The sequence below is a fragment of the Stenotrophomonas sp. INTA L402-1 genome (assembly GCF_059295135.1).
In genome coordinates this window covers 173,015-229,672 of the sequence record NZ_JCAFWP010000001.1, presented here as the reverse complement: position 1 = coordinate 229,672, position 56,658 = coordinate 173,015, and the positions used below count along the sequence as shown (strand labels likewise).

Below are 56,658 nucleotides of genomic sequence, written 5' to 3'. Positions count from 1 at the left end.
TGGGTGGGGGGATGCTGCGGGTCTGGAACCGCCTGCGCCGCAACAGCCGTGAAGGCAGCCGCCGCAATATCGCCGCGCACTATGACCTGGGCAACGACTTCTTTGCCCTGTTCCTGTCGCCGGACCTGATGTACTCGTCGGCGATGTTCGACAGCGAATCCGAGTCATTGGAATCCGCCTCGCGGCGCAAGCTGGACCGCATCTGCCAGCAGCTGCAACTCAAGCCAGGCGACCGTGTGGTGGAGATCGGCACCGGCTGGGGCGGTTTCGCGGTACACGCCGCCCAGCACTATGGCTGCCATGTGACCACCACCACCATCTCCGCGGAACAGCATGCACTGGCCGCCCAACGCGTAGAGGCGGCGGGCCTGCAGGATCAGATCACGCTGCTGATGCAGGACTACCGCGACCTGCAGGGCCAGTTCGACAAGCTGGTATCGATCGAGATGATCGAAGCGATCGGCGCCGAGTACCTGGACACCTACATGGCTACACTGCAACGCCTGCTCAAGCCGGATGGCGTTGCCCTGCTGCAGGCCATCACCATCGAGGACCATCGCTACGAACAGGCCCGGCGCAGCGTCGACTACATCAAGCGCTATGTATTTCCGGGCAGCTTCATCCCATCGATCAACGCGATCATGGCCGCCAAGACCCGATCCAGCGACCTGCAGCTGATCGCCCAGCAGGACTTCGGCCACTCCTACGCACTGACCCTGCGCGCCTGGCGCCAGCGCTTCCTGGCCCAGCTGCCTGCGGTGCAGGCGCAGGGCTTTGATGCGTGCTTCTGCCGGTTGTGGGAGTTCTATCTGGCCTATTGCGAGGGCGGCTTCCTGGAACGTTCGATCGGCGTCTCGCATCTGCTGCTGGCCCGTCCGGACCACCGGCCCGTCCTTGCTGCGGGCGACAGCCGCTGACATGCGCCGGTTCTGGACCAATCTGCTTGGCAACCAGCTGGTCTGGCTGTGTGCCGTGGCCGGCGCCGGCGCAGGGCGAGGCTGGCAGTGGCCGGCGCTGCTGGCCGCAACGATCTATATCGGCAGCCAGCTGCTGACTTCACCGCACCCTCGACTGGACCTTCGGCTGATGCTGCTGGCGCTGGCCTGCGCGTGGCTGGTCGACGCCAGTGCCGCCGCCAGCGGCGCCGTGCGCTACGCTGCTGCCCCGCTGGGCTGGACTCCGCCCCTTTGGATCATGGCGTTGTGGGCCGCGTTTGCGATGACGCTGACCACTTCGATGCGCTTCCTGCTGCGCCACCCTGCCCTGCCAGCCCTGTTTGGCCTGTTGCTGGCCCCGCTGGCGTATCTCTCCGCAGCGCGCGGTTTCGAGGCGGTCCGTTTCACTGCGCCGCTGTGGCAGGGCCTGCTGGTGCTGGGTGTGGGCTGGAGCATCGCGCTTTCGCTGCTGTGCATGGCCGCTCGTCGCGGCTCCCGCACCCTCCCGCCGCCCTTGGCAGGAGCACCGTCATGATCAATCTGTGGTGGGTCCTGCTGTATGCCGTACTTGTGATGAGCTGGGGTTGGGCCTGGCAGCGCCGCCACGACAACATCGGCGTGGTCGATGTGCTCTGGGCCAAGGGCGTGGGCGCATCAGCCCTGTTGCTGGCGTGGCTCGGCGATGGTGCGGCGGCGCCACGGATGGCGCTCGGCGTGCTCGGTGGCCTGTGGGGCAGTCGACTCGCCTTGCACCTGTGGCACCGGGTCCGCCACGAACAGGAAGACAGCCGCTACCGTTATCTGCGCGAGCACTGGCAAGGGCATCAAGGCAAGATCTTCGGCTTCTTCATGGCCCAGGCGCTGCTGGTCGTGCTGTTCGCCCTGCCCTTCGTCGCGGTGGCGGCCAATCCGCAGACAAGCATGACGTTGTGGATCGTGGCCGCCGCACTTGTCTGGCTGCTGAGCGTCGGCGGCGAGAGCCTGGCCGACCATCAACTGGCCCGGTTCCGCGCGAATCCAGCGAACAAGGGCCGCACCTGCCGCGATGGGCTGTGGCGCTACTCCCGCCACCCCAACTACTTCTTCGAATGGCTGCACTGGTTCAGCTACGTCCTTCTCGCGGTCGGCTCGCCACTGTGGTGGCTGGCCTGGGCCGGCCCGCTGCTGATGTACGTGTTCCTGCGCTATCTCAGCGGCATTCCCTTCACTGAAAAGCAAGCACTGCGCAGCCGAGGCGACGACTACCGCGCCTACCAGCGCACTACATCGATGTTCTTTCCCTGGTTCCCCCGTTCTTCCAAGGAGCATTCCGCATGAGCGCGATCCCTTCACTGAATCCGGCCGAAGATGCGGAAACCGGGCTGATCGCCTGGGCCGAACGTGGGCTGGTGCCCGATGCGGCGCTGCGTGCGGGCATCCGCCGCTTGTGCGCGCAACGCCTGCATGAGGAAAGCGAAGGCGGCATCGAAGGCCAATCGGCACGCTTCAGCCAGCGCATCGCCGAGCTGGCCGACAGCCCACTCGCGCTGCATACCGAAGCGGCCAACCGCCAGCACTACGAAGTTCCCGCGGCATTCTTCCAGGCCTGCCTGGGCAAGCGGCTGAAGTACAGCAGCTGCTACTACGCCACCGGGCGCGAAACGCTGGACCAGGCCGAGGACGCCATGCTGGAACTGTACGGCCAGCGCGCCGGACTGGCCGATGGCCAGCAGATACTTGAGCTGGGCTGCGGCTGGGGCTCATTGACCCTGTGGATGGCCGAACGTTACCCGCAGGCGCATATCACCGCCGTCTCCAACTCGCACAGCCAACGCCAGTACATCATGGCGCAGTGCCAGGCGCGCGGCCTGGGCAACGTCGAGGTGATGACCCGCGACGTCAACCAGCTTGACCTGCCGACGGCCCGGTTCGACCGCTGTATCTCGGTGGAGATGTTCGAGCACGTACGCAACTACCAGCGCCTGCTGGCAGGCATCGCACGGTGGCTGAAACCGGACGGTGCACTGTTCGTGCACATCTTCGCCCATCGCGCACTGATGTATCCGTTCGAGACAGACGGCGGCGACAACTGGATGGGTCGCCACTTCTTTACCGGCGGACTGATGCCGGCGGCCGACACACTGCTGCATTTCCAGCGCGACCTGCGCCTGGAGCAACGGTGGTTGCTGGACGGCACCCATTACCAGCGCACGGCCGACCACTGGCTGGCCAAGCAGGATGCAGCCCGCGAGCGGGTAATGCCGGTGTTGATCGCCACCTATGGCCAGGCTGCAGCGAAGGTCTGGTGGCAGCGCTGGCGGATGTTCTGGATGGCATGCGCCGAGCTGTTCGGCTACGACGACGGCCAGCAGTGGCTGGTGGCCCACTATCTGTTCCGACCCCGCTGAGGTGCCCGATGCGCATGTTTCCGCTGCTCCCCCTGATCGCGGTCGGCCTGTTCGGTTCCGGCTGCAGCTCCAGCGACACCCGCCCGTTGCCGCGTCCGCCGTCGGTGGATGTACCGCGCTTCATGGGCGACTGGTACGTGATCGCGCATATCCCGTCGCGCCCTGAGCGCGAGGCCTTCGACGCCGTGGAGAGCTATGCCCTGCGCCCCGATGGACGCATCCAGACCACCTTCACTTACCGCAAAGGCAGCTTCGACGCGCCACAGAAGTCGATGCACCCCGTCGGCCGTGTCGAGAAGGAAGGCAACGGCGCGATCTGGGGCATGCAGTTCATCTGGCCGATCCAGGCCGAATACATCATCGCCTGGCTCGATGAAAGCTACCACCAGACCATCGTGGCACGAAGCAAGCGCGATTACGTCTGGTACATGGCCCGCACCCCGCAGGTGTCGGACAGTGACTACCAGCAGGCGGTCGAGCGGATTGCGGCCATGGGTTACGACACCCACAAGCTGAGGCGGGTGCCGCAGTCGGTGCGATGACGCGGAGCCTTCTCCTCGGGTAGATCTTCCTGAAGCATCAGTGGTTAATCAATCTCAATGTCTACATGGAGCCCGGCTACCGGCTTCGAGACCCCGAAGCGCGTGATTGGGGACTGACGATCCACCTCATCAATCGGTGGCATTAGATTGATGGGCTTTACGCATCGATTCTTAGGAATAATCGCAAAATTCCAACAAGTTCGATGCTCGACGCGACAGCGGCGCCAGAATGATCGCCACGCCCTGCGGGCGCCGATCACCTCCCTGCGCATGAATGGATATCCTGCACCGCGCCGACTGCGGCTGGCACTCCTCGACGATCACGAAATCGTCCGCCGCGGCACCGCCCTGCACCTGTCCCGCGACGTCCGCTTCAGCATTGTCGCCAGCCACGCCCGCAGCGATGAGCTCATCGGCAGCCTGCGCCAGTTGGCAGTGGATGTCGCCATCATCGATCTCATCCTGGCGCCTGGCGACCGCAGCAGTGATGAGCTGGCTCCCCTGCTGCGCGAGTGCTTTCCACATGTTCCCCTGCTCGCCTTCGCCACGCTGACGCCATCCACCCGCATCGACCACCTGCTGGCGACCGGCATCTCCGGCGTAGTCAGCAAGTCCGAGCCCCTGGAGATGCTGTCTGATGCCATCGTGCGCATCTCGCAGGGGCTGTGCCGCCTCCCTGCCGATTGCCTGTTTCCGGCGTGCCGCGAGGAACTAAGCCGCAATGAACGCGAAGTACTGGACCTGCTCCTGGCCGGCCTGACTGTCTCGGAGATCGCGCTGCGCCGCCACCGCAGCGTCAAGACGGTCAGTACCCAGAAGGTCGCGGCCCTGCGCAAGCTCGGGTTGCGCAATGACGTGGAGATCTATGCACTGCGGCAGCAGCTGGAGCTCCAGTGATGGGGTGCGTTCGCCTCCGCCTACGCACGTCGTGCACGTTGTTGCTGGTCCTGATCCTGCTGCCGGCTGCATCGGCCGAGGATGCACAGCTGCAGAGATGGTCCGCCGGCCGCGAAGTGCGGGTCGCCACCGCACCATCACTGCGCCCGCTTCCCCCAACGCTGGCAGATTCAAGTGCGCTGCCCACCCTCGCCCACGGCTATGCCAGGCTTGTGGCTCGGCATTCGGGCCTGCGCTTCCGCGATCTCACCTACGCCAGCACGAGCGCAGCGGTCGCTGCCGTCTGCCGTCACGAAGCCGACCTGGTGCTGGTCATGGGCAGCCCCTCGCATCACCCGCTTCCCTGCCGCTACCTGATGGCCTCCGGCGCCTTCCATGGCGGCAAGACGGTATTGGCTGTGCGTAAAGGCGAGCACCCGCCCCGTGACATTACCGGCGTGAGAGCGCAGGTGCTGGCTGTAGTTGAAGGCGGTCCCTATGCCGACTGGCTGACGATCCACCACCCCCGGATCCGCCTCCTGCATCTCCCCGACCGCCATGCGGCCCTGGCCGCTGTTGAAAGCGGCAACGCCGATGCTGCGATCGGCCTGGAAGCAACGCTGCACTCGATGATCCGGCAGCATTTCACGGGAAACCTGCAATTGCACCCGTTCGACAGCGAATTCTCTACCGATCTGCACCTGCTTGTCCGCCGGGAGGACCAGCAGCTGCTGGCGCGCATCGATCAGGCGCTGCGCGCCATCACCCTCGAAGAGCACGCAGGCCTGCTGGAGTTGTGGGCGCAGCAGATGCTGCCCACATCCATCGAGAGCGCACTGGACCGGGTGCGCCCCCCGCTCCAGCTCTGGCTGCTGTGCCTGGCCGCGGCACTCATCGGCCTGCCCGTGCTCTGGCAGGCGTTACGCTGGCGAATCGGCCGCGCGGAACAACGCCTCGGGCGCGCGGCGGGGATGATCAGCCATGAAGTGCGCAATTCCGCGCAGACAGTACTGGCTTCAATCGACCTGCTGAGCCAGTCACACCTGCCCAAGGGGCAGCGCGAACTGCTCGCGGCAGCCCTTGCCGCCGGCCACTCGCTGCGCAGGCTGCTCGATCGCTCGCTGGCGTTCTCGCGCCTTGCCAGCGGCAGCTTCAGGCCGCATCCCACGCCCTGCGACGTCGGCCAACTCTGTGCCCGTGCACTGGAAGCAATCCGGCCGGAGGCACTGCGGAGAGGGCTGTCACTCCAGTTGGATCGCGCGCCCGATCCAGCGCCGGCGGTTGTGCTCGATGCTGATGGACTGCGCCAGATTGTCGACAACCTGCTGGGCAATGCACTGAAATTCACCGATGTCGGCGGTATCGAGGTGCGCCTGCAACTACAACCCGCCCTGTCTCCCCGGGAGCTGTTGCTGGATGTGATCGACAGCGGCATCGGCATCGCACCCGCCCAACTGGCGCTTCTGTTCCGACCATTCCAGCAGAACGAGGATGGCCAGAGACGTGGCGGCAGCGGGCTGGGCCTGACGATTGCGCACGAACTGGCCGTTGCCATGGGCGGCAACCTGACCGCACACAGCGTGCATGGGCGCGGCAGCCGCTTCACCCTGCGATTGCCGGTCCGCGCCGTTCACGGCGATCAGCCGCCCATCGAGCCGCTGCAACAGACGCCACTGACGGGCATCGACCTGCTCCTTGTCGAAGATCATGCACTCAGCCGGCATGTCGTCGCAGAGCAACTGCGTCGGCTGGGCGCCGACGTACGCGCGGTTGCCGATGCCGACGCCGCATTGGCCGAGTATGCGCTACGACCGCGCGGCACGGTCGTACTGGATATCGGGCTTCGCGGCTCGGATGGCTATGCACTGGCGCAGCAGCTGCGCGCGCAGGCACAGGCACCTCTGCGAGTGATTGCCCTGTCCGCCCGCATGGGGCGCCGGCACGCGGCACGCTGCCGAAGGGCCGGCTTCGACGCCATCCTGATCAAGCCGCTGCAGGTTGCGAGCCTGCTGCAGGCGCTGGACCTGCCGCCCTCGGCGCACGGCACTGCGCCCGATGACACCCCTCGCGCCGCGCCGGATTACGCTGCGGACATTGCCCATGAGCTGGCCAGGATTGAACAGGCCGTGCAGGACGCCGATGCCTCGACACTGCGCCATCATGCACACCGGCTGCAGGGAACGCTGCAGATGTGCCGGGCAACGGATCAGGCCGGCACGGCGGCCGACCTGTGGGAACTGGGGCATGAAGCCGCGCCTGACTGGGTCGAGGCGCGGCGACTGCTGCGGGGATTGCAGCAGTGGCACGGCTCCCGCAAGGCGGAAGCCGCACCATCGACCTGATCAGGCCGCCAGGCGCTCGACCTGGCGACGGGTAAGGTCATTGAAGCGACCCAGCGACATCAGGTGCTGGTGGATCAGCGCCAGCCAGCCGCTGCGGTGCCACTCGACCACGGTCGTTTCCGGCAGCGCCACGAACTTCTCGACGTCCACCACCAGGAAGCCGTTGAGATTGAACTCGCGGCCATCCGGAGTGCGGACGGTGGCGTTGCGCTCGACCAGCAGGCCGTTGTCGATCAGCGCCTTGGAGAAGGCCTGGGTCTGTTCGTGCTCGCGGGTGTACTGGCCGCAGAACTCCAACGCCTGCTGCACCATGTCGGTGGCCTTGCCATCAACGAACAGCGGCTGGCCTTCGTCACCGCCCTTGACCACGCGCGCGCTCTCTTCGTCGATGCCCAGCAGGAAGTCGTTGTCTGCACCGGTGTCGATGAAGATGAAGGGGTGGCGACGCAGGTAGGCCGGGATATAGGCCTCATCCTCCCACAGGCCGTCCTTGATGAACAGGTTCTGGTCGGACACGCCCACGGCAGCCATCGGCACGGCGGTCGGGCCGGCAAACAGGATCGGGAAGTGATGCAGGGCCAGCGAGAACTCGCCCAGCACCAGCGGAATGGCGTTGTTGCCGGCGGCAAACTCGAGCCTGCCCGGCAGGATGCGCAGATCGGCATGCACATCGGCCTGCAGCGGCACCGGACGGGTGTAGAACAGGGGGGCGCTGCTCGGCGCCGCTTCGGTGGTGGTGTCGCTGGTGGTCGTCATCTTGGGAACCGTTCGATCATGCGCGCCTGCCATCCCGGGCGCGCCAGCGGGAACAACCTGAATCCCGCATTATCAACAAGCTCGATGACAACGGCCACCCCACCGACGGCCTATTTCAACTGCAGGGGGTAGCGCTGCCAGAGGACGTGGACCAGGAACCCGGCCAGTTCAGTGTCGCGCGCGCTCACAGCAGCGCGGATCTTGTCCAGCAGCACCATGTCCGAGCAGGAGCGCACGTCGGCATGGTTGGCCTGCCCGGCCCGGCGCGCGCGATAGCGCGCTGCGCGCTGCGCGTCACTCATTGCGTACCCGAACTTGGGCGGACGACCGCGCTTTCGCGGCAGGGTCAGCTCCAGGGTTCCGGGGTCTTTGTCATCACGCATGAGAGGGGTGCGGGCGGCGGCGAGCAACGGGGGGTGCGCAATTTATCGTGAGGCATCACTTTAATCCAGCTTTTTCTGCAGTTTTGTTGCGATGCAGTGCATTATCCCGGTGTCGATGCGAATTCATCCACGCATGGCGTGGATCTACTGCAGGGCCTGCAACCCGATCACCCGGTAGATCCACGCCATGCGTGGATGGGCGTTCCCGACGACAAAAAAGGGAGCCCGCGAACGGGCTCCCTCACCTTTCCTCATGCCGCGTGTACCGGCTCGTAACCATGCAGGTGCGCCTCACTGCTGGCCCGCCCCTGGCTGAGCGAACGCAGCGAGGTGGTGTAGCCCACCAGCTGCGCCAGCGGTGCAAAGCCGCTGACTTCGGCGCGACCTTCCTGGTCTTCGATGCGGGCAATACGGCCATGGCGACGGTTGAGGTCGCCGACCACATCACCCACCGACGCCGACGGCGAATGCACCGTCACCGCCATCACCGGCTCCAGCAGCTGCGTACCGCCCTCCACCAGCGCCGCCTTGATCGCCTCGGCACCGGCACGGTGGAACGCCATCTCCGACGAGTCCTTGGCATGGGTCTGGCCATCGACAAGACTGACCTCGATACCGACCACCGGATGGCCCTGCGGACCTTCCGACAGCGCGGCACGCACGCCCTTCTCCACCGCCGCGATGAAGCTGCGCGGCACCACGCCACCGACGATGCGGTCGTTGAACACGACCTGATCGTCCTCGCGCGGCGACACATCCAGCACCACATGCGCGAACTGGCCCTGGCCACCGGTCTGCTTGACCAGCCGCCCCACTACGCCGGCCATCGCACGCAGCGGTGTCTCCTGGTAGGCCACGCGCGGCGAACCTACGCCCACCTCGACCTTCCATTCGCTGCGCAGGCGCTCGACCATCACCTCCAGGTGCAGCTCGCCCATGCCCCAGACCAGGGTCTCCGCCGTGTCGCGATCGGTTTCGACGCGGAACGAGGGATCTTCCTGGGCCAGGCTGGCCAGACCCTGCGCCATCCGGATCAGGTCGGCCGCGCGCGCCGGTTCCAGCCGCCAGGCCAGCACCGGCGCCTGTGCCTGGATGTTCTCCAGGCGTAGCGGCTGCGCACGGCCGCTCAGCGTTTCGCCACTGACCGCATCCTTCCAGCCCAGCACCGCGACGATGTCACCGGCCACGGCCTGCTCGATGTCATGGGTCTGGTCGGCCTGCACCCGCACCAGGCGGCTGACACGCCGCCCCTGCGGATGCTGCGAACTGGCCACCGCATCGCCGACCTTCAAGGTGCCCGAGTACAGCCGCACGAAGCTCAGCGCGCCGTGCTGCTGGTGGGTGATCTTGAACAGCAGGCCGGCCAGCGGACCGTCTGGATCAGGCGGCAGCACCACCTCGCCGCTCTCGCTTTCAGCGGTGACTGCAGGCCGATCCAGCGGCGACGGCAGGTAATCGACCACCGCATCCAGCAGCGTCTCGATGCCCTTGTCCTTGAAGGCCGCACCGGCCAATACCGGCACGCCCGCACCGGCCAGCGTCGCCCGTCGGATCGCCGCGCGCAGCTGTTCGGCATCGATCGCGCGACCTTCCAGCCAGGCATCGGCCAGCAGTTCGTCGTGGTCGGCCACGGCCTCGACCAGTGCGTCGCGCTGCGGCTGCCACAGGGTGCGCGCCGCGTCGTCCCACGGGGTCACCGTGGTTACGGCACCATCCTGCCAGTGCAGCACGCGCTCATCGACCAGGTCGACCCAGCCGTTGAAGTCGCTTTCGCTGCCCAGCGGCACGCCCAGCGCCCACGGCCGCGCCCTCAGCTTGTCCTGCAGCTGCTCCAGCACGCGCTCGAACGAAGCGCCGACGCGGTCCATCTTGTTGACGAACGCGATCAACGGCACGCGATGGCGACGCGCCTGGCGCCACACGGTTTCCGACTGCGGCTGCACTCCATCCACGGCCGAAAACACAGCCACGGCGCCGTCGAGCACGCGCAGCGAACGCTCAACTTCAATGGCGAAGTCGATGTGGCCGGGAGTGTCGATCAGGGTCAGCCGATGCGGCGGCAGGTCGCGCGGCGCCCACTGCGCCTGCACGGCGGCGGCGCCGATGGTGATGCCACGTTCGCGCTCGATCGCCGAGAAATCGGTGGTCGCATTGCCGTCGTGCACTTCGCCGACGCGGTGAATCTCGCCGCTTTTCCACAGCAGGCGTTCGGTCAGCGTGGTCTTGCCGGCGTCGATGTGGGCAATGATGCCAAGGTTGCGACGGCGGGAAAGGACTTGGGTGTTCATGAGAAAGGTTCCTGCAAAGCCAACTTCGGGGGCCGCGCACCCCGGTTGGCGACAGGGCGCGCGGCTAGCGTTCGGTCTCGGCGATCTGGTGCATGGCACGTTCTCCTTGCGGTACATCGGGTTACGGGAAATGGAACTGCGGAAACGAAAAGAGCGCCCCGGAGGGCGCTCTGTCGAAGGTCCAGCGATGGCCGATTCAACGGCCTCGTGGGGCTCCAGGCAGACACGCCCGTTCCGCGCTTGCGCGGGTCAGGATGAAAAACTTCAGGAGCGGCATCCGGTTCATGGGGCGCATTCTAGACCTGCCAATCTGGCGCGCAAGTGAATATTGCGCACATTAATAGAACAATGAGGCCGACGGGTCTCGGGGTCGGATCCCTTTGCCACGGGCAAAGGGCTCTGACCCCAGCTCAGCTCACTTGCACTCATGCAGCTTGCGCGCCTCAGCCACGGTCGCAGCCTGGTCGTCCCCCATCGAGATCCATCCCTTCAACGACATCGCCGGATCCACCTGCGCCTGGCGCGGGCCGCCATGGACCACCACCTCGGTCCAGCTGCCGACCGGCGCCAGCTCCGACAGTCGCGCCGCCTGGTCGTCTTCGGTACTGAACATGTCGTCCGGCTCCGCAGGCTTGGCCTTGTTCACGGTCTCGGTCTTGCGCGCCCGGATCCGCAGCGCGCCATCGGCCATGCGCTGGGTAGTGACGTCATGGCGTTCCACCCCGTAGGCCCAGCTGCTCTCACCTGCGCGACGGGTCTCGCTACCGTCGTCTGCCACCACCACCGAATCCCCCGCCGCTTCGGCCACGGCCGCAAGCGAACCCAGGCCGGACATCATTGCCTGATAGGCAATCATCTGCCGCTGTTCAGCGGCCAGCGCAACGTCACCTGCCTTGCCGGCAGGAATCTGCAGGTACACCGCCTCCCTGCACAGCATCAGCACCTGCTGGTCATCCCAGCTGATGAGCACTTCATCACTGGCGAAATAGCGGGTCGTCACCGGAACCACAGGAGCACTCCCGCCGGCGGAATACCGGCTCTCGATCAGCGAGGCCTGCTCGGCGGCCTTGATCAGGGAGACCGAGGATGCGGACGCGGTGCTGGCGGCGCATACGGACGCGACCATTGCCGAGAGCAGCACGCCATGTGAAACAGTACGGATCATTGCATCAGTCCATTGAAGAGAACGAACCGCACATCATACGTCGCCAGGCAGAGCACGTTGATGCTCAGGTCACCACCACCAGTGGCACCCCACGCCTTGGGTGCTCCAGCACCACCACATCCTGCTGGTAGACACGCTGCAGGTTGTCTTCGGTGAGCACCTGCAGCGGCGTGCCATCGGCCGCCACCCTGCCCTGCTCCAGCAACACGATGCGGTCGGCATAGCCCGCGGCCAGATTCAGGTCGTGCAGCACCACGATCACGCACGCACCGGCTTCGGCACAGGCACGCACACTGCGCAGCGTGCGTTCCTGGTGACGCAGATCCAGCGCTGCGGTCGGCTCATCCAGCAGCAGCAGCGGCGTGTCCTGCGCCAGCACGCGCGCGAACGTGGTCCGTGCCGATTCACCGCCCGACAGCTGCTGCACCTCGCGCAGGCGCAGCGCCTGCAGTTCAGCGGCATCGATGGCCGCTTCCACCTGGGCGTCGTCCACGGCTGGATCCGGCGGATGCGGCAGCCGCCCCATCGCCACGACTTCTTCCACACTGAACGCGAAGCGCACGCCGTGCTCCTGCGGCATCACCGCGCGCTCGCGCGCCAGTGGCCCGGCCTTGTAGCTGGTCAGCGGCCGGCCCAGCAGACTGACTTCGCCCGCGTCAGCGCGCAGGTCACCGGCGGCGACCGCCAACAACGTGGACTTGCCCGCGCCATTCGGGCCAACCAGTGCAGTGACCGTCCCCGGCTCGAACGCGAGCGAGATGCCGTGCAGGATCTCGCGCTGCTGGCGACGTACCACCACCTCGTGCAGCTTCAACAACACGCTCATGGCGCGGCCTTGCGGCGCTGCTGCAGCACCAGCCACAGGAAGAACGGCGCGCCCAGCGCAGCCGAGAACAGGCCCAGCGGAATCTCCGCCGGCGGATCCAATGTGCGCGCGGCGGTGTCGGCCACCACGATCAGCAGTGCACCCAGCAGGCCTGACAACGGCAGCAACCAGCGATGACCAGGGCCGACCAGCAGGCGTGCCACGTGCGGCACCACCAGGCCGACGAAACTGATCGAACCGGCAAACGCCACCGCTGCACCCACCAGCAGCGCACTGAACGCCACCAGGCGGCGACGCGTGCGGGTGACATCCAGCCCGAGGTGCTGGGCCTGGCGTTCGCCCAGCGCCAGCATGTCCAGCGGCGTAGCCAATCGCTGCAGCGCGAACACACCGATGGCGAACAACGGCACCACGGCCACCACATCGGCCCAGTTGGCGCGCGCCAGCGAGCCCATCTGCCAGAACACCAGCGACTGCAGCTCGCTTTCGCTGGCGATATATGTGAGGAAACCGATCAACGCCGAGCAGAACGCGGCCATCGCGATACCGACCAGCAGCAGCGTGGCGTTGCCCGTACCCTTGCCGGGCCGGGCCAATGCGTAGGTCAGGCCGATCGCCAGTGCACCACCAGCGAATGCAGCCACCGGCACCAGCCAGCCGGCTGCGCCCGCAGCGCCGAGAACAATGGCAGCGACTGCACCCAGCGCGGCGCCCTGGCTGACACCGACAATGCCGGGATCGGCCAGCGGATTGCCGAACAGTCCCTGCAGGCTGGCACCGGCCATCGCCAGCGACGCACCGACCATCGCGCCCAACAGGGCACGCGGAATACGCAGCTGCCAGACCACGGCGAGATCGCGGCTGCTGACCGCCTGCGGATCGAGCAGACCCAGCTTCACCGCCAACGCCTGCATCACCTCCAGCGGCGGCAACCGCAACGGACCCACGGCGAACGAGGCCAGCACTGCCCCCAGCAGTGCCAGCAACGCCACCAGCAACATCGTCCGCCCGCGACGGCGGCGCCGATCCGCCGGACTCATGCCTTCGGCAACGCCGCCAGGGCCTTGGCCAGCGCCAGCGCACCAGCACCGGAACCGACACTGGTGTACTTCAGCTGCACATCCGGCATCACCCAGACCCGATTGGCCTGCCCGGCCGGGGTCTGCTTCAGCGTCGGGTACGCCTTCCACAGGCCCTCGGCACCGCCGAACAGCTGCAGGTCATGCTCGGTCACCAGGATCACCTCCGGCGCCGCGGCGACCACGCCTTCGTTGCTCAGCTGCGAGTAGTTCTTCACCCCTGCTTCGGTGCCGATGTTGACACCACCAGCCAGTGCGATCAGCTGCGCCGACGCACTGTCGGCACCCGCAACGGTGGGTGAGCCACCGGCGCCGGTGGCCGACACGTGGATCAGTCGTGGCGCATGGCCCAGGCCCTTGCCAATCGCTGCAGCCTCGTCGAGCTGACGCTGCACCTGCGTGGCAAGTGCCTGCCCTGCCTCGGCCAGCCCTAGTGCGGCGGCGACCTTGCGCACCTTGTCCGGCGCCGGCTGCAGGTCATCGATGACCACCGCCGGTTCGCCCACCTCACGCAGCTTCTTCGCCAGCTCGGTGTGGCGGCGCAGGCTGTTGCCGAGGAACAGCGAGCCCTGCAGGCTCAGCACGCCCTCCACGCCAGTGGTGCGATTGAACAGGAACTGGTGCGGGGCAGCCAGGCCGGCCTGGGTGGTGGTATTGGTCGGCGCGGCGAACACCTGCTTGTCCAGTCCGAGCGCCTCGATCACTGCGATCACGTCGTCACCACCGGCAATGATGCGGCTGGTATCGGCCACCTCGACGTCGGCGCCGTCATCGGAATGCACCTGGGCCGGCAGCACGGCCTTCTGGTCGCGCACGGCCGGCATGTCGGTGCCGGCCACGCGCTGCCAGCCTGCCGGCAACGCAACTTCGCCAGCCGCGGTTGCGGCGGCGGCGGGCTCAACCGGCTTGCCGGTGTCCGAGGGCGTCGATGAACCGCCACAGGCGGCCAGTGCCAGCGAGACAGCCAACGGAAGCGCACACAGGCGCAGACGGGACGCGATGTTCATGCTCGTTCTCCTTGCTGGCGGGGCGACGTGCACGCCGCCCCGCCGTGTGACTTACTGCTTCGGGGTGATGCGGGTGATGCGGTCACCCTTCGGGTCTTCGGCGCCGCGCGACTTGTTCACCGCGAACACGTTGCCCTTGCCATCGGCACGGACGTGGTTCGGCAACGTGCCGCCGTCGAGGTTGGCGACCACCTTGCCGTCACCGTTCACCACGGTGACCGTGCCAGCGCCACGGTTGCTGACGTAGGCCAGGCCGGACGCATCATCGAAGGCGACGTTCAGCGCGCCGGCGCCGACCGGCACATCGTGCAGCACCTTGCCGGCGGCCACATCGACGATCAGCAGGTTGTCGGTGCCCTGCGAGGCCACGTACAGGCGGTTGCGCGCTGCGTCGAAGGCCACGCCCGAGGCGCTGATCGAATTGCCCAGGTCAATGACCTTCTCGACCTTGCCGCTGGCCACGTCGATCACCGCCGCTTCCGGGGTGCCGATGCTGACGGTGAACAGCTTGCCGCCCTTCTCGTCCAGCACCAGGCTCATCGGGGTGAACTTGCCGTCGTCCACGCCGGACTCCAGCGTCACCGCCGGCAGCTCCTTGAGGGTCTTGGCGTCGAACACCGACAGGTGGTCCTCACCCGTGGCCGAGGCAAACACCTTGCCGTGGGTGCCATCAACCACCACGTCGCGCGCATGCGGCACGGCATCGACCGGGAACTGGTGGACCAGCGACAGGTCCTTCTGGCGGTAGACCGCGATGGAGTTCTGGCGGGTGTTGGTGACCCAGACATTGCCGTTGGTGTCATCCACGCCGACACCGTAGACCGCGTAGACCGCGCCATTGGTGCTGCCCGGCACCTGCGCCGGGGTGATCGCCTTGGTCACCTTCAGCGACTTCGGGTCCAGCTTCAGCAGCTGCGACTGGGTCACCGGCGGGCGGCCCACGGCCGAGGTCACGAACACCGCGTTGCTGGCGGCGCTGTAGGCGGACTGGTACAGGCCCGGCACCAGCTTGTTGGACTGGGTGGCGAACTGCGCCTGGCCGGACAGCGGCAGCTGCGGCGAGACGCGCAGCTTCAGCACGGTGGCTGCAGCCGGCTGGCTGGCGCGCACCACCACCGGGTGGGTACCAGGCACGGCATCGGCCGGAATGCTCAGCTGGGTCTTGAAGTTGCCATCGGCATCGACCACCAGCGGCTGCGTGTTGAGCACGCTGTCGCCACGCAGCAGGCTGACTTTCTGGCCCGGCACGAAACCGCGACCGACCACGTCGGCAGTGCTGCTGGGAACCACGTTCTCACCGCGCGAGACGACCTCACCCTTGAAGGTGGCGTTGGCCGGCTGATCGAACACCGGCTGTGCGGTGGCGGTCACGGCCAGCAACAGGCCAGCGGCGAGAGAGGTGAGACGGAAAGACGGACGGAACGACATGGAAGGCTCCTTGCACACGTAGGCCGCGCCACGTGACGCGGGATTCATCGGTTGCCTGGGCCGCTGCACATCGGCAGCCTCGCCTGGGTAGTGGGGTCGCATGCCTTGGCATGCGAAGGGATTCATTCGGCGGCGTTGTCACCACCGTTGGGCGCGCCGTCACCGGCGCTGCGGTCGGTCACGCCATACAGCTCGTGCAGCGCAGCGTGGAACGACGCGGGCAGCATCGGGCCATGGCCGAGGCCGGGGAACTCGCGGTACTGCACGCGCATGCCCGGCACCTTGGCCAACCGTTCGGACAGCTGCATCGCCGCATCCGGGGTGGCGCCACCGATGCGGCGCAGGTGCGCGACCACGCGCGGATTGTTCATGTCGCGCTTGCCGCGATCACCGACACGCTCGGCACCGCCCAGCATCAGCCAGAGCTTTGCCGGCTGGCCATGCACGTTCTGCACGAACTGCTGTTCCGGATCACCCAGCGCCGCACCCTGGCTCCACCACAGCGACGGACTGGCTGCCAGATAGGACTGGAACGCCGCCGGACGCGTGTACAGCGCATTGAGCACGAACAACCCGCCCAGCGAGTGGCCCCAGAGTGCTTGCTGCTGCGTATCAATGCGTGCGCGGCGCTCGACTTCCGGCTTGATGCGGCGTTCGATCACATCCAGGAACGCGGCAGCACCACCGCCAACCGCCTGGATCGTACCGCTCTCGTCGTCGGCGCGATCGATCCACGCGGTGTAGTCGCGGGTGCGCGCCTTGGAATCGATGCGCAGGTCGTTGTCGTAACCGATCAGCACCAGTACCGGCGGCGCCTTGCGTGCCGCCAGCTCGGCCAGCAACGGCTGATCCAGCACCATCGCCACGGCATTGCCATCCAGCGCGTACAGCACCGGCAGCGGCGCCTTGCTGGCCTTGGCCGGGATCGCCACATTCACCCGCCAGCGGCGTTGCTGGTCAGGGCTGTCCACCACGAAATGCTCGAAGCGATAGCTCGCCGCCGGCTCGTCGAGCACGGTGTGGCCGATCTTCTGCAGCGGATTGCGCTGCTGCGCATGGGCGTATGGGGTGGCCAGGAGCAGACCCATCATCAAGGCGACCAGGCCGCGGGCCAGTGGACCACGGCGCGAAGGCGGGACGAAATGCTTCATCAGCGGCGGCAGAAGCGGCTCACGGCCGCCGGTTCACAAGGGACCGCAGTCTACCTTAAACGCGAATGATTATCACATCGATCGAACGTCACACTGTGTATCACGCGCGCATGAGGGCCTTCGGCACGAAACGAGGCAATGGGCAGGCTGGATTCGCGCCACGGCCATACGGCAAGCTAGGCGGTATCAACAAGAACAGGGACTGTCATAGCGTGTACGCCATTTGCCGCAGCCTTGCCCGAAAAGGGCTCGACACGATTCGCCCACACGTCTTCCCCGTGAGCATACCGACCACCGAGAGGCCCGCGTGCAACATCTGCGGTTTCCGCCTGCGAGCATCCCGCGAGGCCATCGCCGAAAGGGAAACCCGCAGCTGTATTGGCTGCGGATCCACTCTGCGCTTCCGTGCCCTCATGGCAGCCCTGCAGTCGGAGATGGACCAAGCGCGGGAGATCCGCGTGCTTGAGCGGATCCCCAGGCGCGGACAGATCAAGGGAATCGGCATGACCGACGCCCATATCTACACTAATGCCCTGCGGCGCAAGTTCGATTACATCAATACCTACTTCCACAAGCGCCCCATGCTGGACATCCGTCACCCAGCCGCACACTACCTGGGAAAATATGACTTTGTTGTCAGCTCAGATGTGCTGGAACACGTGGATGGGCCCTGCGAGCGCACGCTCGGAAACCTGCGTGCATTGCTGAAGCCGGGCGGGCTGCTTGTGCTCACCGTTCCCTATGGATTTCACGAGGCCACGATTGAGCACTTCCCTGAGCTCAACGACTACCGGATCGAGGGCAAAGGTGCGGATCGGGTTCTTGTCAACATCACCAGCGATGGCAGGGAGCAACGATTCTCTGACCTGTCCTTCCATGGTGGTGACGGCTCAACTTTGGAACTGAGGATCTATTCGTATCCTCACCTGGTGCGATTGCTGGGGGAAGCCGGCTTTGTTGACGTCAAGCTGCACGATAGCCAATACCCGCAATGGGGCATCATCCACGACAGCCTGCTGGGCTTGCCTATAACGGCACGCGCTGCATAGGCCGTCAGCCCCCTCCGGTATCCTGCCTCGCGCAACCGACACCCCCTTGCAAATGACGAAGCCGGCATCACGCCGGCTTCGCCCCCCCCCGCTTCTGTAGAGTCGAGCCATGCTCGACTACCGCAGCCTCACGGCCCCGCGGGCACCGGACCGTAAACATTCTCTTGCGGCGTGCCCGGCAGCAGCGAGAAGATCATGATCACGATCCCACCGCCCGGCACCAGCGCCAGCAGGAACAGCCAGCCCGACTGGTTGCAGTCATGCAGGCGGCGCACGGTCACGGCAATCAGCGGCACGATCGTGGCCAGCCACATCACGCCCAGCAGCACCACCATGCCGATCAGGATGCCGGCCAGTGCATCGGGACTGTTGCGCAGGAGGATCGCCAGCACACCGGCCAGCAGCATCACCACAGTTGCGACCAGGAACAGGAACAGCTGGTACATCCAGTACTCTCGGCGGTTGGCGCGGCCCTCGAACTGGGCGTAGCGCTTCAACGGCAGAATCATTTCCTGCACGGCATCGATCCTTGAAAGAGAAGCCGCGCAGTGTGCCAAATGCACGCGCGCTGGACAATGTTGCGACGAACCACGCCCGGCTGCCATTGCCCCCTGTAGAGTCGAGCCATGCTCGACTGCTGTTCCAGAAGGCACCCGTAGTCCGTGCAAGAGCGAAGTCGAGCATGGCTCGACTCTACATGAACCGGGTCAGCGGCCCTTAGCTGCCCTTGCCGCTTCGCGCTCGGCGCGCAGCCGGTCCAGCTTTTCCTTCAGCTTGATTTCCAGGCCGCGCGGCACAGGGTTGTAGTACACGCGCTCGCCCATCGCATCCGGGAAACCGGTCTGGTCCAGTGCGATACCACCTTCGGCATCATGGTCATATTGGTACTCGGCACCGTAGCCCAGCTCCTTCATCAGCTTGGTCGGCGCATTGCGCAGGTGCAGCGGCACTTCTTCGGTGCCACTCTCGCGCACATCGGCCTTGGCCTGGTTGAAGGCCGCATAGCCTGCATTCGACTTGGCGGTGCTGGCCAGGTACAGCACCAGCTGAGCAAAGGCGAGCTCGCCCTCCGGGCTGCCCAGCCGCTCGTAGATGTCCCAGGCTTCCAGCGCCATGCTCTGCGCACGCGGATCGGCCAGGCCGATATCCTCGATCGCCATGCGGGTCAGTCGGCGCGCCAGGTAGGACGGATCGCAGCCGCCATCGAGCATGCGGGTCAGCCAGTACAGCGCGGCATCCGGATTGGAGCTGCGCACGGATTTGTGCAACGCCGAGATCTGGTCGTAGAACTGCTCGCCGCCCTTGTCGAAGCGACGGGTGCGGTCGGCCAGCACCTGGGTCAGGGTCTGCGGGGTGATGCGACCACCCTCCCCGCCCGCCAGCTCGGCAGCGATTTCCAACAGGGTCAGCGCACGTCGCACGTCGCCGTCGGCGGCGGTAGCGATTTCCAGCAGCAGCTCGGGGGCGACCTCGATACCCTCCTCGCCCAGGCCGCGTTCGCGGTCACCCAGCGCACGCTCCAGTGCCTCGACGATGTCGGTAGGCGAAACACCTTCCAGCACATGCACACGGCAGCGCGACAGCAGTGCGGAATTCAGTTCGAAGGATGGGTTCTCGGTCGTGGCACCGACGAACAGGATGGTGCCGCGCTCGATGTGAGGCAGGAACGCATCCTGCTGCGCCTTGTTGAAGCGATGCACCTCATCGACGAACAACACGGTGCGCCGGCCTTCGGCGAACCGTTGCGCCGCCTCGGCCAGCACCTGGCGCACTTCCGGCAGGCCGGACAGCACGGCGGAGATCGCACGGAACTCGGCGTCGGAATATTCGGCCAACAGCAGCGCCAGCGTGGTCTTGCCGCAGCCCGGCGGCCCCCACAGGATCATCGAATGCACGCGACCGGATTCGACCGCGCGGCGCAGCGCACTGTCCGGCGCCAGCAGGCGCTTCTGCCCGACCATTTCGTCCAGGGTGCGGGGGCGCATGCGCTCGGCCAGCGGGCGCATGTGTTCCCGATCGACGCTCAGCAGATCGGGTCCGGGGAATGAAGTGGAGCGATGTCTTGGCACCCGGTCATTGTACCGCGCCGGGTGATCACGATTCCGGTAGTGCCGGCCGCTGGCCGGCAGCCCCGCGATGTGTCGGAAATGAACCGAAGCCGGCGCAGCGAATCCATCAGTAAGTCGCTGATTCACATGGAGCATGCTTTCGCGGGGCCCGTGTGTCCTCATCAGTAACCGAGAATTTGGAACTCAACCATTCAGAAACCATTCGTGCGCGATCCCGAATCCAATGTCCTTGAGTTCGTTGCCGGCTGCGCGGTCGATGCGGACATCTACTATCTGGCTGCCGCCCTAGGCCCTGGGCATGAATACTACGACCCGGATCCAGGCCCACCCACCCGCATGTTCGTCTTTGGCCGCACCCCCAAAGAGGAGTGGTTCTACCATGACCTGCAGGACTTCCAGGTCATGTCCACAGAGTTTGTCCCAGAGGAAGAAGGCGGTCGCCCCCGTCGTGTGCTTGCCCTGGATTTCCATGGGCAGCTGGAAGATTACTCCCGTGCTGGGGCAACGATCGAGTACGTCCCGGCTGAAGGCGCCGACTTTCCCGGAGGTCTTACCCGTTTGCGACTGCTGGGCGACGTCCTTTTCTGCGCGGGCACAAGAGGACAGATCCATCATCGGGGCGACGGCGGATGGCGGCAGCTTCCAACCCAATTCGCGACTGCCTTCTGCGAGGAGGACGAAGACGAGTCGGATCTGGATGACTTCGTCAGTTGGCTCGAAGATTTCGGCCACCTGCTCGAACTGGGCGATGCTCCCGCACTTCCTCGAGATCCAATGGAACGCGACGCAGAGCTTCGCCGGAGATTCGCCGATTGGCGAGCCCACATGACCCATGTCCGGGAGGATGAAGGATTCAACCAGCTACTCGCTGAGTTCCGCGTGGGCAGCGTGAACGACCTCTGCGGAACGGGCTTTGCTGACCTCTACGCAATCGGCTCCCAAGGCCTGATTGCGCACTGGGATGGCTCGAGCTGGACCGTGCCCGAACAAGTCACTACTGCGGAGCTGCTTCATGCTTGCAGGACCGACCAGGGCCGCCTCGTCCTTGTAGGAATGCACGGCACCATCGTTACGGGCGACATCTCCGCTGGATTCGAGTGCCTCCAACACGAGGTCGGCGAAGGCATCAACTTCAACTCTGCGTGCCAGTACAAGCAACAGGTTTACATCGGCTCAGAGAATGGCGGCCTCTACGTCTACGGTCTAGAAACCGGCGTAGTTGAACCGTTGCTGGAAGGCATCCCCGAAGAACCGAGAGATGCAACGATTGTTGATATCAGTTCCGTCGGTAGCGTGCTTTGGGTGCTGACGCCCTGGGACCTGATTCGATTTGATGGCACCGCGTGGCAGGTGATCGTTCATCCGGACAACGGATGAGCTAGCCGAAAGCGTGTCAACCAAGGTTGACACCCACCAGGGCGGTGCCGGTTGACACCCACCAGGGCAGGTAGCGCCGGGCCATGCCCGGCATCCCCGATCAGTTGCCGATGACGTCGGTGCCCTTCGGCGGGGTGAAGCTGAAGGTGCCGGCAGCAAAGCCCGGGTTGCGCTTCCAGCCACTGAAGCTGATCACGGTGCGCTGACCAACCGCATCGGTGATTTCCATCTTGGCCAGACCCTGGGCATTGAAGCCCAGCGCGGCGTACTGGAAGCTGGCTTCGGTCTCGCGCTTCGGCGACAGCGACAGCCACTGCAGGCCGTCGCGCTGCGCGGCCTCTTCGCTGACGTCGTACTGCTGTTCCAGCAGCGCCGGGTTGATCAGCGCGGTCAGCGGGCTGTTCTGCTCTTCCTTGCCCTGCTCGCGAACAGTGGCCTGCTCCAGGTCCGGCTCGTACATCCAGACCTTCTTGCCATCAGCCACGATCAGCTGTTCGTGCGGGCGCACGTATTCCCAACGGAACAGGCGCGGCGCCGACAGGGCCACCCGGCCGCTGGTCGATTCCTTCACCTTGCCACGGCTGTCGAACACCTGCTGGCTGAACTGGCCATCCAGGCCCTTCAGGCCGCTGGTGAAGGTCTTCAGGTCATCGCGGGCGCCAGCCCAGGCACTGCCGGCGGCGGCGCAGGCCACGGCCAGGGTGGTGGTGGCAAGGAAACGGCGGAAGCGGAAGTTCATGCGGGAATCCTGTGGGCGCGGGCGCCAGGAAAGGTGGTTGCCAGTGTGCCCAAATAAAGATGAATGGGCGATCAGGGCGACATTATGCCGCCCTGAACGTCCATCGGCGATTCAGCCGCCGGAGCCCGGCAGCTTGCCGTACAGCACCTGGCCACGGAAGCCACGACGCACTTCGCGGTACAGCGCGCGGAACGCCGGATAGTCCTGTGGCTGGCACAACGCCTCCGGCCCACGCACCGCGTTCTGCTGCAGGCGGTGGTGCACGATCACGTCCTGGCCCTCGCGGCTCCAGTCGACTCGATAATCGCCGGCGGCATTCGCAAAACGCTGGCTGGCCGGGATGGCGATGATCGGCGCATTGGCCGGGAACTGCAGGCGATAGGTTTCCTCGCGCAGGCTGGCATTGCAGTAGAACGGCGTCTCGTTGGCCGGCGCCGAGGCGGTGGCGTACAGGCCGCGCACCGATTCACCACCCGGCGGGTCCGGCACGGCCATGCCGCCGGCCACGCTGAAGTCGGCGTAGTCCTCGGCCTGGAACGCCATGCGGTAGCCAAACGGCCGGGTCAGGTCGACCGGCACGCCCTGGATCTGCAGCTGCCCTCGCCCATCGAAACCGGACGCGGCCATGATCTGCTCTTCAGCGCGCGCACGGTTCTGCGCGTTGAGCTGGGAGAACTGGGCGCGCATGCCGATCTCGGCGTTCTCGCCCAGCTTCGGAATCGTCTCGCCGCGCAGGTTGCCGTTGGCGTCGAAGGTGAAGCGCACCTCCATCGAGGTGGCATTGCGCTCCGGCGTATTGGCCGGGGTGCGCGCCAGTGAGGCATCGCGGGTACGCATCACCGGTGCGCCAAGGTCACCTTCCGGCAGCTGCCCGAAGCGCGCCCACGCGGTGGTCGAATCCAGGTACAGATCGAATTCGGGGATGTAGGTGATGGCGTGGTTGAAGCGGCCCAGCACCGGGATCTTCGGCAGCGTCGGGCCACCGCTGGCACCGATCAGCACCGGCGAGCTGGCGATGCCCTTGGCCGCCAGCAGCGCCTCCAGGATCGTCACATGGTCCTTGCAGTCACCATAGTGGTTGTCGAGAATGCTCTGCGCACTGTTCGGCTCCAGGCCACCATTGCCCAGGTACACCGCCACGTAGCGGATGTTCTGCGCCACCCAGCGGTACAACGCGTCGGCCTGCTCGCGACGGTCGCTGATGCCAGCGGTGATCTCATCGGCCAGCGCCTGCAGTTCCGGCGTGACCTGCGCGGCCGGGCCGGCCTTGAGCTGGTAGGCGCGACCCATCTGCGACCAGTCACGATAGGTGCTGGCCATGATGTTCGGGCCGAACTCCCAGCCCGCCGCCGACCAGTTCTGTGCTGGCATGGCTTCGCGACGCTGGTAGCGCCAGCGCCACTGTGCCTGGCCGTTCTTCACCGTGGGGCGATCACTACCCTGCACGCCGCGGCTGTCGACGAACATCGGCAGGTTGGCCGGCGCACTCAGGGTGACCTCGGCGTCCTCGTACTCGGTGAAGACATTGAAGGTCTCCCACAGGCCGAAGTAGCCGGGGAAGTACGGCGTGGCCTGGGTGCGGCGCACCTGGTAGAACAGGCGCGTGCCCGGGGCCAGGTTCGGGAACACGATCACCCGCACCTTGCGGTCGGCATACATCGCCGCCGAGGCGCTGGAATAGCTTTCCTGGGTGTAGATGCGGTCGGCCGGCACGTCGCGGCGCTGGCCGTCGGCGGTGATGGTGTAGGCGCCGAGTACTTCCAGCGTCTCCATCTTCTCGCTGTAGCTCAGCCGCACCTGGCTGAACTGCTCGACCGAGGCCTTGGTCTTGAGCAGGACTTCGTAGGTTTCGGTCTGCACATTGCCCGCATCCGGCCGCACCTGGTAGTCGGCCCGGTAACGGACAATGCTGAAATTATTGCTGGCTTCGGTATCGCCGCTGGTGGAAGGCGGCGCCGTGGCGGGCGCGGAGGTGGCGGTGTCTGCCAGTGCCGGGCCGGCAGCCAGGAAGGCTGCCAGCGCCAGTGCCAGCGCGCTTGGTACGGGGTGAAGCATGCGTCGGTTCCTTGGACGTCGTGGGGGATACGTCGGGTCTTACTTCGGCGGCGGCGGTGCCAGCACCGTGCGGTCGCCATTGTGCTCGGGCGGACTGACCACGCCGGCCGCTTCCATGGCCTCGATCAATCGCGCTGCACGGTTGTAGCCGATCTTCAGCCGGCGCTGCACGCCGGAAATCGAGGCACGGCGGGTCTCGGTGACCACCCGCAGCGCTTCGTCATACAACGGGTCGGACTCATCGCCGGCAGAGCTGTTCTCGGGCAGGCCGGTAGCGCCGACGACCACGCCGTCGCCCATCGTCTGCACTTCGTCCAGTACGCCGTCGACGTAGTCGGCCGGGCCCATCGCCTTGAGGTGTTCGACCACGCGATGCACTTCCTCGTCGGAGACGAAGGCGCCGTGCACGCGCTCGGGCATGGCGGTACCCGGCGGCAGGTACAGCATGTCGCCGTGGCCGAGCAGGGTTTCTGCGCCGGACTGGTCGAGGATGGTGCGCGAGTCGATCTTGGAACTGACCTGGAAGGCGATGCGGGTCGGGATGTTGGCCTTGATCAGGCCGGTGATCACGTCCACCGACGGGCGCTGCGTGGCCAGGATCAGGTGGATGCCGGCCGCACGCGCCTTCTGTGCCAGGCGCGCGATCAGCTCTTCCACCTTCTTGCCGACGATCATCATCATGTCGGCGAATTCGTCGATGAAGATGACGATGAACGGCAGCGTCTCCAGCGGACGCGGCGCCTCACCCAGTTCCGGGTTCGGCTTGAACAGCGGGTCCATCAGCGGCTGGCCGGCGTCCTGGGCTTCCTTCACCTTCTTGTTGAAGCCCGCCAGGTTGCGCACGCCCACCGCGCTCATCAGCTTGTAGCGGCGCTCCATCTCGGCCACGCACCAGCGCAGGCCGTTGGCGGCCTCCTTCATGTCGGTGACCACCGGCGCCAGCAGGTGCGGGATGCCCTGGTAGACGCTCAGTTCGAGCATCTTCGGGTCGATCATCAGCATCCGCAGGTCTTTCGGCGAGGCCTTGAACAGCAGGCTCAGCACCATCGCGTTGACCGCCACCGACTTGCCCGAACCGGTGGTACCGGCCACCAGCAGGTGCGGCATGCGCGCCAGGTCGGCCACGGTCGAGCGGCCGGCGATGTCCTTGCCCAGCGCCAGGGTCAGCACGCTGGCCGACTTGTCGTACTCCTTCGAACGCAGCAGCTCGGAGAGGTAGATCATCTCGCGGGTGACGTTGGGAATTTCCAGGCCGATCACCGATTTGCCCGGAATGACGTCGACCACGCGCACCGACTTCACCGACAGGCCGCGCGCGATGTCCTTGTCCAGCGAACTGATCTGGCTGACCTTGATGCCCGGCGCCGGCTCGATCTCGAAACGGGTGATGACCGGGCCCGGGTTGGCGCCGACCACCTGGGCGTCGATGCGGAAGTCCTTCAGCTTGAACTCGATCTGCCGCGACAGCGCGTCCAGGGTTTCCTTGTCGTAGCCCACCGGCTGCGGCTTCGGGTCGTCCAGCAGGGCCAGCGGCGGCAGGTCCGATCCGTCGCCGTTGACGCCCCGGAACATCGGGATCTGCGTGTCGCGCTTGGCCCGGTCACTCTTCTCGATCACCGGCTCCGGGCGTGGCTCGATCTTCACCGGCTCGCGCTTGGCGCGCACCTCGGCATCGGCCTTGCGTACCTCCTGGCGTTCCTCGCGCATCACCCGGGTCTGCTGCCACTCGGTGACTTCTTCCTTCTTGCGCGCCAGCAACGGCGCCAGCGACATCACGCCGCGGCCGATCTTCTCCATCACCGTGAACCAGGACAGCCCGGTGGCGAGGGTGATCGAGGCCAAGAGCAGCACCAGCACGAACAGGTTCGCGCCCAGCGCACCGAAGCCCACCGTGAGCGAATTGCCGACCAGCTTGCCGAGGATGCCGCCGGCACTGGAGACGTCGCCACTGAACAGGCGCACATGCAGGAAGCCGGTGCCGGCGATCAGGAAACCGACCAGGCCAACCAGGCGCAGTGCCGGGTCCAGATCGTTCTCGCCCTTGCTCTCGCGCTTGAGGCCGAACATGGCGATCCACGCCAGCGCGCCCAGCACCACCGGCAACAGGAAGGCGATGTAGCCGAACAGCTGCAGCAGCACGTCGGCGATCCAGGCGCCGGCGCGGCCGCCGAGGTTGTGCACCGGCGCGACCACGCTGCCGGTGTGCGACCAGCCCGGGTCGGTCGCTGAATAGGTGAACAGACTGGCCGCCAGGTACAGCAGCGCCGGCGCGATGGCGATCAGGCCAAGGTCGCGCCAGAGGCGTTGGCGGCGTGGATTGTCGGTCGTCGCCGCCGCGGCCGTGCGACGTGACGCCTTGCTGTCGTCGGACTTGGAGCGTTCGGGGACCTGCTTCGCCACCTTAGACCATACCTTTGGAATGCGCTGTTAGTGATTGATAATAAATGAGACGGCGTCAGTTTTCAGTTATGCGACATCTGACAGGGCAATCAGAGGGCCGGAACCACTGCTGGATGACGGCGTTCTGTTCATCGGCTTGAATCGCCCTGCCCCAGCCGCCACTCTATGACCAGCCACGGATGCTGCGCAAACATCGCCAGCGCCTTGTCCCATCTACCTTTTCGCGAGTCTACATGAGCACCAGCCTGCCCTCCCGCCACCAGCGCCTCGTCATCCTCGGTTCCGGCCCGGCCGGTTGGACCGCCGCCGTCTACGCCGCCCGCGCCAACCTGAAGCCGGTCGTCATCACCGGCCTGCAGCAGGGTGGCCAGCTGATGACCACCACCGAGGTGGACAACTGGCCGGGTGACGCCCACGGCCTGATGGGCCCGGACCTGATGGCGCGCATGCAGGCCCATGCCGAGCGCTTCGAGACCGAGGTCATCTTCGACCACATCCACACCGCCGATGTGTCGCAGCGCCCGTTCAAGCTGATCGGCGACAGCCACGAGTACACCTGCGATGCTCTGATCATCGCCACCGGCGCCACCGCCAAGTACCTGGGCATCCCGACCGAGGACGAGTTCAAGGGCCGCGGCGTGTCCGCCTGTGCCACCTGTGACGGCTTCTTCTACCGTGACCAGGACGTGGTCGTGGTCGGTGGCGGCAACACCGCCGTGGAAGAGGCACTGTACCTGTCCAACATCGCCCGCAAGGTCTACCTGGTCCACCGCCGCGACACCCTGAAGGCGGAAAAGATCATGCAGGACAAGCTGTTCAAGAAGGTCGCCGAAGGCAAGATCGAGACCGTCTGGCACCACCAGGTGGAGGAAGTGCTGGGCAACGACGCCGGCGTGACCGGTGTGCGCGTGAAGTCCACCCTGGACGGCAGCACCCGCGACATCGACGCCCACGGCTTCTTCGTGGCCATCGGCCACCACCCGAACACCACCCTGTTCGACGGCCAGCTGGCGATGAACAACGGCTACCTGGAAATCCGCTCGGGCCTCGGCGGCAATGCCACCCAGACCTCGGTGGAAGGCGTGTTCGCCGCCGGCGACGTGGCCGACCAGCACTACCGCCAGGCGATCACCTCGGCCGGCTTCGGCTGCATGGCCGCACTGGACGCCGAGCGCTACCTGGACGCACAGGGCAAGGCGAGCTGAGAGGCGAACCTGCATCCGTAGAGTCGAGCCACGCTCGACTCATGCAAAAGGCCGACGCCAGTGCGTCGGCCTTTCTGTTTCATCTGCCCTATCCTTTCCCCATGCCTTCCCACCGTTTCCTCGACTCCCTGCAGTCCGTTTCCGCCACCGACTGGGATGCCCTGCACGACGGCCGCAACCCCTTCGTCAGTCATGCCTTCCTTTCCGGGCTTGAACAGCACGGCTGCCTGCGCGAGGACTGGGGCTGGCAGCCCCGGCACTTCACGCTGTGGGAGGGCAACACGCTGGTCGGCGCCATTCCGGGTTACCTGAAGACCAACTCCCACGGCGAATTCGTGTTCGACCATGCCTGGGCCAACGCGTATGCCCGTCATGGCCGCGACTACTATCCGAAGTGGCTGGGCGCGGTGCCGTACTCGCCGGTCACCGGCCCGCGCCTACTGGCCCGTCACGATCTGGAGCGCGCCGCGTTGCTGTCGGCATTGCGCGAGACGCTGCCGCCACTGGACGTCTCCTCGGCCCATATCAACTTCCACACCGCAGGTGACGAGGCGTTGTTCGGCGATGACTGGCTGCTGCGCGAGGATGTGCAGTTCCAGTGGCAGAACCCGGGCGACTGGGCCACGTTCGAGCAGTTCCTCGGCGCGATGGACCACAAGCACCGCAAGAACATCCGCCAGGAACGGGCCAAGGTCACCCGCCAGGGCATCACCTTCCGCGTGGTGCACGGCGACGAGGCCAGTCGCGCCGACCTGCAGGCGATGTACCGCTTCTACCTGCAGACGTTCCTCGAGTACGGCAACGCCCCGGCACTGACTGAGGCCTTCCTGCGCCATCTGGCGATTTCGCTGGGGCGCGGGCTGGTACTGTTCCTGGCCGAACAGGACGGCGAGCCGATTGCCGGCGCGCTATGCCTGCGCGGTGGAGACACGCTGTACGGCCGTTACTGGGGCGGCGCCACGCTGCCCGGCCTGCACTTCGAGGCCTGCTACTACCAAGGCATCGAGTATTGCCTGCGCGAAGGGCTGACCCGCTTCGAGCCGGGCGCACAGGGCGAGCACAAGCTGGCACGCGGTTTCCTGGCGACGCTGGTGCACAGCCGGCACTGGGTGGCCGATCCGGACTTCGCGGAAGCGCTGCAGGAGTGGTGCCGGCAGGAGCGACAGAGTGTGCGGCGCTACCAGCAGGAGCTGCAGGGGCATGGGCCGTTCCGCGTAGAACCGTAGAGGCGCGCTTGCTCGATTGGCGCGGTACCGAAAAGCGTGCCAACCAAGGTTGGCACCTACCAAGGCAATAGCGAGGGCGCTGTGCTCAGGTGCACTGCCAGAAGTGCCCGCTCACCTGGCACTTTGCACACCAGAACGTATAGAGCATGCCGCCGCTGCCCCACAGCAGCGTGCCCTCACCCGTGGTCGGCAGTGTCGAATCCAGCTGCATCACGAACGGCATCTCTTCGCCGCAATCGATGCACGCCGGGTACCAGGCACTCTGCACCCAGCTCGGCGCGCCGCCCACGCGCGACAGGTTCTGCCGATGATTGGACTGGCCCCAGTCCTGTTGTTGCCAGCGCGCACTGCCCATGGCGACCAGACCCACCTCGGCCTGCATCAGGTCGCCACTGTCGGTGGGTGTGTTCGGTACCTCACGGTGCTGGCTGGGGTGGCAGCTGGGCAGGCCGGCCGCATCATGGCGATAGAAACGCACGGGCGGGTCTTCCCAGCCGCAGCAGTCCAGGCACAGCCCCAGCGTGATCTCGCCCGACGCGCCCGGCTGCAGCGCGGCGGCATCGGTCTGCAGCAGGCGCTGAAGCGGCGCATGGCAGCTGCTACACAGCGCTTCCAGCGGCCCTCCCATCTGCCCAGCATGGTGTACCTGCCCACCATTCCAGGTCGGGTGCAGGCGCCAGGTGCGCTTGCGCCAGCTCGGTTCGTCCGCCTGCTGCGCGCGATGCTGTTCGCGGCCGAAGCGGAAGTGCAATGGCCGCTCGCCATGCAGGCGACGCGGCTGCGGACCTTCGGCGACGCCGGCCCAGTGCGCCCAAACCTCTGCATCCAACCGCCCCCAGTCGACCAGGTAGCCGCGAGCAATGGCGTAGGTTTCGGGCTGGGCGGCGAGCAGCAACGCCCTGGCCCGCGCCATTTCGCGATCGTCATCGGCTTCGGCCAGGATCTGCGCCCAATGCGCGGCCGTCGCGCTGGGCAGGCCCTGCCAGACCTGCGTGGCCAACTGCACCTCATCCTCACTGGCGACCGCCAGCAATGCCTCCCAATCGTCCTGCAGCACCTGCGGCGCCTGATAGCTGGTGAACTCCATCACGCTCGTCAACACGTCACCGCGCTCGCCCGCGCGATAGCGGCGCCACGCGTCGGCCGCGACCGCGGGCACCGCGTCATCCGGCAGCAGGTCCAGTGCCATGTCGAGGAAGGCCGAGCTCGGCGAAGGCCGCGCCAGCGCCTGCAGCATCAACTCTCCCAGCCGACGCGGCTGTTCAGTGGCCAGTGACAGCAGCATGCCTTGGCTGTCGTTGCGCGTGCGCGGGGCGTCATGCAGGTCGAGGATGGCGCTGATCGAGTCACTCATTCGGAGGCTCCTTGCCGGTGAACAGTGATGGTGCCAGACATCACGAATCACCACGACGAATACAATGGCCCCATGACCCGCCAGCTGCCCTGGCGCCTGGCCGATGCGCCGGACGCCCCCTTCCCTCCGGCCGAGACCGCACTGCGCCAGCCCGATGGCCTGCTGGCGGTGGGCGGCGACCTGCATCCGGTGCGTCTGCTCAATGCCTACGCCGGCGGTATCTTTCCGTGGTTCAGCGAGGGTGAGCCAATCCTGTGGTGGTCGCCGGACCCGCGCATGGTGTTCCGCACCGACGGCGTGCATCTGTCCAGCCGCTTCCGCCGCCAGCTGCGCAGCAGCACGTGGGAGATCACCGCCGACACCGCCTTCAGCCAGGTGATGCGCGCCTGCGCCGCCGCACCACGCCCTGGCCAGGACGGTACGTGGATCAGCCCGGTGATGGTCGAGGCCTACAGCCAACTGCACGACCTTGGCTTCGCCCATTCCTTCGAAGTCTGGGATCGGCAGACACTGGTCGGCGGCATCTACGGCGTCGCGATCGGCGCCATGTTCTTCGGCGAGAGCATGTTCAGTGGCGCCAGTGGCGGCTCCAAGATCGCCCTGGCCGCGTTGGCAGCCACCCTGCGTGGCTGGGGCTGGGAACTGATCGATGCCCAGGTGGAGAATCCGCACCTGCTGCGGATGGGCGCCGAGCACCTGCCGCGCGCGGACTTCCTGGAGCACGTCCGTCAGGCCGTCCAGCGTGACGGCCGTGAAGGCCCCTGGACCCAGGCGGTAGGACGCTTGCCAGCACAGCGTTTGGCCGAGGGTTAACACAAACTTTGCAAGCCGGGCCCATCACGCGTAAAATACCGCGCCTTAGGCCCAGCGTGGCCGTTTTCTGAACCGCACAGGACTACATGTCGAAAGACGATTCCATCGAGTTCGAGGGCACCGTCAGCGAGACGCTGCCGAACACCACTTTCCGCGTTCGTCTGGAAAATGGGCACGAAATCATCGCCCACATCTCCGGCCGCATGCGCAAGAACTACATCCGCATCCTCACCGGTGACCGGGTCAAAGTTGAAATGACCCCGTACGACCTGACCAAGGGTCGTATCACCTACCGCATGAAGTAAGCGGTCGGCGCATTGCGCCACTCCGACAGGGCCGGCCTCGCTGCTGGCCCTTTGTCGTGCGCGGAAGAAAGCGACCGGCACCGGGACCGCTCGAGTTTCGTCCCTGTCCGAAATACCGCATCGCGCCGCGACTCTAGACTCAATGCGTTCTTCACAGAAGGCGTTGCGCGCATGACCTACCTGATCGTCCTGGACCCCCAGTCCGTCACCAGCCGCTGCTACGCCAGCAAGGGCCCGGACGGCACCTGGTTCGGCCAGCCCTGCCTGGTCTGCACCAGCATGGACGCCTCGCACCCGCTGTACCTGGCCGTGCAGCGCGAGATTCCGCATATGGGCAGCACCCTCAAGCAGCGCCTGCACATTCCGCACGAGGCGGTCGCCTTTGTCATCGAAGACGGCGGCGACCAGGGGCGCCAGCAGGGATTCCGTTCGATCGCGGCCTGAGGCGCCAAAGGTCATCGTGACCGATCTCACCGTGGCGTCGGTCAGCCCTGCTTGCGGCAGATTCGCATTTGCAGCGGCGGCGGCATCTTGGGATCCGATCCAGTCCGGATCGCTGCCCCCTGCCCCGCCATGAACCTGTCTTCCCTGCTCATCCCCCTGGCTTTGTCTGCCGTCACCCTGCTGGCGTCGTCCGCCCATGCCGCCGACACCGCGCCGGCACAGTGCGTATCACTGACCGGCGAACAGCAGATCGTTCGCGCCGGCGCCGACAAGAACATCCTGCTTCGCTCCGGCGAAGACCACTATGTTGTGCATTTCCGCAACAGCTGCCCTTCTGCCGTACTGGCCACCCGCCTCGGCTTCAAGACCGACGGCAAAGAAGCTGACGAGCTGTGCAGCGAGGGCCGAAGCGCACTGGACACAGGTCGCGGCAGCTGCGAGGTTGCGCGCATCGAGCCGATCGATGCCGAGCGATTCAAGCGTGAGGCGCGCCGCCGCAGCCGCTGACCCCAGACAGGACAAGGGCGGCCGAAGCCGCCCTTGTCGCGATATACGTCAACGCGTCGCGGCAACCAGCGACAACACTCTCGGTTGCGCGCGCTGCCGTGCCAACCAGAGATCGTAGCTGGATTGCAGCCCCATCCAGAAAACCGCAGTACTCACCCCCGCCATCTCAAGGCGGATGGCCAGGTCAGGACTGATGCCCGCCTTGCCGTTCAGAACCCGCGAAAGGGCTACCCGCGACATTGCCAGGCGCTCGGCCGCTTCGGTCACAGACAGATCCATTGGATCAAAGACCATTGCCTTGATCGCCTGCCCGGGATGCGGATGGTGATGAATCATGCGCGGCCTCAGTGATAGTCCAGGTAATCCAGCAGCTCCACGTCGCTGCCGGCGAAACGGAAGGTAATCCGCCAGTTTCCATTGACCCATACAGACCAACGCCCTTTCAGGCCGCCCCGGAGCTTATGCAGACGCAATCCAGGCAAGGCCAGATCCTCAGGACCCGAAGCAACATCCAGGATCGACAGGATCAACAACACCTTGCTGGCGTGACTGTGGCGGATTCCACTGCTACTGCCGGAACGGTAGAGCCGCTCGAGGCCCCTGTGGCGAAAACCGATGATCATCACTGTATCCTGTATCGTTTCGCGATACAACCAGGGCAACACCCTATCGCGACCAGAAGACAGCATTGGCACCTCCGTTCCGTTCAAGCAAGGCCGCGGACGACGGCCCCACTGGAAACAACAAGGGCGGCCGAAGCCGCCCTTGTCATTTCCAGTCTTTCACGCCAAGCCTATGGCATCAGCTCATTCCACCGTGACCGGCAGCAGCCGCTCCGGCTCAGCCTGGGTCTCGACCACCAGCTCGTCATCGCGGACATCGATGCTGACCTTGCCACCGTTGACCAGCTTGCCGAACAACAGCTCGTCGGCCAGCGGACGCTTGATCTTGTCCTGGATCACGCGGGCCATCGGGCGGGCACCCATCAGCGGGTCGAAACCATGGTGGGCCAGCCAGTCGCGCGCGGTCGGGGTGGCCGACAGGCTGACGTGCTTGTCCTGCAGCAGCATCTCCAGCTCGATCAGGAACTTGTCGACCACGCGCAGGATGTGCTCGAAGCCCAGCGCCTGGAACTGCACCACCGCGTCAAGACGGTTGCGGAATTCCGGGGTGAAGCTGCGGCGGATGGTCTCCATCGCGTCGGTGGCATGGTCCTGCTTGGTGAAGCCGATCGACCGCCGCGAGGCCTGCGCGGCGCCGGCATTGGTGGTCATCACCAGCACCACGTTCTTGAAGTTCGCTTCGCGACCGTTGGTATCGGTCAGCACACCGCGGTCCATCACCTGCAACAGGATGTTGAAGATGTCCGGATGCGCCTTCTCGATCTCATCCAGCAGCAGCACGCAATGCGGCGTCTTGACGATCTTCTCGGTCAGCAGGCCGCCCTGGTCGAAACCGACGTAGCCCGGAGGCGCGCCGATCAGGCGGCTGATCGAATGCGGCTCCATGTACTCGGACATGTCGAAGCGGACCAGCTCGATGCCCAGCTGCAACGCCAGCTGCTTGGTCACTTCGGTCTTGCCGACACCGGTCGGGCCGGCGAACAGGAAGTTGCCGATCGGCTTTTCCGGGTTGCCCAGACCCGAACGGGCCAGCTTGATCGCCGAGGACAGCGTCTCGATGGCCGGGTCCTGGCCGAAGATCACCATCTTCAGGTTGCGCTCCAGGTGCTGCAGCACATCCTTGTCGGTGGCACTGACCTGCTTGGCCGGGATCCGCGCCATCTTGGCCACGATCGCCTCCACTTCCTCGACGTCGATCAGTTCCTTGCGCTGGCCTTCCGGCAGCAGGCGCTGGCGGGCGCCCGCCTCGTCGATCACGTCGATGGCCTTGTCCGGCAGCAGGCGGTCGCCGATGTGCTTCACCGACAGGTCCACCGCCGCCTGCAGCGCCTCGTCGGAATAGGTCACACCGTGGTGCAGCTCGTACTTGGACTTCAGGCCCTGCAGGATCTCGTAGGTCTCGCCGACGGTCGGCTCGACGATGTCGATCTTCTGGAAGCGGCGGGCCAGCGCCCGGTCCTTCTCAAAGATGCCACGGTACTCCTGGAAGGTGGTCGAGCCGATGCAGCGCAGCTCACCGGACGCCAGCGCCGGCTTGATCAGGTTGGAGGCATCCATGGTGCCGCCCGACGCCGAGCCAGCACCGATGATGGTGTGGATCTCGTCGATGAACAGCACCGCATTGGGCACCTTCTTCAGCCCGGTCAGCACGCTCTTCAGGCGCTTCTCGAAGTCGCCGCGGTACTTGGTGCCAGCCACCAGCGCGCCCAGGTCGAGCGAATAGATCACCGCATCGGCCAGAACGTCGGGCACCGAGCCCTCGACGATGCGGCGGGCCAGGCCCTCGGCGATGGCGGTCTTGCCTACGCCCGCCTCACCCACGTACAGCGGGTTGTTCTTGCGGCGGCGGCACAGGACCTGGATGGTGCGCTCGATCTCGTCGGCTCGACCAACCAACGGGTCGATGCGACCCGCCCGGGCCTGTTCGTTGAGGTTGCTGGCGAACTCGGTCAGGGCATCACCCTTCGGCTCGCCCTCCCCGCCTTCGATGCGGCCTTCGCCCTCGGAGGAGGACGACGGCTGCTCGCCTTCCTCGCCCAGCTTGGCGATGCCGTGGGACAGGTAATTGACCACATCCAGCCGGGTGACATCCTGCTGGTTGAGGTAGTAGACGGCGTGCGAGTCCTTCTCGCCGAAGATGGCGACCAGCACATTGGCGCCGGTGACCTCCTTCTTGCCCGAGGACTGCACGTGGTAAACGGCCCGCTGCAACACGCGCTGGAAGCCCAGGGTCGGCTGGGTATCGCGGCCGTCATCTTCGGCCAGGCGGGACACGGAGGCCTCGATGGCCTGCTCCAGCTCCTGGCGCAGGCGTTCGGCGTCGGCGCCACAGGCCTTCAGTACGGCCTGGGCGGACGGGTTGTCGAGCAGTGCCAACAGCAGGTGTTCGACCGTCATGAACTCATGCCGGGCCTCACGGGCGCGCTTGTAGCACTGGCCGATGGTGTGTTCGAGGTCTTTGCTGAACATGGATTACTCCGGCGGCAGATGGGGACAATATGCGGCCTGACTACGCGATTTCCATCACCCTAGCGGATTGCTGCGTTCAGATGGCGTTATCAGTGCGAATCGCTTGATCTTCATTCACTCCAGGACAGCCCACCCAGCATGAGCGAACCCTACCTGAGCCGCTGGCGATTGCGGCGTGATGGCGCAGCCATCGAAACGCCCCATGCCCGGCTCTGGCCGGTGCTGACCGCCACCGGCGAGCCGGCCATGCTGAAGATCAGCAGCGAAACCGAAGAGCAGAACAGCCATCGCCTGCTGCGTTGGTGGGACGGTGACGGCGCCGCCCGCCTGCTGGCCCACGAGGGGCCGGCGATCCTGATCGAACGTGCCGGCGGCGACTCGCTGCGGCAACGTTCGATCAAGGGCGACGATGACACCTGCACCACGGTCCTGTGCCAGGTCCTGCAACGGCTGCACCGGCCACGGAGCGCACCGCCAGCGGAACTGGTCTGCCTGCGAACATGGTTCGCCGACCTGCTGCAGCCAAGGGCTGCGCTGCCGCCACTGCTGGAACAGTGCAGATCGCTGGCGGAGGGACTGCTGCAGCAGGAACAGGAGATCCGGCCGCTGCACGGCGACCTGCACCACGACAACGTGCTGGATTTCGGCGCGCGCGGCTGGTTGGCGATCGACCCGAAGCGGCTGCTGGGCGACCGCGCGTTCGATTACACGACGATGTTCAGCAATCCGGACCTGTGCGGCCCCGGCATCCATGTGGCCACCCGACCCGAGCGGTTTGCCACCCGGCTGGAACAGGTCGGCGCGCTGGCGGGCCTGGAACGCACGCGCCTGCTGCGCTGGATCGCAGCCAGCGCGGGGCTGTCAGCGGTGTGGTTCCGGGATGATGGCGACCCCGCCGAAGTCGACGAGGCGGTGGCGAGAATGGCGCTGGAGGCGTTGGCGGAGGGCTGATCCCGCGCTCTGGTAGATGCCCACCTTGGTGGGCACGCCCCATCCACTATCGATACAAGCCCCTGCCTTGGTAGGTGCCCACCTTGGTGGGCACACCGGGTCCGGAGTCGATGTGCCCGGACGAAAACCGTCAGCCGGTCAGGCCTTCTCCATCGTGCACAGCAGCGGGTGCTGGTTCATCCGCGAATACTCGTTGACCTGGGCGACCTTGGTCTCGGCCACTTCGCGGGTGAACACCCCGCACACGCCGCGGCCACGGGTATGGACGTGCAGCATCACCTGCGTGGCCTTGTCCAGGTCCATGCTGAAGAACTGCTGCAGCACGTCCACCACGAAATCCATCGGGGTGTAGTCGTCGTTGAGCAGCATCACCTGGTAGAACGGCGGCGGCGCCACTTCCGGGCGCGCGGGCTCCACGGCAACGCCGTGCTCGTGATGGGAATCGGGGGAAGACTCATGGGGCATCTGCCCATTATAGAGGCACGGGCCAGCCTGCGTCGGCCTGCCGCAGATTGGACGGCACGCACGCCCACCGTCACAATTGCACCCTCTCTCAACACTGTTTCACAGGATCTTCATGAAAAGGACCCTTCTTCCCGCCCTGCTGATCGCCCTGGCCGCCGCCGGCTCCGCCGCCGCCGCCGAGACCCAGGCCGACAAGGCCGTGGCCCGCCACCTGGACAAGCTGGGCTATACCTACGAGGTCGACGAGGACGGCGACTACCGCATGGTGTTCGACGTCGAGGGTGATCGCACCCAGATGGTCTACGTGCGCTCGTCGGTGGAAGATTTCGGCACCCACAACATCCGCGAGATCTGGTCGCCGGCCTACAACGTCAAGACCAAGCAGTTCCCGGTGGCCGTAGCCAACCGCCTGCTGGAAGATTCGCAGGACGCCAAGATGGGCGGCTGGGTGAAGCAGGACACCACCGCCATGTTCGTGGTCAAGATCGACGCCGATGCCACGGCCGACCAGCTCAGCGACGCCATCGATGCGGCCATCCGCACCGCCGACGCCATGGAGCTGGAACTGACCAAGAAGGACGAGTTCTGAGTTGAACACCACGCCGGACCCGCGCTGGGCACCGCACGCCACTGTCGCCACCGTAGTGGTCGACGGCGGCCGCGTGCTGCTGGTCGAGGAGACCATCGACGGCCGCCAGGTGCTGAACCAGCCGGCCGGCCACCTCGAGCCGGGCGAAAGCCTGGCCGAGGCAGCCCTGCGCGAGACCCGCGAGGAAACCGGCTGGACGGTGCAGCTGACCCACTTCATCGGCTGCTACCAGTGGACGGCCGGCGACGGCACCACCTTCCTGCGCTTCTGCTATGCGGCGCATCCGGTCTCGCACGACCCGGCGCAGCCGCTGGACACCGGCATCGATCGCGCGCTGTGGCTGACCCCGGCCGAGCTGCAGGCCGCTACGGAGCGCCTGCGCAGCCCGCTGGTCTGGCAGGTGGTGGCTGATTTCCTGGGTGGCCAGCGCCATCCGCTTTCGCTGGTCCGGGAGGTCGCATGAGCACTCCGCGCGTGATGGTGGGCGTCTCCGGTGGCGTCGACTCCTCGGTCGCCGCCTGGCGGCTGGTGCAGCAGGGCGAGGCCGTAGCCGGTCTGTTCATGCAGAACTGGGCCGACGACGGCAGCGGCGACTGCCGCGCCGAGGACGACCGCCGCGATGCGGTGGCCGTCTGCGGCCTGCTCGGTATCCCGTTCCACTTCCGTGATTTCTCCAGCGAGTACTGGCAGGGGGTGTTCGAGCACTTCCTGGCCGAGTACGCGGCCGGCCGCACCCCGAACCCGGACGTGCTGTGCAACCGCGAAGTGAAGTTCAAGCACTTCCTGGATGCCGCCCGCGAGCTGGGCGCCGAGCGCATTGCCACCGGCCACTACGCGCGGGTGACCCAGCGCGGCCACCAGTGGCTGCTGCTGCGTGGCGCCGACCGTTCCAAGGACCAGAGCTACTTCCTGCACCAGCTGGGTCAGGCGCAGCTGGCGGCCACCCTGTTCCCGATCGGCGACCTGGAAAAGACCGACCTGCGTCGGATCGCGCGTGACGTCAGCCTGCCGACCCACGCCAAGAAGGACTCCACCGGCATCTGCTTCATCGGTGAGCGCGACTTCCGTGAATTCCTCGGCCGCTACCTACCGGCCAAGCCAGGCCAGATCCTCGATCCGGCCGACGGCAGCGTGATCGCCGAGCATCCGGGCGTGTTCTATTTCACCCTGGGCCAGCGCGAGGGCCTGAACATCGGCGGCGTGCGCGGCCGCCCGGCCGCGCCGTGGTACGTGGTCGGCAAGGATGTGGCCAGCAACGTGCTGTACGTGGATCAGGACCGCGACAGCAAGTGGATGCTGTCCGACCGCCTGCGTTCGGAAACCGCGCACTGGATTGCCGGCGCGCCGCCGGCACGGCGCTTCGAGTGCACCGCGCAGACCCGCTACCGCCAGCCCGACGAGCCGTGTACGGTCGAGGTGCTGGACGATGGCAGCGTGCTGGTCACCTTTGCGCGCCCGCAGCGCGCCGTTACTCCCGGTCAATCACTGGTGCTGTATGACGGTGATGTGTGCCTGGGTGGCGCGGTGATCGCCGCCACCGATGCGCCGCTGGAACAGCGCCTGCGCACCACCCCTTCCCCTTTTGAGGTAATCGCTGCATGAGTTTCACTGTCGACGACCGCGTCCTGGCTTTGGCCGGCATTGCCCAGGCCCTGCAGCAGGTACGCCGCATCGCCGATACCGGCCATTCCGACGCCGCTGCCGTGCGCACCGCCGTGGACAGTGTGTTCCGCGTCGACGCGTCTTCGCCGCAGGAGGTGTTCGGTGACCGCCATGCATTGAAGGCTGGGCTGCGCCTGCTGCACAACTACTTCCGCAGCCAGGGCCAGGACCCGATCCTGCCCAAGCTGGCCCTGTCAGTGCTGCAGCTGGAGCGCCGCTTCGTGCAGGACGGCGCCACCGTAAACAAGGTCGCCTCGGGCATCGAACGCGCCCAGCGCCAGGCCGTCGAGCTGGGCGACAGTGGGCACCCGGACGTGCTGGCCAACCTGGGTGGCCTGTACGCCGACACCATCAGCCACCTGAAGCCGCGGGTGATGGTGCAGGGCAACCCGCATTACCTGGGCCAGGCCGGTGTGGTCGCAGAGATCCGCGCCCTGCTGCTGGCCGCGGTGCGCTCGGCGGTGCTGTGGCGGCAGCTGGGCGGCAGCTACTGGGACTTCCTGTTCAGCCGCAAGGCGATGATCGAGGCCGTGGACCGCCAGCTGGCATGAGCCCCATGGGGTCGGATCCTTTTCCGGCAAGGAAAGGGCTCTGACCCCGAAGCCGCCGAGGCGTCGGAAAACCGGCGCATTCAGAATGCACTTCGAGGCATTTCGACGTTAAAGAGAAAGGGGGTACGGCCGATACATCCTCCGTGCACCTCCCGAGAACGTCCATGTACTCACGCATTTTCATCCGTCTGGCCGCCCCCCTGGCTCTGACCCTGCTGCTCCCCTTCGCCATCGGTTTCGAATGGCCGGCCGCCCTGCGCTGGGCGATCCTGACCACGATGACGCTGAGCTGGCTCGGCTTTGCGTGGTGGACCACCCGCGCCCAGGCGCACCGTTCCCCGGAACACGCCCGTGTCCTGCGTGAGCAGGACCAGCTGCTGACCGAACTGCGCAACTTCGTCGGCAACGAGATCGACGGTTCGCGTGGCGAAGTGGAACGCGCCCGTGACCTGATCCGCCAGGCGGTGTCCAGCCTGGGCGGCAGCTTCGACGCCATGAACCGCAAGTCGCGCCAGCAGAGCCAGGCCCTGTCGCGCATCGTCGATCGTGCCGGTGATGAAGGCAATGCCGGCCTCGACGTTGCCCGTTTCGCCCAGCACGCCAGCCATCGCATGGAGCAGCTGGTGGAAGCACTGGAACAGGTGAGCGGCCAGAGCAGCACCACCGTGCAGCACATCGACCAGATGGCGCAGCACCTGGATGGCATCTTCGCGCTGCTGGAAGACGTCAAGTCGATCGCCGACCAGACCAACCTGCTGGCGCTGAACGCCGCCATCGAAGCCGCGCGTGCCGGTGAAGCCGGTCGTGGCTTCGCGGTGGTCGCCGACGAAGTGCGCAACCTGTCCGAGCGCTCGACCACGTTCAACGAGCAGATCCGCAAGCTGGCGCACAGCTCCAAGGACGCCATCGCCAAGGTCCGCGAGACGGTTTCGCACATGGCCTCGCGTGACATGGACCGCTCCCGTGAAGCGCGCCAGGAAGCGGCGGCGATGCTCGATAATGTGGCGCAGATCAATGCGTCGCTGGGCGACGGCATGCGCGAAGTCTCCGACTGCGCCCGTTCGATCGATGGCAGCGTGGCCGAAGCTGTACGCGCCCTGCAGTTCGAAGACATCGCCACCCAGGCACTGGGCGGCGTGCACACCCACCTGGACCGCCTGACCGCGATCAACCGCGAGGCGGTGGCCCTGCAGGAACTGCTGCACCGCAATGGCGGCGTGTTCGACGAAGAGATCGCCACCGCCCTGCAGCGCACCGGCAGCCGCCTGCGCGAACTGCGCAGCGAATGGGAACGCCCGCCGCACAAGCCGGTTGCCCAGCAGAGCATGGGCGCCGGCACCGTCGAGCTGTTCTGATCCTGATGTCCGCTGCCGCCGCCGGCAGCCCGCAAGGCCCCGGTTCGTCCGGGGCCTTTGCCTGTAACCCGCCGTTGGATGCATCCTGTACACGCACCATGACCCTGATCCGCGCCCTGCCCTCCCTCGCCGACACCGAGCGCCCGCGCAACGCGAGCGTGCGTGAGCAGCTGCAGCAGCTGGAAGAGGTGGCCCGCGAGGAGATCCGCGAACTGCAGCAGCTGGCCGATGCGCGCCCTGCCCTGTCCCGCACGGACGACGCGCTGCTGGGTCTGGCGTGGGACCTGGGGTTGGATGGGGAAGCCTTGAGGTAGATCCACGCCATGCGTGGATGGTCTTCACCACCACCCGCTCCAAACCCATGGCATGATCCGCCCATGCCACCTACGGCTGGACACGGAGTGTCGTCGCATGAGCACCACGTTCATGACCTGGCTGGGATTTGCTGTGATGGTGCTCATCGCGGTCACCTTCACCTCGCGCCCCGCCTACGCCACTTTGCGGCCACCCTGGCATAGACCTGTCGCATTCCTGTTCGGCAGCCTGCTCTTCATGCTGATGGCCTTTCTATTTGCCTGGGCGCCGGCAACTGCCATCAACACCGGGCATGTTCATCTGAGCCATCACCGCGCCGGCACCATTGATGCATGGCGGGACATCGAGCCGATGACCTTCTGGCTGATCATCGTCGCGGAGTACGCGTTCGGGCTGTTGATCGCCAGCTATTCCATTGCAGGCATCGCATTGATGAAACGGTAGATCCACGCCATGCGTGGATGCATGCGTTCGCCCTTCCACCCTTTCGGACTTGTTGCATGGTGTGGATCACAGGCCCGGGGCACACTCGTCGCTCTCCCTCCCTGGTGGCCGCATGGCATTCAATCCGGAAGAAGCGCGAGAAACCTTCGAACAGTTTCTGATCATCATGGACGATCAGATTGAATGGCTGATCGAACAAGCACAGCTCCGCGGCGTCGACCTTGACGGCAGCCTGGAGAGCCTTGATCGCCTGGAGACGCTGTACACGACGATGGCTGCAACGTTGTCGGAGGACGAACAGGATGCTCTGAGGCTTGTGTTTGCGCGATACCTTGGCGATGTCGTGTGTCAGTGTCACGGCGGCAATTGGACCCTGCCACTGGATGACCCGAAAGACATCAGTTTCAACATGCCGGTTATCGTGGGGCACTCATCCTGCCCGTGGCTGGAGTTCAACCCGATCCACACGATACGAGGCTATTCCCTCCGGCCCAAGTCCGGGATGATACGAAGCGCGGTCGCGCACAGTGTTGATCCACAGATTCTGGATCTCAGCGACCTGGTGGAAGACGATTGAATCCAGGAGACTGCTCGATTCACTGGACCGCCCCGCGAGGACGGTAGCTGGTTCCGGGCAACATCCACGCATGGCGTGGATCTACTGGGGTGGCGAAATCGTTATGGCATGATGCGCAGGTCCCGTTCATGGAAGACCGATGGCCATCGCCCTGATCGCCGTGCTGTTGATCGAAGTCCTGCTGCTGGTCCTCTGGGCGCCGTTCTTCTTCCGCACCGGCATCGTCCTGTTCAATCAGCGCATCGCCGCTACGCCGGGAGAGCTGGCGCAGCTTTCGCTGGGCGGGTTGGAGCATGATCTGCCGACCGATACCTGGCTTCGCCTGGTGTTCCGCGCGCTGCCGGACGGCAGCGTTGCCTTTCGCGAGAGCTTCGCGCCGAGCTTTGGCGGTCGCTACTTTCCGCTGATGCGCGGGCGGGTGATGATCGACGCGCAACGCAGGGAGGTGCGGGTGGTCGGGCGGTGCAGCTGGTTCGCGCTGGGCCTGACACTGATGCTGGTGCCGATCATCCTGGTCCGCCCGGCTGCGTCGCCGATGCTGGTGGCCCTGCTGCTGTTCTACATGGGCTATTTCATCCAGCGCCGACGCTATGCACATGTGGTGGAAGCAGTGCGCGCACGGCTTCGCTCCGAATTTCCGCAGCGAATGGTTGCCGCATCGCAGTAGATCCACGCCATGCGTGGATGATCGCGAGCACCGGCATCCGTGTCGACCAAGGTCGACACCTACCAGAGCGGTGCGTCGGCGTGCGGCGATCCCGACGGGCATGGCCCGGCGCCAGCCTCAGCGCGCCAGCACGACCTCGCTGGCAGCGTCGGTGCGCCCGGGCGCGGCGTGCTGCTGGCGCAGCCACTGCGCCAGGTCGCGCGGGCTGAGCGGGCGCGAGTACAGGTAGCCCTGGATCTCGTCGCAGCCCTGGCGACGCAGCATATCTTCTTCCTGATGCGTTTCCACGCCCTCGGCCACCACCTTCATCCCCAGCGCGTGGCCCAGGTGCACGATGGCCTGGGTGACTTCGGCCGTGCCTGAGTCATGCAGCATGCCCTGCACGAAACTGCGGTCGATCTTCAGGCGCCCCACCGGGAAACGGTTGAGGTAGTTCAGATTGGAGAAGCCGGTACCGAAATCATCCACCGCCAGCGGCACGCCATGCCGTTCCAGCACGTCGAAGCAATGGCGCAGGATGTCGGTGTCACGGATCAGCGCCGACTCGGTCAGCTCCAGCTCCAACCGCTGCGGCGGCCAGCCGTGGGCATGGCAGATCTCGATCACCCGCTCGGCAAAGCCACGGTCACGCAACTGCACCGCCGACACATTGACCGCGATGCGGTCGAAACACAGGCCAGCCCGGTCCCAGGCGATCGCCTGGCGGCAGGCTTCATTCAGCACCCAGTCGCCGATGCGCACGATTTCGCCGCACTTCTCTGCAATCGGAATGAACTCGGCCGGGCTGCAGTAGCCGATGCCGGGACGATGCCAGCGCAGCAGTGCCTCGATCGCTGGTGGCTCGCCCTGGTGCGCATGCAGCAGCGGCTGGTAGGCCAGGCTGAACTCTTCGCGTTCGATCGCCCCGTGCAGGGCATGCTCCAACTCGAGCTTGCGCTGGATGCGGGCCAATGCGTCCTGGCTGTAGTACTGGTACGTGTTGCGCCCCGCTTCCTTGGCCGCGTACATCGCGGCGTCGGCGGCACGCAGCAGTGAATCGAAATCGGTCTGGGCATCGCCCAGCATCGCGATGCCGACGCTGGCACCGACCTTCAACGTGGTCTCACCACGGCGCAGTGGCTCGGCCAGCGAAGCGATCAGCTTGCGCGCCACGTGGCCGGCGTCTTCCGGCTCGGCCAGGTCGCGCAACACCACGATGAACTCGTCGCCACTGAAGCGGCCGAACAGGTCGTTGTTGCGAAGGTTCTGGTGCAGGCGGGTGGCGGCAGCCTTCAGCAGCGCATCGCCGGTGGCATGACCGAAGCTGTCGTTGATGGTCTTGAAGCCGTCCAGATCAATGAACAGCATCGCCAGCGAGGTGCCGCGGTCGCGCGCTTCCTCGATGGCTTCTGCCGTCTGCTCGCCGAGCAGCACGCGATTGGGCAAGCCGGTGAGCAGATCGTAGTGCGCCAGCAGCTCGATGCGCTCGTTGGCCTCGCGCTCGCGGGTGATGTCACGGAACAGGACCACGAACCGAGGCGGCAGGCCGTCACGGCGATCCAGCTCGATCAGTACCTGCACCCACACGCGCAGGCCGGACTGGCGGTAGAAGCACAGGTCCAGCTGTTCGGGCAGCCCGCCGCCGGCAATCCGGACCAACGCGGCGTCGAAGGCATTGCGCGAATCCTCGGTGTACAGCGCCAGTGCCTGGTCGAGGGTGATCGGCTCCTTGCGCAGGCCGTGGATGCGGTAGCACTCCTCGGTCCACTGCATATGCCGGGTCTGCACTTCGATCTCGCAGCCGCCGATGCGGCCCAGCGCGGAAACACGGTTGAGCAGTTCGGTACGCCAGCGGATCAGTGCATCGGTCTGGTGCTGCTCGGTGATGTTCTGCACTTGGCCGAGCAGGCGCTTGGGCTGGCCATCCATGTCCAGCAGCGGCTGCATCCATAGCCGCAGATGCTGCGACGGCTCATTGCCGCGGGTCAGTTCCAGTTCGATGTTGGCGGCCCGGCCGTCGCGCCACAAGCGCCGCCATGCTGCGCGTAGCGCACCACGCGAGCGCGGATGCAGCTGCTTCAGCCAGCGCCGCTGGCCGGGTACGGCCCCCTGCTCCAACGACAGCAGCGAACGCAGCTCCGGCGACCACCAGAAATGACCGCTGTTGGGGTCGAACGACCAGCTGCCCATGCTGGCGATGCGCTGGGCCTCGCTCAGGTGCAGCTGCTGTTCCTGAAGCAGCCCTTCCAGCTGCTTCTGTTGTTCGATATCGGTATGCGTGCCGACCATGCGCAGCGGCTGGCCATCGGCGGTGCGCGCGACCACGCGCCCGCGGTCCAGTACCCAGCGCCACTGGCCATCGGCCTGGCGGAAACGGAACTGTACGCTGTACTGCTCGCTCAAGCCACGCAGATGCTCATCCAGTGCAGCCCGCACCTGTGCGATGTCCTCGCTGTGCACGCGGGCCAGAATCTCGGTAGCGGTTTCATCGCCCAGTGCCGGGGTGCGCACCACACGGTCGCTGGGAATGTCCCAGTCCCATAGGCTGTGCCCGGCGCTGTCCAGCGCCAGCTCCCAGCGCCCACCGCCGCCGAGCGGCACCGGCTCGGGAATGCTCAGCGTGAAGGCCAGCAGGTTGCCGGCGCCATCATGCACGGCGCGCAGGTGGCCGTCGTAGTGCCCGTGCGGGCCACCCGGCAGCGTGCAGGCCACGATGCCGCCATCGGCGGCCATCAGGCGCAGATCTTCCAGCATCGGCGCATACGCAGCCACGGTCGCCGGCAGGCCGTGCTCGCGCGCAGCCGGATTGGCCGCCAGCGGGCGGCCCGTGCGGTCAACGATGACCAGCGCCGACGCAAGCGGGTGCTGCAGCAGGCTGGCGATGATCCCTTGGTCCACGCGATCTTGCTCCGGATGACACGCCCGTCAGCGGGGCACGCAGTGGTTAACGGCGCCTGCGGCGGATAATTGAGTGGTCTGGGCGCACCTGCGCGGTAAGATGGCCGGCGCCCCTTTCTTCCGCCCTGTCCATGCCCGCAGAACCGACCGGCAACGCCCCAGTTCCCGACCCGCGGATGGCGCAGGCGCTGAGCCGCGACCGGCGCCGGGTGGTGCTGAGCTACCTGGCGATGGCGCTGGCCTGGATGATCTCCACCGACAGTGCGGTGCAGGCACTGGTGCCCGACCCGCAGCAGGCGGCCTTGTGGCAGGGCCTGAAGGGCTCGTTCTTTGCCCTCGCCAGTGCCGGCCTGCTGTATCTGCTGCTGCGCCCGCTGGCCGAGCATGTGCTGCACACCCATGCACGCCAGCAAGCCTCGGAGCTGCGCCTGCGGCAGATGTTCGAAGGCAACCCCGGCCCTATCCTGGTCTACGACCTCGATACGCTGGCGATCCTCGATGCCAATCCGGCGGCCTGTACGGCCTTCGGCTGGGACCGTGACGAACTGCTGGAGCAGACCATCGATTCGCTGTGGCCACCAGGCCAGGACCAGGCACTGCAGACCAAGCTGGAGGCGATCCGCGAGGCACCGGAGGAACTGTGCATCCTGCGTACCCAACTGCAGCTGCGCGACGGCTCGCTGCGGCAGATGGAACTTCGCTCCAATGCCATCAGCTATGACGGCCACAACGCCCGCCTGCTGATTGCCATCGACCGCACCGCCGAAGACCTGGCCCAGCTGCGCCGTGACCAGGCGCTGGCGCGGGTGGAGGAAGCCCACGAGCTGGCGCGCATCGGCGCCTGGGAGCTGGACCCCTCCACGGGACTTGGCCGCTACTCGAACCAGGTCTATCGCCTGCTCGGTCGCCGCCCGCCCGAGGCGCGCCGCTGGCATCGCTTCGACGAACTGCTGGTGCCGGCAGACCCGGCCACCGCCACCCAGACCGAACAGCTGCTGGCCGAGCTCTGCTCCGGCGAGCCGGTCCAGGTGGACGTGCTGTTGCCGTTGCTGTCGATGGATGGGCGCGCCTTGATGGTGCATCTGCGTGCGGCCAGCGGCATCGACGAGGCCGGCCGCAACCGCGTGCTGGGCACACTGCAGGACGTGACGGAGCGCGAGCAGTCGCGACGCCTGCTGCGCGAGCGCGAGGAACAGTTCCGCGAGCTGGTACGGGTACTGCCCGACGGCGTGGTCATCCTCTCCGACGAACACGTGCTGTACGCCAACGCCTGGGCCGCCAGCCTGTTCGGCTATGGCAGCCACACCCTGCTGGGCGAGCCCCTGTCGGCACTGGTGGACGCCGCCGATCTGGCCCGCGTGCGCAGCCAGCTGCGCGCTGGCCAGCCCCATCTGGGGCCCGGCCACAGCAGCGTGGTGGCGATGCAGCGCGCTGACGGCCGCAGCTTCCATGCCGGCCTGGCGGTAGGCGAAGTGCGTTATGGCGGACGCGACTGCAAGCTGCTGATCGTGCGCGACCTGAGCGATTCCGAGCGCACCCGCAGTGCACTGGAAACCAGCAACCGTGAGCTGCAGGCGATGGCCGGCCGACTGTTCTCGCTGCAGGAAGACGAACGCCGCGCGATCTCGCGCGACCTGCACGACGACATCGGCCAGGCGATCACCGCAATCAAGCTGTCCGCCCATGCTGCGCAGGACGAGCATGATCCACAGCGCCGCGCCGAGGATCTGGCGCAGATCGTCAGCCTGGCCGACACCACCGTGGCCAAGCTGCGCGACATCTCCACGCTGCTGCGCCCGCCGCAGCTGGATGCCCTGGGCCTGGAGGCCGCACTGAGCTGGCAGGCACGGGTGCTGTTCCGTTCGTCGCCGGTGGAACTGCTGGCCGAGATCGAACCGCTGCCACAACGTCCTGACAACAGCATCGAGCAGGCCTGCTTCCGCATCGCGCAGGAGAGCCTGACCAATGCCCTGCGCCATGCCCGCGCCCGCCAGGTCCTGCTGCAGCTGCGCGATGTCGGCCAGCGCGGCCTGCACCTGCAGATCCGTGATGATGGCGAGGGCTTCGACCCGGACGGTCCGCGCGGGCTGGGCCTGATCGTGATGCGTGAGCGTGCGCAGAGCGTCGGTGGCCATGTGCGGATCGAATCCGCACACGGCGAAGGCACCCTGATCGACGTACACCTCCCCTACCAGGCGGCCAGCATGGCCGCCGTTGAGTCACCGGACTACTGAGCCTATGTGGAATCCCAACCAGCCCCCGGTCAGCATCGATGATGCGCCTGACCGCCTTGGCGCCGGCAACCCCGAGCTGCAGGCGATGGTCGCCGAGGCGGCCTCGGGCGGCACCGCACTGATGTTGATGCACGTGGACATCGACCACTTCGCCTCGGTCAACGAAAACATGAGCGCCGAGGTGGGTGACCAGGCCCTGGTGCTGGTGGCGCAGCGGTTGCAGTCCTACCTGCGTGGTCGCGGCAAGCTGTGGCGCCACGGCAGCGATGAGTTCCTGATCGCAGTGCCACGCACTGCCGACGTGCCATTGCCGGAGGACTTCGCCGAGGAGATCCGCCAGCAGATGGAGCTGCCGCTGTCGGTGCTGCCGTACACCTTGTTCATGACCGGCAAGCTGGGCGTCAGCCTGTGCCCGGACCATGCCAGCAGCACCTCGCGCCTGCTCGATCACGCCGAGGATGCGCTGTACCAGGCGGCCCGCGAAGGCGGCAACGCGGTGCGCATCCACGCCGTGGATACGCCACCGAGCGCGCACAGCGAAAGCATCATCGCCCGCCAGATCGTGGACGCCATTCCCAACGGCGAACTGAAACTGCGTTACCAGCCACTGGTCAGCGCCCGCGATGGCCACGTGGTCGGCATGGAAGCGCTGCTGCGCTGGCAGTCACCGACGCTTGGCATGCTGGTGCCGGAGCGCTTCATGCGCACCGCCGAGCGGCTGGGCATCATCGTGCAGATCGGCACCTGGGTGCTGGAAGGCGCACTGAAGCAGGCACGCCTGTGGCGCGACCAGGGCTTCGACGACTTCACCATCGCGGTGAATGTCTCCACCCTGCAGCTGCTGCGGCCCAACTTCTTCGCTGAAGTCATGGGCCTGATCCAGGCCGCGGGCGTGCCGGCACAGATGCTGACGCTGGAGATCAACGAAAGCGCGCTGACCAACAACGTCAACTTCGTGCACGAGACGCTGGCCAATCTGCGCAACGAAGGCATCAGCCTGAGCCTGGACAATTTCGGCACCGGTGATTCCAGCCTGAGTGCACTGGTCCGCTACCCGGTGGACAAGCTCAAGATCGACCGCAGCTTCATCAAGAGCGCGCCGGCCGGCAACCGTGAGGCGGCCATCGCCCGCGCGATCATCGCCATGGGCCACCAGCTGGGCATGACCGTGATCGCCAACGGTGTGGAATCGCAGGCCCAGCTGGGCTTCCTGCGCCGCAACGACTGCGATGTGTTCCAGGGCTATCTGTTCGGCGAACCGATGTCGGCCGATGCCGCCGGCATGACCCTGCGCCGCCGCTACCTGCGTCCGGAAGCCTTTGCCGAGACCCGTCCCGACCGCACGCTGCTATTGCTGGACGACGAAGAGAACGTACTGCGCTCGCTGGTGCGTCTGTTCCGTCGCGACGGCTACCGCATCCTGGCCGCCGGCAACGTGCGCGATGCGTTCGACCTGCTGGCAATCAATGACGTGCAGGTGATCCTGTCCGACCAGCGCATGAGCGACATGAGCGGCACCGAGTTCCTGGGCCGGGTGAAGATGCTGTACCCGGACACGATCCGCCTGGTGCTGTCCGGTTACACCGATCTGAACACCGTGACCGACGCGATCAACCGCGGTGCGATCTACCGCTTCCTGACCAAGCCGTGGAACGACGACGAGCTGCGCAAGCACATCCACCAGGCGTTCCGCACCTATGAGGAACAGCGCCGCAGCAACGCCGGTCCGGCGCCGGTGGAAAGCGGAGATGGCGGCGAGGATCGCCCATTGCGGTAACGATCCCCTCTGGTAGCGCCGGCCGCTGGCCGGCTGCTCTGGATGTCGGGTTCAATGAGGTTGCCGGCCAGCGGCCGACACTACCCGAAGCGCGAATCCAGGTCGGGGACAAGCCCTGGTAGAGCCGGCCGCTGGTCGGCTGCTCTCGATGCCTGGCTCAAAGGGGTTGCCGGCCAGCGGCCGGCACTACCATAAGCGGTCAGCGCGGCTGCTTCACCGGCAGCACCACGCGGAAACGCGAACCCACGCCCGGGGTACTGTCCAGGTCGATGCGGCCGTGGTGCTTGTTGATGATGCTGTAGGAGATCGACAGGCCCAGGCCGGTACCGCTGCCCACCGGCTTGGTGGTGAAGAACGGATCGAAGATGCGCTGGCGCAGTTCCGGCGAGATGCCACCGCCGGTGTCTTCAAACTCGACCCACACGTGATCGCCATCGACGCCGGTGCGCACGGTGATCGTGCCGCGCTCGGCGATGGCGTGACCGGCGTTGAGCAGCAGGTTCATGTAGACCTGGTTCAACTCCGATGGCAGGCACTCCACCAACGGCAACTGGCCGAACTCCCGCACCAGGGTGACCTTGTACTTCAGCTCGTTCCAGATGATGTTGATGGTCGATTCCAGGCCCGCGTGCAGGTCGACCAGCTTCCACGACTCGTCGCGGCCGGAATACGAGAAGTCCTTCAGATCACGCACGATGCGCGTCACCCGCTCGATGCCTTCGCGCGACTCGGCCATCAGCTGCGGCAGGTCGCGGCTGATGAAATCGATGTCCAGGCGGTCACGGATATCGTCGATCTCCGGGATCAGCGCCTTCGGGTCCGGCGCCCGCAATGCGCGTTCGTAGGCTTCGATCACGGTGAACAGGCTGCGCAGGTACTCCTGCAGGCTGCCCAGGTTGGAGTGCACGTAGCCGATCGGGTTGTTGATCTCGTGCGCGACGCCTGCGGCGAGCTGGCCGATCGAGGCCATCTTCTCCGACTGCAGCAGTTTTTCCTGGGTACCGTTGAGGCGCAGGTAGGCCTGCCGCAGCTCTGCATGGCGCTGCTGCAGTTCGCGTTCGTAGTCTTCCTGGCCTTCGATATGGCGGAACAACGCCAGGAAGTGCCCCTGGCCGACCGGGCCGTGGTGATACAGATGGGCGATGACCACGCCCTCGCCCAGCGGCAGGCTGCCGTTCCAGTGACCATGCTGGCGCGCCTGCTCCAAGGCATCAGGCGGCAGCAGTTCACGCAGGCGCTGCGGCGGTGGCAGGCCGCCGCCCTCACCGCTGGCCAGCAGGTTCTGCGCGGCCGGGTTGGCCAGGGCCACCTGCCCGTCTTCGGTGAACAGCAGCAGCCCTTCGCGCAGGCGCTCAAGCAGCGCCTGCAGCACCGGCTGCGGCGGAAGGGGGGCGGTAACCAAGGCATTGGCAGCGGACACGGCGACTCGGGGCATTCGAACAGGCGCCCAATATACGCGGTCGTGCGGCGGGCTTCAGCCCGCGGGGGTGGGATGTGCGACCGCCGTCGCGTCAGGCGATGGCGAGTGGGCGCCGCGCAGTGACCGTATGCGACTGGCCCTTGGCATCATAGGAGGAGGAAGCCTCGGTACGCCCGAGCTGGCGCAGCGCCCAATCGACCTCGCGGCGCCGGCGCGACAGCAGCACGCCATTGGCTCGGTTGCGTTCGGCCAGTTCCTGGAGGTGATCCCCCTCACCAAGCGGCGGCGTGCCTTCCAGTGCACGCAGCGCCTCCAGCTTGGCACCGGTCGCCCGGATCAGCGCGTGTACGTCATGATCGACCAGCGCCTGACGTTCAACGTCAAGCGCCTGGGCCAGCCGCTGCAGTTGTTCGCTCATCGCCGCGGTCATCCGTGCAGCTGCTGATCCAGCTCAAGCATGCGCGATGCGATCGCGTCCGGATTGATCTTGTAGGTGCCGTTCTGCAGCGACTCGCGCACTGCGGCCACACGCTGGGCGTCGATTGCCGGGGCGGTGGTCAGCTCACGCTCGATGGCCTGCAGATTGGTGGCCTCGCCGGTCAGGCGCAGGCTGTCGGCCGCTTCGACCGGGCGCGTCGCCGCATCGGTGCTGACGCCGGGCTTGTTGGCCGGGGTCGTCACGCTGCGCAGTGCCTGGGGGACCTGCAGGTTGCCGTCGATTTTCTGGCTCATGGGGTGTCCTGGAGTTGCCGTTCACAAGGGATAACGGCCGCAGGGCCGTGATCTTTAGGGATATTTTGCGGTAAATCAACGCGCCACGATTACGTCACCGGCGGCATCGACCGTGCCCTGCACGATCCGTCGCGAGGACAGGTTCTCCACCGAGACCCGTTCGTTTTCACCGGCATCGCCCATCGCACGGCCTGCAATACGGACCTCGACCGAGCCGCGACGCGAAACCAGGGCCACATTGTCTCCTCGCTTGATGAGACGCTGCACCACCAGATCGTTGTTCGACAGCAGGGCTCCGGCCTGCAACGGACGGCGGGCGATGCGGCCGATCGCTGCATTCGGATCGGCCAGCACCGCACCGGCAATCCGGGCGGCATCACGCTGGGCAGTGGTGATATCGGCGGCGGTGAGGGTTTCTCCAGTACCGATTCCACGGTTGAGCACCAGCACGGTCTGGTTGCGCCGCACCTTTACTGGCACGAACAGGCGCCAGCCGCCGGCATCCGGGCAGCTGACTTCAACCGTGGTGTTGGCGGTGGGCTGCACCTGCAGCGCGCCAGCACACCTGGGCAAGCGCAGCGCATCGGCCACCTGGGCCTCGCCCTCGCTGCCGGCCGGCAGCGTCGACAACGCTGCGGTGCGGATACTGGCCACCGGCTGCCAGTCGGCGGCAACCGCCCACGGCGAGGCCAGGGCCAGCGCGATGGCGAAGAGCGATGTGACCCGGCGCATGGCGCCTCCTGTCGATGGGATCTGGCCCAGGTGCGTGCAAGGGGTGTGCCAGAGGGGCTTGTGTAGAGTCGAGCTTGCTCGACTGCTTTCATGACCAGTCGAGCAAGCTCGACTCTACAGAGGCAGGGTCGAGCATCGCTCGACTCTACAAAAGCGCTCAAGTTCGGCGCCTACCCCGCCGATACAGCAGCCATGTCCCATGACCTGCTCAACCGGATCGACCAGCGGACCCGACTGGCCGGCCACAATCGCCTGGCGCTGCTGCTGTTCCGCCTCGGCGGACGTCAGCTTTTTGGCGTCAATGTCTTCAAGGTGCAGGAAGTCCTGCGCCGCCCGGAGCTGTTCCAGGTACCCGGACTGCCCAGCCAGTTCGCCGGCGTGGCCGACGTCCGTGGCCGCTCGGTGCCGGTGCTGGACCTGGGCCTGGCCATCGGCCACCCCGAGCGTGAGCCCGATGCGGACACCTCGCCCGGCTACCTGGTCGTCACCGAGTTCAACCGCTCGATCCAGGGCTTCCTGGTCAGCGGCGTGGAGCGCATCGTCAACATCGCGGTGGAAGACATCCATCCGCCACCGGAACTGGGCGCCGAATCGAGCTATCTGACGGCGGTGACCCGCTTCCAGGGCGAGTTGATCCAGGTGATCGACGTTGAAAGCGTGCTGGCCGATATCGCCCAGGTACGCGGTGAAGCAGTACTCGACCCGGCGATGGCAATGCCCGCCGACGGCCCGCAACTGCAGGTGCTCGTGGTGGACGACTCTCGTGTAGCCCGCCAACAGATCCGCAGCGTGTTGGACCAGCTTGGGGTGGGTGCCACCCTGCTTTCCGACGGCAAGCAGGCGCTGGACCACCTGCTGCAGATCCAGGCCTCGGGCGAGAACCCCGCCGAGCGCTACGCCATGGTCATCTCGGACATCGAAATGCCGGCCATGGACGGCTATACGCTGACGACGGAAATCCGGCGCCACCCGGGCCTTGCCGGCCTGTATGTCCTGCTGCATACCTCGCTGTCGGGCGTATTCAACAATGCGATGGTCGAGCGCGTCGGGGCCAACGCCTTCGTCGCCAAGTATTCGCCGCACGAACTGGCCGACTTCGTGCTGGACCGCCTGCGCAAGGTCGCGATGGCGGCCTGAGGCCTCTGATCCGGTAGTGCCGGCCGCTGGCCGGCAACCGCGGACAATCCGGGAAGCCGGCCAGCGACCGGCACTACCCTCTCGAATTTGGCACACCCCTTGCAGCTTCCCGGGCAACGTTCCTGTGGGAGTGCACCGTGCGCAACCTGATTACCGACTACCTGGGCGTCCACGCCCAGGCCATGCCGTTGCGCGAACAGCGGATGAAGCTGATCGCCAGCAACCTCGGCAATGCCGACACTCCCGGCTACAAGGCCCAGGATCTGGACTTCGATGCCGCCCTGCGCCACGCCCAGGGGCAGGATGCCAATGGCCTGATGGCCACCACCCACGAGCAGCACTACGAGATCAGTAGTGGCCTGAACCCGTTCCAGATCGCGCGCGAAGGCGTGCAACCCAGCCTGGACGGCAACACCGTCGATCCCGATGCCGAGCGTGCCGCCTATGGCCGCGCCGCACTCGAATACCGCGCCTCGCTCAGCTTCGTCGAGAGCAAGGTGCGTTCCATGCTGACCGCGATCACGGGGCAATAAGCCATGAGCAACCTGCCGATATTCGATATCGCCGGCTCCGCGCTGCAGGCGCAGTCGGTGCGCATGAGCACCATCGCCTCCAACCTCTCCAACGCCGACACCGTCGCCGGTTCCGCCGATGCCGTGTACAAGCCGCTGGAACCGATCTTCCAGGCAGTGACCAGCAAGAACGATCCGAACATCACGTCGGTGAAGGTCAAGGAGATCACCCAGAGCGAAGCCGCGCCGATCAAGCGCTATGAACCGGGCCACCCGCTGGCCGACGGCGATGGCTACATCTACCAGCCCGATGTCGATCCGGTAGCGCAGATGGTCAACCTGATCTCGACTTCGCGCAATTACCAGGCTGGCGTGGAGATGCTGACCACCGCCAAGGAACTGGCCCTGGCGACCTTGACCATGGGCCGCTGAGGCCCGTAGCACCGGATACCACCATGACCACCGCCGTCAACAACCAGACCAACCAGGACGTCTACGCCGCGCTCGGCCTGAACGCCCCGAACAGCAACGCCACCAAGAAGAAGAACACGCTGGACCAGGCCGATTTCCTGCGCCTGATGACCGAGCAGCTGCAGCACCAGGATCCGCTGAAGCCGATGGACAACACGCAGATGGTCGCGCAGATGGCGCAGATGTCCACCGTGCAGGGCATCACCGATCTGAACAAGACGGTGAAGGGTTTCCAGGAATCGATGGCCAGCGACCAGGTGCTGCGCGGTGCCGCTCTGGTTGGCCACCAGGTACTGGTGCCGTCGGAAAAGCTGGTACTGGAAAAGGAAGGCAGCGTCGAAGGCACGGTGGCTGCGCCCTCGGCCGGCATCGTGACCGTCGACATCACCGATGCCAACGGCACCAAGGTCACCTCGCTGAGCGTAGAAGCCAAGGCCGCTGGCGAAACCGCGTTTCAGTGGGACGGCAAGGACGCCAACGGCAAGCGCATGGAACCGGGCAAGTACTCCATCGTCGCCAACCACGTCGACACCGCCGGCAAGAGCACCAAGCTGTCCACCTTCGTGCAGGCCCCGGTGGAGAGCGTGACCGTCGGCTCCGACGGCCTGTACCTGAATCTCAAGGGCCTGGGCACGGCCCCGATCGACTACGTGCTCCGCGTCAGCTGAGCCGCACATTCCGCATCTACCAGGAGCATCCCATGGGCTTCAACGTCTCCCTGTCCGGCATCAATGCCGCCAATACCGACCTGAGCGTCACCGCCAACAACGTCGCCAACGTCAATACCGCCGGCTTCAAGCAATCACGCGCCGAGTTCGCTGACCTGTTCGCCTCCACCAGCTACGGCCTGTCGAAGAACCAGACCGGCTCGGGCGTGCGTGTTTCCAACGTGGCCCAACAGTTCATCCAGGGCCACAACGAGCAGACCGGCCGCAGCCTGGACATGGCGATCTCCGGTGAGGGCTTCTTCACCATGAACATGAACGGCTCGCGCGTGTACTCGCGTGCCGGCAACTTCCAGACCGATTCCGCCGGCTATGTGATCAACCCGCAGGGCGCGCGCCTGCAGGTGTTCGCGCCGAACGCCGATGGCACCAACTTCGATGCCGGCCGCCTGGTGGACCTGCAGCTGCTGACTACCGACAGCGCGCCGAAGCAGACCAGCGAAGTGAAGGTCGGTTTCACCCTGCCCGCCAACGCCAAGCAACCGACGGTCACCAATTTCGACCCAACCGACTCCAACAGCTACAACCACTCCAGCGGCGGCATCACCGTGTACGACTCGCTGGGCGTGAGCCACATCCAGGTTTCGTACTTCGTGAAAGGCGCCAACCCCAACGAGTGGACCGTGCGCAACTACGTGGATGGCCAGCCGGCCGGCGCCCCGACC

Annotated in this window: 56 protein-coding genes (2 of these 56 only partly in view); 32 read left to right on the top strand and 24 right to left on the bottom strand. The window is 66.0% G+C overall.

Translation table 11 applies throughout. The annotated features are described in order from the left end of the window. From AC5O77_RS01010 to AC5O77_RS00980, 7 genes are all read left to right on the top strand, one after another. Positions 1-917: the 3' portion of a class I SAM-dependent methyltransferase gene (locus AC5O77_RS01010; protein WP_494506328.1), read on the top strand. The gene continues 343 nt to the left of window position 1, outside the view; the window shows 917 of its 1,260 coding nt (coding positions 344-1,260); its start codon lies beyond the left edge, outside the window; its stop codon occupies positions 915-917. Position 918: 1 nt separating this feature from the next. Continuing rightward, positions 919-1,470, top strand: a complete 552-nt coding sequence (locus AC5O77_RS01005) for a DUF2878 domain-containing protein (protein WP_317216574.1) — start codon at positions 919-921, stop codon at positions 1,468-1,470. After that, complete coding sequence (locus tag AC5O77_RS01000) at positions 1,467-2,252, top strand: DUF1295 domain-containing protein (protein ID WP_478057318.1); 786 nt, start codon at positions 1,467-1,469, stop codon at positions 2,250-2,252. The genes AC5O77_RS01005 and AC5O77_RS01000 overlap by 4 nt, the downstream gene beginning before the upstream one ends. After that, positions 2,249-3,322 carry an SAM-dependent methyltransferase gene (locus tag AC5O77_RS00995; protein ID WP_478057317.1) on the top strand — a complete coding sequence of 358 codons (1,074 nt, stop codon included), beginning with the start codon at positions 2,249-2,251 and terminating at the stop codon, positions 3,320-3,322. The genes AC5O77_RS01000 and AC5O77_RS00995 overlap by 4 nt, the downstream gene beginning before the upstream one ends. A gap of 8 nt (positions 3,323-3,330) precedes the next feature. Next, a complete protein-coding gene (locus AC5O77_RS00990; protein ID WP_478057316.1) occupies positions 3,331-3,864 on the top strand; it encodes a lipocalin family protein in 534 nt (177 codons plus the stop codon). Positions 3,865-4,014: 150 nt separating this feature from the next. Beyond that, positions 4,015-4,761, top strand: coding sequence for a LuxR C-terminal-related transcriptional regulator (locus tag AC5O77_RS00985; protein WP_478057315.1), 747 nt, complete (start codon positions 4,015-4,017; stop codon positions 4,759-4,761). Then, positions 4,761-7,082, top strand: coding sequence for an ATP-binding protein (locus AC5O77_RS00980; protein WP_478057314.1), 2,322 nt, complete (start codon positions 4,761-4,763; stop codon positions 7,080-7,082). The genes AC5O77_RS00985 and AC5O77_RS00980 overlap by 1 nt, the downstream gene beginning before the upstream one ends. Here the strand turns inward: AC5O77_RS00980 and AC5O77_RS00975 are convergent, their stop codons facing one another. From AC5O77_RS00975 to AC5O77_RS00935, 9 genes are all read right to left on the bottom strand, one after another. Then, positions 7,083-7,838: a SapC family protein gene (locus AC5O77_RS00975; protein WP_164079840.1), complete on the bottom strand. Its 756-nt coding sequence runs from the start codon at positions 7,836-7,838 to the stop codon at positions 7,083-7,085. A 110-nt stretch (positions 7,839-7,948) separates the two neighbouring features. Further along, on the bottom strand, positions 7,949-8,221 hold the full coding sequence (locus AC5O77_RS00970) for a hypothetical protein (RefSeq protein WP_005409616.1): 273 nt from the start codon (positions 8,219-8,221) through the stop codon (positions 7,949-7,951). Between the two features lie 251 nt (positions 8,222-8,472). Continuing rightward, entirely contained in the window at positions 8,473-10,509 is a 2,037-nt protein-coding gene (fusA, locus tag AC5O77_RS00965) for an elongation factor G (protein WP_478057313.1), read from the bottom strand. 415 nt (positions 10,510-10,924) lie between these two features. Beyond that, positions 10,925-11,674 (bottom strand): hypothetical protein, encoded by a 750-nt coding sequence (locus AC5O77_RS00960; protein ID WP_065723258.1) that lies wholly within the window; start codon positions 11,672-11,674, stop codon positions 10,925-10,927. Positions 11,675-11,738: 64 nt separating this feature from the next. Next, the gene (locus tag AC5O77_RS00955; protein WP_458074487.1) at positions 11,739-12,500 is read right to left on the bottom strand and encodes a heme ABC transporter ATP-binding protein; all 762 of its coding nucleotides are present in this window, start codon (positions 12,498-12,500) and stop codon (positions 11,739-11,741) included. After that, positions 12,497-13,540 (bottom strand): FecCD family ABC transporter permease, encoded by a 1,044-nt coding sequence (locus AC5O77_RS00950; RefSeq protein WP_478057312.1) that lies wholly within the window; start codon positions 13,538-13,540, stop codon positions 12,497-12,499. The genes AC5O77_RS00955 and AC5O77_RS00950 overlap by 4 nt, the downstream gene beginning before the upstream one ends. After that, entirely contained in the window at positions 13,537-14,586 is a 1,050-nt protein-coding gene (locus AC5O77_RS00945; RefSeq protein WP_478057311.1) for a heme/hemin ABC transporter substrate-binding protein, read from the bottom strand. The genes AC5O77_RS00950 and AC5O77_RS00945 overlap by 4 nt, the downstream gene beginning before the upstream one ends. 51 nt (positions 14,587-14,637) lie before the next feature. Continuing rightward, complete coding sequence (locus AC5O77_RS00940; RefSeq protein ID WP_478057310.1) at positions 14,638-16,014, bottom strand: YncE family protein; 1,377 nt, start codon at positions 16,012-16,014, stop codon at positions 14,638-14,640. A 122-nt stretch (positions 16,015-16,136) separates the two neighbouring features. After that, positions 16,137-17,165 carry an alpha/beta hydrolase gene (locus AC5O77_RS00935; RefSeq protein ID WP_478057309.1) on the bottom strand — a complete coding sequence of 343 codons (1,029 nt, stop codon included), beginning with the start codon at positions 17,163-17,165 and terminating at the stop codon, positions 16,137-16,139. A 278-nt stretch (positions 17,166-17,443) separates the two neighbouring features. On the opposite strand from AC5O77_RS00935, the gene AC5O77_RS00930 reads away from it, so the two are divergent. Continuing rightward, positions 17,444-18,214: a class I SAM-dependent methyltransferase gene (locus AC5O77_RS00930; protein ID WP_494506327.1), complete on the top strand. Its 771-nt coding sequence runs from the start codon at positions 17,444-17,446 to the stop codon at positions 18,212-18,214. 128 nt (positions 18,215-18,342) lie between these two features. Here AC5O77_RS00930 and AC5O77_RS00925 read toward each other — a convergent pair whose 3' ends face one another. Both AC5O77_RS00925 and AC5O77_RS00920 read right to left on the bottom strand, forming a co-directional pair. Then, positions 18,343-18,732 carry a DUF805 domain-containing protein gene (locus AC5O77_RS00925; protein WP_478057307.1) on the bottom strand — a complete coding sequence of 130 codons (390 nt, stop codon included), beginning with the start codon at positions 18,730-18,732 and terminating at the stop codon, positions 18,343-18,345. 189 nt (positions 18,733-18,921) lie between these two features. Further along, a complete protein-coding gene (locus AC5O77_RS00920; RefSeq protein WP_223276803.1) occupies positions 18,922-20,220 on the bottom strand; it encodes a replication-associated recombination protein A in 1,299 nt (432 codons plus the stop codon). A 267-nt stretch (positions 20,221-20,487) separates the two neighbouring features. On the opposite strand from AC5O77_RS00920, the gene AC5O77_RS00915 reads away from it, so the two are divergent. Then, a complete protein-coding gene (locus AC5O77_RS00915) occupies positions 20,488-21,660 on the top strand; it encodes a hypothetical protein (RefSeq protein ID WP_494506326.1) in 1,173 nt (390 codons plus the stop codon). A gap of 100 nt (positions 21,661-21,760) precedes the next feature. On the opposite strand, the gene lolA is transcribed toward AC5O77_RS00915, so the two are convergent. The 3 genes from lolA to AC5O77_RS00900 all read right to left on the bottom strand — a co-directional run bounded on the left by lolA (position 21,761) and on the right by AC5O77_RS00900 (position 26,854). Further along, positions 21,761-22,399: an outer membrane lipoprotein periplasmic chaperone LolA gene (gene lolA, locus AC5O77_RS00910; RefSeq protein ID WP_005413289.1), complete on the bottom strand. Its 639-nt coding sequence runs from the start codon at positions 22,397-22,399 to the stop codon at positions 21,761-21,763. A 111-nt stretch (positions 22,400-22,510) separates the two neighbouring features. Continuing rightward, entirely contained in the window at positions 22,511-24,454 is a 1,944-nt protein-coding gene (locus tag AC5O77_RS00905) for a DUF3857 domain-containing protein (protein WP_494506325.1), read from the bottom strand. 39 nt (positions 24,455-24,493) lie between these two features. Continuing rightward, positions 24,494-26,854 (bottom strand): DNA translocase FtsK, encoded by a 2,361-nt coding sequence (locus AC5O77_RS00900; protein WP_032127351.1) that lies wholly within the window; start codon positions 26,852-26,854, stop codon positions 24,494-24,496. Between the two features lie 233 nt (positions 26,855-27,087). Here AC5O77_RS00900 and trxB point away from each other — a divergent pair, with 233 nt between their 5' ends. After that, complete coding sequence (gene trxB / locus AC5O77_RS00895) at positions 27,088-28,059, top strand: thioredoxin-disulfide reductase (RefSeq protein WP_014037154.1); 972 nt, start codon at positions 27,088-27,090, stop codon at positions 28,057-28,059. 101 nt (positions 28,060-28,160) lie between these two features. Next, positions 28,161-29,285 carry a GNAT family N-acetyltransferase gene (locus AC5O77_RS00890; protein WP_494506324.1) on the top strand — a complete coding sequence of 375 codons (1,125 nt, stop codon included), beginning with the start codon at positions 28,161-28,163 and terminating at the stop codon, positions 29,283-29,285. Positions 29,286-29,370: 85 nt separating this feature from the next. Here AC5O77_RS00890 and AC5O77_RS00885 read toward each other — a convergent pair whose 3' ends face one another. After that, the gene (locus AC5O77_RS00885) at positions 29,371-30,639 is read right to left on the bottom strand and encodes a hypothetical protein (protein WP_494506323.1); all 1,269 of its coding nucleotides are present in this window, start codon (positions 30,637-30,639) and stop codon (positions 29,371-29,373) included. 72 nt (positions 30,640-30,711) lie between these two features. Between AC5O77_RS00885 and aat the strand changes: the two genes are divergently transcribed. The 4 genes from aat (at position 30,712) to AC5O77_RS00865 (ending at position 32,708) form a co-directional block, all read left to right on the top strand. Next, positions 30,712-31,452 carry a leucyl/phenylalanyl-tRNA--protein transferase gene (gene aat, locus AC5O77_RS00880; protein WP_494506322.1) on the top strand — a complete coding sequence of 247 codons (741 nt, stop codon included), beginning with the start codon at positions 30,712-30,714 and terminating at the stop codon, positions 31,450-31,452. Positions 31,453-31,538: 86 nt separating this feature from the next. Continuing rightward, entirely contained in the window at positions 31,539-31,757 is a 219-nt protein-coding gene (infA, locus tag AC5O77_RS00875; RefSeq protein ID WP_005409596.1) for a translation initiation factor IF-1, read from the top strand. A gap of 171 nt (positions 31,758-31,928) precedes the next feature. Next, positions 31,929-32,201 carry a hypothetical protein gene (locus AC5O77_RS00870; RefSeq protein ID WP_049399363.1) on the top strand — a complete coding sequence of 91 codons (273 nt, stop codon included), beginning with the start codon at positions 31,929-31,931 and terminating at the stop codon, positions 32,199-32,201. 129 nt (positions 32,202-32,330) lie between these two features. After that, entirely contained in the window at positions 32,331-32,708 is a 378-nt protein-coding gene (locus AC5O77_RS00865) for a hypothetical protein (protein WP_032127355.1), read from the top strand. A 48-nt stretch (positions 32,709-32,756) separates the two neighbouring features. Here the strand turns inward: AC5O77_RS00865 and AC5O77_RS00860 are convergent, their stop codons facing one another. The 3 genes from AC5O77_RS00860 to clpA all read right to left on the bottom strand — a co-directional run bounded on the left by AC5O77_RS00860 (position 32,757) and on the right by clpA (position 35,800). Then, positions 32,757-33,044: a HigA family addiction module antitoxin gene (locus AC5O77_RS00860; RefSeq protein ID WP_032127356.1), complete on the bottom strand. Its 288-nt coding sequence runs from the start codon at positions 33,042-33,044 to the stop codon at positions 32,757-32,759. A gap of 8 nt (positions 33,045-33,052) precedes the next feature. Continuing rightward, the gene (locus tag AC5O77_RS00855) at positions 33,053-33,331 is read right to left on the bottom strand and encodes a type II toxin-antitoxin system RelE/ParE family toxin (protein WP_478057300.1); all 279 of its coding nucleotides are present in this window, start codon (positions 33,329-33,331) and stop codon (positions 33,053-33,055) included. Positions 33,332-33,514: 183 nt separating this feature from the next. Further along, a complete protein-coding gene (gene clpA, locus AC5O77_RS00850) occupies positions 33,515-35,800 on the bottom strand; it encodes an ATP-dependent Clp protease ATP-binding subunit ClpA (protein WP_494506321.1) in 2,286 nt (761 codons plus the stop codon). Positions 35,801-35,938: 138 nt separating this feature from the next. Here clpA and AC5O77_RS00845 point away from each other — a divergent pair, with 138 nt between their 5' ends. Beyond that, positions 35,939-36,751, top strand: a complete 813-nt coding sequence (locus AC5O77_RS00845) for an APH(6) family putative aminoglycoside O-phosphotransferase (protein WP_478057298.1) — start codon at positions 35,939-35,941, stop codon at positions 36,749-36,751. 138 nt (positions 36,752-36,889) lie between these two features. Here the strand turns inward: AC5O77_RS00845 and clpS are convergent, their stop codons facing one another. Beyond that, positions 36,890-37,216, bottom strand: coding sequence for an ATP-dependent Clp protease adapter ClpS (clpS, locus tag AC5O77_RS00840; RefSeq protein WP_006444529.1), 327 nt, complete (start codon positions 37,214-37,216; stop codon positions 36,890-36,892). Positions 37,217-37,328: 112 nt separating this feature from the next. Between clpS and AC5O77_RS00835 the strand changes: the two genes are divergently transcribed. The 9 genes from AC5O77_RS00835 to AC5O77_RS00795 all read left to right on the top strand — a co-directional run bounded on the left by AC5O77_RS00835 (position 37,329) and on the right by AC5O77_RS00795 (position 43,376). Next, on the top strand, positions 37,329-37,805 hold the full coding sequence (locus AC5O77_RS00835; RefSeq protein WP_478057297.1) for a hypothetical protein: 477 nt from the start codon (positions 37,329-37,331) through the stop codon (positions 37,803-37,805). A gap of 1 nt (position 37,806) precedes the next feature. Further along, complete coding sequence (locus AC5O77_RS00830; RefSeq protein WP_478057296.1) at positions 37,807-38,268, top strand: NUDIX hydrolase; 462 nt, start codon at positions 37,807-37,809, stop codon at positions 38,266-38,268. Further along, a complete protein-coding gene (gene mnmA / locus AC5O77_RS00825; protein ID WP_049399373.1) occupies positions 38,265-39,407 on the top strand; it encodes a tRNA 2-thiouridine(34) synthase MnmA in 1,143 nt (380 codons plus the stop codon). Before AC5O77_RS00830 ends, mnmA begins: the two co-directional genes overlap by 4 nt. After that, positions 39,404-40,018 carry a high frequency lysogenization protein HflD gene (gene hflD / locus AC5O77_RS00820; protein WP_032127363.1) on the top strand — a complete coding sequence of 205 codons (615 nt, stop codon included), beginning with the start codon at positions 39,404-39,406 and terminating at the stop codon, positions 40,016-40,018. The genes mnmA and hflD overlap by 4 nt, the downstream gene beginning before the upstream one ends. A 164-nt stretch (positions 40,019-40,182) precedes the next feature. Then, positions 40,183-41,373, top strand: a complete 1,191-nt coding sequence (locus AC5O77_RS00815; RefSeq protein WP_032127364.1) for a methyl-accepting chemotaxis protein — start codon at positions 40,183-40,185, stop codon at positions 41,371-41,373. Between the two features lie 98 nt (positions 41,374-41,471). Then, positions 41,472-41,687 (top strand): hypothetical protein, encoded by a 216-nt coding sequence (locus AC5O77_RS00810; RefSeq protein WP_049399379.1) that lies wholly within the window; start codon positions 41,472-41,474, stop codon positions 41,685-41,687. 97 nt (positions 41,688-41,784) lie between these two features. Continuing rightward, positions 41,785-42,132, top strand: a complete 348-nt coding sequence (locus AC5O77_RS00805; RefSeq protein WP_494506320.1) for a hypothetical protein — start codon at positions 41,785-41,787, stop codon at positions 42,130-42,132. A gap of 112 nt (positions 42,133-42,244) precedes the next feature. Beyond that, positions 42,245-42,709, top strand: a complete 465-nt coding sequence (locus AC5O77_RS00800) for a hypothetical protein (protein WP_478057294.1) — start codon at positions 42,245-42,247, stop codon at positions 42,707-42,709. Between the two features lie 139 nt (positions 42,710-42,848). Further along, positions 42,849-43,376: a hypothetical protein gene (locus tag AC5O77_RS00795; protein WP_478057293.1), complete on the top strand. Its 528-nt coding sequence runs from the start codon at positions 42,849-42,851 to the stop codon at positions 43,374-43,376. Positions 43,377-43,493: 117 nt separating this feature from the next. On the opposite strand, the gene AC5O77_RS00790 is transcribed toward AC5O77_RS00795, so the two are convergent. Continuing rightward, on the bottom strand, positions 43,494-46,253 hold the full coding sequence (locus AC5O77_RS00790) for a bifunctional diguanylate cyclase/phosphodiesterase (RefSeq protein ID WP_478057292.1): 2,760 nt from the start codon (positions 46,251-46,253) through the stop codon (positions 43,494-43,496). A 131-nt stretch (positions 46,254-46,384) separates the two neighbouring features. Between AC5O77_RS00790 and AC5O77_RS00785 the strand changes: the two genes are divergently transcribed. Continuing rightward, positions 46,385-48,487 (top strand): sensor histidine kinase, encoded by a 2,103-nt coding sequence (locus AC5O77_RS00785; RefSeq protein WP_478057291.1) that lies wholly within the window; start codon positions 46,385-46,387, stop codon positions 48,485-48,487. Between the two features lie 4 nt (positions 48,488-48,491). After that, a complete protein-coding gene (locus tag AC5O77_RS00780; protein WP_032127372.1) occupies positions 48,492-50,264 on the top strand; it encodes an EAL domain-containing protein in 1,773 nt (590 codons plus the stop codon). 199 nt (positions 50,265-50,463) lie between these two features. On the opposite strand, the gene AC5O77_RS00775 is transcribed toward AC5O77_RS00780, so the two are convergent. From AC5O77_RS00775 to flgA, 4 genes are all read right to left on the bottom strand, one after another. After that, positions 50,464-51,684 carry an ATP-binding protein gene (locus AC5O77_RS00775; RefSeq protein ID WP_019337422.1) on the bottom strand — a complete coding sequence of 407 codons (1,221 nt, stop codon included), beginning with the start codon at positions 51,682-51,684 and terminating at the stop codon, positions 50,464-50,466. A 91-nt stretch (positions 51,685-51,775) separates the two neighbouring features. Further along, positions 51,776-52,114 carry a flagellar protein FlgN gene (locus tag AC5O77_RS00770; protein WP_478057289.1) on the bottom strand — a complete coding sequence of 113 codons (339 nt, stop codon included), beginning with the start codon at positions 52,112-52,114 and terminating at the stop codon, positions 51,776-51,778. Beyond that, complete coding sequence (gene flgM, locus AC5O77_RS00765; RefSeq protein ID WP_049421929.1) at positions 52,111-52,416, bottom strand: flagellar biosynthesis anti-sigma factor FlgM; 306 nt, start codon at positions 52,414-52,416, stop codon at positions 52,111-52,113. Before flgM ends, AC5O77_RS00770 begins: the two co-directional genes overlap by 4 nt. A gap of 75 nt (positions 52,417-52,491) precedes the next feature. Then, on the bottom strand, positions 52,492-53,148 hold the full coding sequence (gene flgA / locus AC5O77_RS00760) for a flagellar basal body P-ring formation chaperone FlgA (protein WP_293791620.1): 657 nt from the start codon (positions 53,146-53,148) through the stop codon (positions 52,492-52,494). A gap of 192 nt (positions 53,149-53,340) precedes the next feature. Between flgA and AC5O77_RS00755 the strand changes: the two genes are divergently transcribed. The 5 genes from AC5O77_RS00755 to flgE form a co-directional block, all read left to right on the top strand. After that, on the top strand, positions 53,341-54,285 hold the full coding sequence (locus AC5O77_RS00755; RefSeq protein WP_032127374.1) for a chemotaxis protein: 945 nt from the start codon (positions 53,341-53,343) through the stop codon (positions 54,283-54,285). Positions 54,286-54,422: 137 nt separating this feature from the next. Continuing rightward, positions 54,423-54,818, top strand: a complete 396-nt coding sequence (gene flgB / locus AC5O77_RS00750; RefSeq protein ID WP_005409576.1) for a flagellar basal body rod protein FlgB — start codon at positions 54,423-54,425, stop codon at positions 54,816-54,818. 3 nt (positions 54,819-54,821) lie between these two features. Next, positions 54,822-55,229 carry a flagellar basal body rod protein FlgC gene (flgC, locus tag AC5O77_RS00745; RefSeq protein WP_010485892.1) on the top strand — a complete coding sequence of 136 codons (408 nt, stop codon included), beginning with the start codon at positions 54,822-54,824 and terminating at the stop codon, positions 55,227-55,229. Positions 55,230-55,252: 23 nt separating this feature from the next. Continuing rightward, on the top strand, positions 55,253-55,936 hold the full coding sequence (locus tag AC5O77_RS00740; RefSeq protein ID WP_049421924.1) for a flagellar hook assembly protein FlgD: 684 nt from the start codon (positions 55,253-55,255) through the stop codon (positions 55,934-55,936). Positions 55,937-55,968: 32 nt separating this feature from the next. After that, positions 55,969-56,658 carry the 5' portion of a flagellar hook protein FlgE gene (gene flgE / locus AC5O77_RS00735; protein ID WP_107431886.1) on the top strand. 534 nt of this gene lie beyond the right edge of the window, so the window shows 690 of its 1,224 coding nt (coding positions 1-690); its start codon is at positions 55,969-55,971; its stop codon lies beyond the right edge, outside the window.

Coding starts and splice junctions, on each gene's coding strand:
- AC5O77_RS00870 (WP_049399363.1), top strand. CDS start 31,929: ATGACCTACCTGATCGTCCTGGACCCCCAGTCCGTCACCAGCCGCTGC.
- clpA (WP_494506321.1), bottom strand. CDS start 35,800: ATGTTCAGCAAAGACCTCGAACACACCATCGGCCAGTGCTACAAGCGC.
- AC5O77_RS00785 (WP_478057291.1), top strand. CDS start 46,385: ATGCCCGCAGAACCGACCGGCAACGCCCCAGTTCCCGACCCGCGGATG.
- flgC (WP_010485892.1), top strand. CDS start 54,822: ATGAGCAACCTGCCGATATTCGATATCGCCGGCTCCGCGCTGCAGGCG.
- AC5O77_RS00795 (WP_478057293.1), top strand. CDS start 42,849: ATGGCCATCGCCCTGATCGCCGTGCTGTTGATCGAAGTCCTGCTGCTG.
- AC5O77_RS00815 (WP_032127364.1), top strand. CDS start 40,183: ATGTACTCACGCATTTTCATCCGTCTGGCCGCCCCCCTGGCTCTGACC.
- flgA (WP_293791620.1), bottom strand. CDS start 53,148: ATGCGCCGGGTCACATCGCTCTTCGCCATCGCGCTGGCCCTGGCCTCG.
- AC5O77_RS00890 (WP_494506324.1), top strand. CDS start 28,161: ATGCCTTCCCACCGTTTCCTCGACTCCCTGCAGTCCGTTTCCGCCACC.
- AC5O77_RS00980 (WP_478057314.1), top strand. CDS start 4,761: ATGGGGTGCGTTCGCCTCCGCCTACGCACGTCGTGCACGTTGTTGCTG.
- AC5O77_RS00905 (WP_494506325.1), bottom strand. CDS start 24,454: ATGCTTCACCCCGTACCAAGCGCGCTGGCACTGGCGCTGGCAGCCTTC.
- AC5O77_RS00860 (WP_032127356.1), bottom strand. CDS start 33,044: ATGATTCATCACCATCCGCATCCCGGGCAGGCGATCAAGGCAATGGTC.
- fusA (WP_478057313.1), bottom strand. CDS start 10,509: ATGAACACCCAAGTCCTTTCCCGCCGTCGCAACCTTGGCATCATTGCC.
- AC5O77_RS00995 (WP_478057317.1), top strand. CDS start 2,249: ATGAGCGCGATCCCTTCACTGAATCCGGCCGAAGATGCGGAAACCGGG.
- AC5O77_RS01000 (WP_478057318.1), top strand. CDS start 1,467: ATGATCAATCTGTGGTGGGTCCTGCTGTATGCCGTACTTGTGATGAGC.
- AC5O77_RS00845 (WP_478057298.1), top strand. CDS start 35,939: ATGAGCGAACCCTACCTGAGCCGCTGGCGATTGCGGCGTGATGGCGCA.
- mnmA (WP_049399373.1), top strand. CDS start 38,265: ATGAGCACTCCGCGCGTGATGGTGGGCGTCTCCGGTGGCGTCGACTCC.
- AC5O77_RS00805 (WP_494506320.1), top strand. CDS start 41,785: ATGAGCACCACGTTCATGACCTGGCTGGGATTTGCTGTGATGGTGCTC.
- AC5O77_RS00955 (WP_458074487.1), bottom strand. CDS start 12,500: ATGAGCGTGTTGTTGAAGCTGCACGAGGTGGTGGTACGTCGCCAGCAG.
- AC5O77_RS00810 (WP_049399379.1), top strand. CDS start 41,472: ATGACCCTGATCCGCGCCCTGCCCTCCCTCGCCGACACCGAGCGCCCG.
- AC5O77_RS00970 (WP_005409616.1), bottom strand. CDS start 8,221: ATGCGTGATGACAAAGACCCCGGAACCCTGGAGCTGACCCTGCCGCGA.
- flgM (WP_049421929.1), bottom strand. CDS start 52,416: ATGAGCCAGAAAATCGACGGCAACCTGCAGGTCCCCCAGGCACTGCGC.
- AC5O77_RS00855 (WP_478057300.1), bottom strand. CDS start 33,331: ATGATCATCGGTTTTCGCCACAGGGGCCTCGAGCGGCTCTACCGTTCC.
- AC5O77_RS00780 (WP_032127372.1), top strand. CDS start 48,492: ATGTGGAATCCCAACCAGCCCCCGGTCAGCATCGATGATGCGCCTGAC.
- AC5O77_RS00800 (WP_478057294.1), top strand. CDS start 42,245: ATGGCATTCAATCCGGAAGAAGCGCGAGAAACCTTCGAACAGTTTCTG.
- AC5O77_RS00950 (WP_478057312.1), bottom strand. CDS start 13,540: ATGAGTCCGGCGGATCGGCGCCGCCGTCGCGGGCGGACGATGTTGCTG.
- AC5O77_RS00985 (WP_478057315.1), top strand. CDS start 4,015: ATGGGCTTTACGCATCGATTCTTAGGAATAATCGCAAAATTCCAACAA.
- AC5O77_RS00990 (WP_478057316.1), top strand. CDS start 3,331: ATGCGCATGTTTCCGCTGCTCCCCCTGATCGCGGTCGGCCTGTTCGGT.
- AC5O77_RS00935 (WP_478057309.1), bottom strand. CDS start 17,165: ATGAAGCATTTCGTCCCGCCTTCGCGCCGTGGTCCACTGGCCCGCGGC.
- AC5O77_RS00865 (WP_032127355.1), top strand. CDS start 32,331: ATGAACCTGTCTTCCCTGCTCATCCCCCTGGCTTTGTCTGCCGTCACC.
- AC5O77_RS00940 (WP_478057310.1), bottom strand. CDS start 16,014: ATGTCGTTCCGTCCGTCTTTCCGTCTCACCTCTCTCGCCGCTGGCCTG.
- AC5O77_RS00920 (WP_223276803.1), bottom strand. CDS start 20,220: ATGCGCCCGCTGGCCGAGCGCATGCGCCCCCGCACCCTGGACGAAATG.
- aat (WP_494506322.1), top strand. CDS start 30,712: ATGACCCGCCAGCTGCCCTGGCGCCTGGCCGATGCGCCGGACGCCCCC.
- clpS (WP_006444529.1), bottom strand. CDS start 37,216: ATGCCCCATGAGTCTTCCCCCGATTCCCATCACGAGCACGGCGTTGCC.
- AC5O77_RS00945 (WP_478057311.1), bottom strand. CDS start 14,586: ATGAACATCGCGTCCCGTCTGCGCCTGTGTGCGCTTCCGTTGGCTGTC.
- trxB (WP_014037154.1), top strand. CDS start 27,088: ATGAGCACCAGCCTGCCCTCCCGCCACCAGCGCCTCGTCATCCTCGGT.
- lolA (WP_005413289.1), bottom strand. CDS start 22,399: ATGAACTTCCGCTTCCGCCGTTTCCTTGCCACCACCACCCTGGCCGTG.
- AC5O77_RS00755 (WP_032127374.1), top strand. CDS start 53,341: ATGTCCCATGACCTGCTCAACCGGATCGACCAGCGGACCCGACTGGCC.
- AC5O77_RS00740 (WP_049421924.1), top strand. CDS start 55,253: ATGACCACCGCCGTCAACAACCAGACCAACCAGGACGTCTACGCCGCG.
- AC5O77_RS00770 (WP_478057289.1), bottom strand. CDS start 52,114: ATGACCGCGGCGATGAGCGAACAACTGCAGCGGCTGGCCCAGGCGCTT.
- AC5O77_RS00835 (WP_478057297.1), top strand. CDS start 37,329: ATGAAAAGGACCCTTCTTCCCGCCCTGCTGATCGCCCTGGCCGCCGCC.
- infA (WP_005409596.1), top strand. CDS start 31,539: ATGTCGAAAGACGATTCCATCGAGTTCGAGGGCACCGTCAGCGAGACG.
- AC5O77_RS00960 (WP_065723258.1), bottom strand. CDS start 11,674: ATGATCCGTACTGTTTCACATGGCGTGCTGCTCTCGGCAATGGTCGCG.
- hflD (WP_032127363.1), top strand. CDS start 39,404: ATGAGTTTCACTGTCGACGACCGCGTCCTGGCTTTGGCCGGCATTGCC.
- AC5O77_RS00975 (WP_164079840.1), bottom strand. CDS start 7,838: ATGACGACCACCAGCGACACCACCACCGAAGCGGCGCCGAGCAGCGCC.
- AC5O77_RS01005 (WP_317216574.1), top strand. CDS start 919: ATGCGCCGGTTCTGGACCAATCTGCTTGGCAACCAGCTGGTCTGGCTG.
- AC5O77_RS00885 (WP_494506323.1), bottom strand. CDS start 30,639: ATGAGTGACTCGATCAGCGCCATCCTCGACCTGCATGACGCCCCGCGC.